The organism is Arthrobacter sp. NPDC080031 (genome assembly GCF_040702485.1).
In the GTDB taxonomy this organism is placed as follows: domain Bacteria; phylum Actinomycetota; class Actinomycetes; order Actinomycetales; family Micrococcaceae; genus Arthrobacter.
The window spans coordinates 1-57,444 of the sequence record NZ_JBFBLA010000005.1 but is presented as its reverse complement, the minus strand read 5'-3'; the positions used below and the strand labels follow the sequence as shown (position 1 = coordinate 57,444).

At 65.2% G+C, this 57,444-nt stretch carries 52 protein-coding genes (1 of these 52 only partly in view); 39 read left to right on the top strand and 13 right to left on the bottom strand.

Annotated elements, in window-relative coordinates; all coding sequences use genetic code 11:
* The 7 genes from AB0323_RS05595 to dapF all read left to right on the top strand — a co-directional run.
* A protein-coding gene (locus AB0323_RS05595; protein WP_306863265.1) for a DUF3046 domain-containing protein crosses the window boundary here: on the top strand, positions 1-150 show its 3' portion. The gene continues 90 nt to the left of window position 1, outside the view; the window shows 150 of its 240 coding nt (coding positions 91-240); its start codon lies off the left edge, out of view; its stop codon occupies positions 148-150.
* Positions 151-389: 239 nt separating this feature from the next.
* Positions 390-1,439 (top strand): recombinase RecA, encoded by a 1,050-nt coding sequence (gene recA, locus AB0323_RS05590; RefSeq protein WP_364531684.1) that lies wholly within the window; start codon positions 390-392, stop codon positions 1,437-1,439.
* 46 nt (positions 1,440-1,485) lie between these two features.
* Complete coding sequence (locus tag AB0323_RS05585; RefSeq protein ID WP_366176448.1) at positions 1,486-2,046, top strand: regulatory protein RecX; 561 nt, start codon at positions 1,486-1,488, stop codon at positions 2,044-2,046.
* A gap of 128 nt (positions 2,047-2,174) precedes the next feature.
* Positions 2,175-3,425 (top strand): lytic transglycosylase domain-containing protein, encoded by a 1,251-nt coding sequence (locus AB0323_RS05580; RefSeq protein WP_366176447.1) that lies wholly within the window; start codon positions 2,175-2,177, stop codon positions 3,423-3,425.
* Positions 3,400-5,022 carry a tRNA (N6-isopentenyl adenosine(37)-C2)-methylthiotransferase MiaB gene (gene miaB, locus AB0323_RS05575; RefSeq protein ID WP_366176446.1) on the top strand — a complete coding sequence of 541 codons (1,623 nt, stop codon included), beginning with the start codon at positions 3,400-3,402 and terminating at the stop codon, positions 5,020-5,022. The genes AB0323_RS05580 and miaB overlap by 26 nt, the downstream gene beginning before the upstream one ends.
* A gap of 6 nt (positions 5,023-5,028) precedes the next feature.
* The gene (gene miaA / locus AB0323_RS05570; RefSeq protein ID WP_366176445.1) at positions 5,029-5,970 is read left to right on the top strand and encodes a tRNA (adenosine(37)-N6)-dimethylallyltransferase MiaA; all 942 of its coding nucleotides are present in this window, start codon (positions 5,029-5,031) and stop codon (positions 5,968-5,970) included.
* A 31-nt stretch (positions 5,971-6,001) separates the two neighbouring features.
* The gene (gene dapF, locus AB0323_RS05565; RefSeq protein WP_366176444.1) at positions 6,002-6,970 is read left to right on the top strand and encodes a diaminopimelate epimerase; all 969 of its coding nucleotides are present in this window, start codon (positions 6,002-6,004) and stop codon (positions 6,968-6,970) included.
* Here the strand turns inward: dapF and AB0323_RS05560 are convergent.
* Positions 6,951-7,565 carry a methyltransferase gene (locus tag AB0323_RS05560; RefSeq protein WP_364531666.1) on the bottom strand — a complete coding sequence of 205 codons (615 nt, stop codon included), beginning with the start codon at positions 7,563-7,565 and terminating at the stop codon, positions 6,951-6,953. The genes dapF and AB0323_RS05560 overlap by 20 nt on opposite strands.
* Before the next feature lie 405 nt (positions 7,566-7,970).
* Here AB0323_RS05560 and hflX point away from each other — a divergent pair, with 405 nt between their 5' ends.
* Both hflX and AB0323_RS05550 read left to right on the top strand, forming a co-directional pair.
* Positions 7,971-9,533, top strand: a complete 1,563-nt coding sequence (hflX, locus tag AB0323_RS05555) for a GTPase HflX (RefSeq protein WP_366176443.1) — start codon at positions 7,971-7,973, stop codon at positions 9,531-9,533.
* The gene (locus tag AB0323_RS05550) at positions 9,526-11,583 is read left to right on the top strand and encodes an ATP-dependent DNA helicase (protein WP_366176442.1); all 2,058 of its coding nucleotides are present in this window, start codon (positions 9,526-9,528) and stop codon (positions 11,581-11,583) included. Before hflX ends, AB0323_RS05550 begins: the two co-directional genes overlap by 8 nt.
* A gap of 51 nt (positions 11,584-11,634) precedes the next feature.
* On the opposite strand, the gene lexA is transcribed toward AB0323_RS05550, so the two are convergent.
* Positions 11,635-12,384: a transcriptional repressor LexA gene (gene lexA / locus AB0323_RS05545; protein WP_284983916.1), complete on the bottom strand. Its 750-nt coding sequence runs from the start codon at positions 12,382-12,384 to the stop codon at positions 11,635-11,637.
* Between the two features lie 367 nt (positions 12,385-12,751).
* Between lexA and AB0323_RS05540 the strand changes: the two genes are divergently transcribed.
* The 8 genes from AB0323_RS05540 (at position 12,752) to AB0323_RS05505 (ending at position 18,987) form a co-directional block, all read left to right on the top strand.
* A complete protein-coding gene (locus tag AB0323_RS05540; RefSeq protein ID WP_366176441.1) occupies positions 12,752-13,111 on the top strand; it encodes a LysM peptidoglycan-binding domain-containing protein in 360 nt (119 codons plus the stop codon).
* A gap of 91 nt (positions 13,112-13,202) precedes the next feature.
* The gene (locus tag AB0323_RS05535) at positions 13,203-14,321 is read left to right on the top strand and encodes a histidinol-phosphate transaminase (RefSeq protein ID WP_284983914.1); all 1,119 of its coding nucleotides are present in this window, start codon (positions 13,203-13,205) and stop codon (positions 14,319-14,321) included.
* A gap of 42 nt (positions 14,322-14,363) precedes the next feature.
* Positions 14,364-14,990, top strand: coding sequence for an imidazoleglycerol-phosphate dehydratase HisB (gene hisB, locus AB0323_RS05530; RefSeq protein WP_364531648.1), 627 nt, complete (start codon positions 14,364-14,366; stop codon positions 14,988-14,990).
* Positions 14,987-15,742: an imidazole glycerol phosphate synthase subunit HisH gene (gene hisH, locus AB0323_RS05525; RefSeq protein ID WP_366176440.1), complete on the top strand. Its 756-nt coding sequence runs from the start codon at positions 14,987-14,989 to the stop codon at positions 15,740-15,742. Before hisB ends, hisH begins: the two co-directional genes overlap by 4 nt.
* A 1-nt stretch (position 15,743) precedes the next feature.
* Positions 15,744-15,902 (top strand): hypothetical protein, encoded by a 159-nt coding sequence (locus AB0323_RS05520; RefSeq protein ID WP_197023217.1) that lies wholly within the window; start codon positions 15,744-15,746, stop codon positions 15,900-15,902.
* Between the two features lie 46 nt (positions 15,903-15,948).
* Entirely contained in the window at positions 15,949-16,695 is a 747-nt protein-coding gene (priA, locus tag AB0323_RS05515; protein ID WP_059387797.1) for a bifunctional 1-(5-phosphoribosyl)-5-((5-phosphoribosylamino)methylideneamino)imidazole-4-carboxamide isomerase/phosphoribosylanthranilate isomerase PriA, read from the top strand.
* Positions 16,695-17,594 carry an SseB family protein gene (locus AB0323_RS05510; protein WP_366176439.1) on the top strand — a complete coding sequence of 300 codons (900 nt, stop codon included), beginning with the start codon at positions 16,695-16,697 and terminating at the stop codon, positions 17,592-17,594. Before priA ends, AB0323_RS05510 begins: the two co-directional genes overlap by 1 nt.
* 58 nt (positions 17,595-17,652) lie before the next feature.
* Entirely contained in the window at positions 17,653-18,987 is a 1,335-nt protein-coding gene (locus AB0323_RS05505; RefSeq protein ID WP_366176438.1) for an MFS transporter, read from the top strand.
* A gap of 85 nt (positions 18,988-19,072) precedes the next feature.
* On the opposite strand, the gene AB0323_RS05500 is transcribed toward AB0323_RS05505, so the two are convergent.
* On the bottom strand, positions 19,073-19,459 hold the full coding sequence (locus AB0323_RS05500; RefSeq protein WP_364531631.1) for a DUF1844 domain-containing protein: 387 nt from the start codon (positions 19,457-19,459) through the stop codon (positions 19,073-19,075).
* Positions 19,460-19,724: 265 nt separating this feature from the next.
* Here AB0323_RS05500 and infC point away from each other — a divergent pair, with 265 nt between their 5' ends.
* The 5 genes from infC (at position 19,725) to AB0323_RS05475 (ending at position 23,789) form a co-directional block, all read left to right on the top strand.
* Positions 19,725-20,843, top strand: coding sequence for a translation initiation factor IF-3 (gene infC, locus AB0323_RS05495; RefSeq protein WP_366176572.1), 1,119 nt, complete (start codon positions 19,725-19,727; stop codon positions 20,841-20,843).
* Between the two features lie 117 nt (positions 20,844-20,960).
* On the top strand, positions 20,961-21,155 hold the full coding sequence (gene rpmI / locus AB0323_RS05490) for a 50S ribosomal protein L35 (RefSeq protein ID WP_028266640.1): 195 nt from the start codon (positions 20,961-20,963) through the stop codon (positions 21,153-21,155).
* 117 nt (positions 21,156-21,272) lie between these two features.
* Positions 21,273-21,803, top strand: a complete 531-nt coding sequence (gene rplT, locus AB0323_RS05485; protein ID WP_366176437.1) for a 50S ribosomal protein L20 — start codon at positions 21,273-21,275, stop codon at positions 21,801-21,803.
* Between the two features lie 53 nt (positions 21,804-21,856).
* A complete protein-coding gene (locus AB0323_RS05480; RefSeq protein WP_366176436.1) occupies positions 21,857-22,753 on the top strand; it encodes an RNA methyltransferase in 897 nt (298 codons plus the stop codon).
* A 118-nt stretch (positions 22,754-22,871) separates the two neighbouring features.
* Entirely contained in the window at positions 22,872-23,789 is a 918-nt protein-coding gene (locus AB0323_RS05475; protein WP_366176435.1) for a cation diffusion facilitator family transporter, read from the top strand.
* Between the two features lie 122 nt (positions 23,790-23,911).
* On the opposite strand, the gene AB0323_RS05470 is transcribed toward AB0323_RS05475, so the two are convergent.
* Entirely contained in the window at positions 23,912-25,120 is a 1,209-nt protein-coding gene (locus tag AB0323_RS05470; RefSeq protein WP_366176434.1) for an MFS transporter, read from the bottom strand.
* 146 nt (positions 25,121-25,266) lie between these two features.
* Between AB0323_RS05470 and AB0323_RS05465 the strand changes: the two genes are divergently transcribed.
* Complete coding sequence (locus AB0323_RS05465; RefSeq protein ID WP_366176433.1) at positions 25,267-25,707, top strand: (deoxy)nucleoside triphosphate pyrophosphohydrolase; 441 nt, start codon at positions 25,267-25,269, stop codon at positions 25,705-25,707.
* Positions 25,708-25,731: 24 nt separating this feature from the next.
* Here AB0323_RS05465 and AB0323_RS05460 read toward each other — a convergent pair whose 3' ends face one another.
* Positions 25,732-26,826: an Rv2578c family radical SAM protein gene (locus AB0323_RS05460; RefSeq protein ID WP_366176432.1), complete on the bottom strand. Its 1,095-nt coding sequence runs from the start codon at positions 26,824-26,826 to the stop codon at positions 25,732-25,734.
* A 112-nt stretch (positions 26,827-26,938) separates the two neighbouring features.
* Here AB0323_RS05460 and pcp point away from each other — a divergent pair, with 112 nt between their 5' ends.
* Positions 26,939-27,586 (top strand): pyroglutamyl-peptidase I, encoded by a 648-nt coding sequence (pcp, locus tag AB0323_RS05455; RefSeq protein WP_366176431.1) that lies wholly within the window; start codon positions 26,939-26,941, stop codon positions 27,584-27,586.
* Here pcp and AB0323_RS05450 read toward each other — a convergent pair.
* Positions 27,583-28,239, bottom strand: coding sequence for an SIMPL domain-containing protein (locus AB0323_RS05450; protein WP_366176430.1), 657 nt, complete (start codon positions 28,237-28,239; stop codon positions 27,583-27,585). The two genes, pcp and AB0323_RS05450, sit on opposite strands and share 4 nt — an antisense overlap.
* A 186-nt stretch (positions 28,240-28,425) precedes the next feature.
* Here AB0323_RS05450 and pheS point away from each other — a divergent pair, with 186 nt between their 5' ends.
* The 3 genes from pheS (at position 28,426) to AB0323_RS05435 (ending at position 32,731) form a co-directional block, all read left to right on the top strand.
* Positions 28,426-29,487, top strand: coding sequence for a phenylalanine--tRNA ligase subunit alpha (pheS, locus tag AB0323_RS05445; RefSeq protein ID WP_078105647.1), 1,062 nt, complete (start codon positions 28,426-28,428; stop codon positions 29,485-29,487).
* A gap of 2 nt (positions 29,488-29,489) precedes the next feature.
* Positions 29,490-32,039, top strand: a complete 2,550-nt coding sequence (gene pheT, locus AB0323_RS05440; RefSeq protein ID WP_366176429.1) for a phenylalanine--tRNA ligase subunit beta — start codon at positions 29,490-29,492, stop codon at positions 32,037-32,039.
* Positions 32,040-32,167: 128 nt separating this feature from the next.
* Entirely contained in the window at positions 32,168-32,731 is a 564-nt protein-coding gene (locus AB0323_RS05435; RefSeq protein ID WP_366176428.1) for a 4'-phosphopantetheinyl transferase superfamily protein, read from the top strand.
* 20 nt (positions 32,732-32,751) lie between these two features.
* Here the strand turns inward: AB0323_RS05435 and AB0323_RS05430 are convergent, their stop codons facing one another.
* The 4 genes from AB0323_RS05430 to AB0323_RS05415 all read right to left on the bottom strand — a co-directional run bounded on the left by AB0323_RS05430 (position 32,752) and on the right by AB0323_RS05415 (position 40,405).
* The gene (locus tag AB0323_RS05430) at positions 32,752-34,137 is read right to left on the bottom strand and encodes a M1 family metallopeptidase (protein WP_366176427.1); all 1,386 of its coding nucleotides are present in this window, start codon (positions 34,135-34,137) and stop codon (positions 32,752-32,754) included.
* A gap of 81 nt (positions 34,138-34,218) precedes the next feature.
* Positions 34,219-38,049 (bottom strand): Pls/PosA family non-ribosomal peptide synthetase, encoded by a 3,831-nt coding sequence (locus AB0323_RS05425; protein WP_366176571.1) that lies wholly within the window; start codon positions 38,047-38,049, stop codon positions 34,219-34,221.
* A gap of 166 nt (positions 38,050-38,215) precedes the next feature.
* The gene (locus AB0323_RS05420) at positions 38,216-39,181 is read right to left on the bottom strand and encodes a quinone oxidoreductase (RefSeq protein WP_366176426.1); all 966 of its coding nucleotides are present in this window, start codon (positions 39,179-39,181) and stop codon (positions 38,216-38,218) included.
* 135 nt (positions 39,182-39,316) lie between these two features.
* Positions 39,317-40,405, bottom strand: a complete 1,089-nt coding sequence (locus tag AB0323_RS05415; RefSeq protein WP_366176425.1) for an acyl-CoA desaturase — start codon at positions 40,403-40,405, stop codon at positions 39,317-39,319.
* Positions 40,406-40,594: 189 nt separating this feature from the next.
* On the opposite strand from AB0323_RS05415, the gene argC reads away from it, so the two are divergent.
* The 9 genes from argC to AB0323_RS05370 all read left to right on the top strand — a co-directional run bounded on the left by argC (position 40,595) and on the right by AB0323_RS05370 (position 50,283).
* Positions 40,595-41,626 carry an N-acetyl-gamma-glutamyl-phosphate reductase gene (gene argC, locus AB0323_RS05410; protein ID WP_366176424.1) on the top strand — a complete coding sequence of 344 codons (1,032 nt, stop codon included), beginning with the start codon at positions 40,595-40,597 and terminating at the stop codon, positions 41,624-41,626.
* Positions 41,623-42,789, top strand: coding sequence for a bifunctional glutamate N-acetyltransferase/amino-acid acetyltransferase ArgJ (argJ, locus tag AB0323_RS05405; protein ID WP_366176423.1), 1,167 nt, complete (start codon positions 41,623-41,625; stop codon positions 42,787-42,789). The genes argC and argJ overlap by 4 nt, the downstream gene beginning before the upstream one ends.
* 12 nt (positions 42,790-42,801) lie before the next feature.
* Positions 42,802-43,746 (top strand): acetylglutamate kinase, encoded by a 945-nt coding sequence (gene argB / locus AB0323_RS05400; protein ID WP_364531585.1) that lies wholly within the window; start codon positions 42,802-42,804, stop codon positions 43,744-43,746.
* A gap of 107 nt (positions 43,747-43,853) precedes the next feature.
* The gene (locus tag AB0323_RS05395) at positions 43,854-45,125 is read left to right on the top strand and encodes an acetylornithine transaminase (protein WP_366176570.1); all 1,272 of its coding nucleotides are present in this window, start codon (positions 43,854-43,856) and stop codon (positions 45,123-45,125) included.
* Positions 45,122-46,123, top strand: coding sequence for an ornithine carbamoyltransferase (gene argF / locus AB0323_RS05390; RefSeq protein ID WP_366176422.1), 1,002 nt, complete (start codon positions 45,122-45,124; stop codon positions 46,121-46,123). Before AB0323_RS05395 ends, argF begins: the two co-directional genes overlap by 4 nt.
* A complete protein-coding gene (locus AB0323_RS05385) occupies positions 46,123-46,659 on the top strand; it encodes an arginine repressor (RefSeq protein ID WP_078105637.1) in 537 nt (178 codons plus the stop codon). The genes argF and AB0323_RS05385 overlap by 1 nt, the downstream gene beginning before the upstream one ends.
* Before the next feature lie 76 nt (positions 46,660-46,735).
* Complete coding sequence (locus AB0323_RS05380) at positions 46,736-47,941, top strand: argininosuccinate synthase (protein WP_364531576.1); 1,206 nt, start codon at positions 46,736-46,738, stop codon at positions 47,939-47,941.
* 5 nt (positions 47,942-47,946) lie between these two features.
* The gene (gene argH / locus AB0323_RS05375) at positions 47,947-49,374 is read left to right on the top strand and encodes an argininosuccinate lyase (RefSeq protein WP_366176421.1); all 1,428 of its coding nucleotides are present in this window, start codon (positions 47,947-47,949) and stop codon (positions 49,372-49,374) included.
* Between the two features lie 171 nt (positions 49,375-49,545).
* On the top strand, positions 49,546-50,283 hold the full coding sequence (locus AB0323_RS05370; protein ID WP_366176420.1) for a maleylpyruvate isomerase family mycothiol-dependent enzyme: 738 nt from the start codon (positions 49,546-49,548) through the stop codon (positions 50,281-50,283).
* Here the strand turns inward: AB0323_RS05370 and AB0323_RS05365 are convergent.
* Entirely contained in the window at positions 50,189-51,754 is a 1,566-nt protein-coding gene (locus AB0323_RS05365) for an AlkA N-terminal domain-containing protein (RefSeq protein ID WP_366176419.1), read from the bottom strand. The two genes, AB0323_RS05370 and AB0323_RS05365, sit on opposite strands and share 95 nt — an antisense overlap.
* Before the next feature lie 93 nt (positions 51,755-51,847).
* Here AB0323_RS05365 and AB0323_RS05360 point away from each other — a divergent pair, with 93 nt between their 5' ends.
* Positions 51,848-52,510: a DNA-3-methyladenine glycosylase gene (locus tag AB0323_RS05360; RefSeq protein ID WP_366176418.1), complete on the top strand. Its 663-nt coding sequence runs from the start codon at positions 51,848-51,850 to the stop codon at positions 52,508-52,510.
* Between the two features lie 30 nt (positions 52,511-52,540).
* Here AB0323_RS05360 and AB0323_RS05355 read toward each other — a convergent pair whose 3' ends face one another.
* Positions 52,541-53,176 carry a GNAT family protein gene (locus AB0323_RS05355; RefSeq protein ID WP_366176417.1) on the bottom strand — a complete coding sequence of 212 codons (636 nt, stop codon included), beginning with the start codon at positions 53,174-53,176 and terminating at the stop codon, positions 52,541-52,543.
* 158 nt (positions 53,177-53,334) lie between these two features.
* Between AB0323_RS05355 and AB0323_RS05350 the strand changes: the two genes are divergently transcribed.
* Together AB0323_RS05350 and tyrS are read left to right on the top strand one after the other, a co-directional pair.
* Positions 53,335-55,563 carry an AAA family ATPase gene (locus AB0323_RS05350; RefSeq protein ID WP_366176416.1) on the top strand — a complete coding sequence of 743 codons (2,229 nt, stop codon included), beginning with the start codon at positions 53,335-53,337 and terminating at the stop codon, positions 55,561-55,563.
* 44 nt (positions 55,564-55,607) lie between these two features.
* Positions 55,608-56,918 (top strand): tyrosine--tRNA ligase, encoded by a 1,311-nt coding sequence (gene tyrS, locus AB0323_RS05345; protein ID WP_366176415.1) that lies wholly within the window; start codon positions 55,608-55,610, stop codon positions 56,916-56,918.
* A gap of 333 nt (positions 56,919-57,251) precedes the next feature.
* Here the strand turns inward: tyrS and AB0323_RS05340 are convergent.
* Positions 57,252-57,444 (bottom strand): hypothetical protein (locus AB0323_RS05340; protein WP_366176414.1); only part of this gene is annotated, 193 nt, incomplete at its 5' end.

Sequence of the window (57,444 nt, the reverse complement as noted above, 5' to 3'; positions counted from 1 at the left end):
GTCGGTGGCCGCACGGCAGACGACGCCTTGGCAGCGGGCTACAACCCCCGCGACGTCTGGCTTGCCCTGTGCGACGTCCAGGATGTTCCTCCGGAGCGACGGCTCGGCAGGGACATCAAGCCCTCGGACAAAGGTTCCGGAACGTTCTGACTTCCGGTTTCCGGTGACACGCCCGCAGATTTGTTCGAATATCTGTTCGGATGAGGCTATGCTCCTTTCAGAGGAAAATTGACCCTAGCGGACCATTTTTCGCATCATTCGGATCCTGTGGTTTTCCACATAGACGAAGTCGCACACAAAATTGTCAGCGGCTCGTACTAGCGTCGGGTGAGATAGGAAAGCGGCCGTTCAGGCCAGTCCACAGCGAGAAAGCATCAGAGGTGTGAACCATGGCGGCAAACCAGGATCGTGAGAAGGCGCTCGAGGCAGCGCTTGCCCAGATCGACAAGCAATTCGGTAAGGGCTCCATCATGCGCTTGGGTGACGACATCCGTGCGCCGATCGAAGTCATTCCCACCGGTTCCATCGCGCTGGACGTCGCTCTTGGGATCGGCGGCCTGCCGCGCGGCCGTATCGTCGAGATCTACGGTCCGGAATCCTCCGGTAAGACCACCGTCGCGCTTCACGCCGTAGCCAACGCCCAGCGCCAGGGCGGCATCGCTGCCTTCATCGACGCCGAGCACGCCCTCGACCCCGAGTACGCGGCGAAACTGGGCGTCGACACCGACGCGCTGCTGGTTTCGCAGCCTGATACCGGCGAGCAGGCATTGGAAATCATGGATATGCTGATCGGCTCCGGCTCCTTGGATATCGTCGTGATTGACTCCGTCGCCGCCTTGGTTCCGCGCGCTGAAATCGAAGGCGAAATGGGCGACTCCCACGTCGGCCTCCAGGCCCGTCTCATGAGCCAGGCCCTCCGTAAGATCACGGGCCGGTTGAGCCAGACCAAGACGACCGCTATCTTCATCAACCAGCTCCGTGAGAAGATCGGCGTCTTCTTCGGTTCCCCGGAGACCACAACCGGTGGCAAGGCCCTGAAGTTCTATGCCTCCATCCGCATCGACGTCCGCCGCATCCAGACGCTGAAGGAAGGCGCGGATTCGGTAGGTAACCGCACCAAGGCCAAGATCGTCAAGAACAAGATGGCTCCGCCCTTCAAGATCGCGGAGTTCGACATCATTTACGGCCAGGGCATTTCCCGTGAGGGCGGCATCATCGACATGGGCGTCGAACACGGCATCATCAAGAAGTCCGGTTCATGGTTCACCTACGACGGTGACCAGCTGGGACAGGGCATGGAGAACTCCCGCCGCTTCCTGCGGGATAACCCGGAGCTGGCCGCGGAACTGGAGCGGCTCATCAAGGAAAAGCTTGGTGTCGGAGTAGTCAAGCCTGCCGAAGCCGAGAAATCTCCGAAGCTGAAGGCCGTTGACGGCTAAGCGCGAGGGCCGCTCCCGGTCCTGGGGTCCGTCTGCGGATTCGTCCGTGGCAGCGGATCCTGAAGCCAATCCGGAGGCGGTTGCCCGGGCCATTGTGCTCCGTCAGCTGACCAATTCCCCTAAGAGCAGGCTTCAGCTCGCGCGCAAGCTGGCTGAGCGGAGCGTCCCGGAGGACGTGGCCGAAGCCGTGTTGGACCGCTTCGAGGAAGTCCGGCTCATCGATGACGCCGATTTCGCCGAGATGTGGGTCCGCAGCCGCGCGCAGTCGAGGAAACTCGCCCGGGGTGCCTTGAGGCGCGAACTGACCGACAAAGGCATCGACGCTGAAACGGCCGAGAAGGCCCTCGCCCAGGTGAGCGATGACGACGAGCGGACCGCGGCCAGGGATCTGGTTGCGCGCCGCCTGAGGGCCGGAACGGACCTTTCGGACAGGACCGAGCGAGACAAGCAAACGCGGCGGCTCGCGTCGATGCTTGCCCGCAAGGGCTATCAACCGTCGGCGGCGTTCCGGATTGTCGGGGAGGTCCTGGACGAAGCCTTGGCCGGGGAGCCGGAGTCGCACGGTGCCGTGGCGCACGATGGTCCTGACCTGGACGAGATCGGCTAGTCGGCATCCCCGGGAAACTGAGAGCTGCCTGTGAGTATTGTCCCGGGCGGCGGGGTTGGGTGGCTTCTTGGCGGCCGTCGACTAAGGTTCTGGACTAGTGTTCCGAGTCGGGAGGCAGGTCAGATCCAATGAACGCGTTGTCCCTGCGGCTTTCGGCAATCATTGTGCCCTTGCTTGTCGCGTCGCTTCTCCAGGCAGGCCCGGCTTCCGCGGACGACGATGCCCCGCCGTCGGGCTATCCGAGCTGGGCGGAGGTACAGCAGGCCCAGGGGAACGAAGCTGCCGCTAGTGCCGAAGTGGATCGCATCAACCAGTTATTGGCCGGCCTTCAACAGAAGTCAGGCGAGCTAGGCGCGGCAGCCATCAAGGCGGGAACTGGGTACGCGAAGGCCCATGACGCGCTGCAGCATCAGCAGGCAGTCACCCAGAAACTGGCTGAAGCGTCCCAACAGGCCAAGTCAAAAGCGGATTCATTGAAGAAGGCCACCTCGTCCCTGGTTGTCAAGGCATACGAGTCAGGCGGTTTCGATCCCGGACCCTGGTCCCTCGCGAATGCCGCCATCGCACCGGACAACATTCAAAATTTCGCTTTGCTGAACAGGGTCCTCGATCGTACGGCGAAGCTGCACGATGATGCCCTGAGCGCTTCCCAGGCATCCGCCGCCGCAACCGCGCAGGAACAAGCTGCCCGCGATGTCCTGGCGCAATTGGACAGTGACGCCGCGGCAAAGGCCCAGGCCGCAGAGTCTGCCAGGCGCTCCGCCGAAGACAGCGTTGCCGCCACGGACGGCCAGCGAAAGACCATGGTCGCTCAGCTCGCGTCCTTGACCTCCACTTCTGCTGCGGTTGCGCAGAAGTACCAGGAAGGCCAGGTGGCGCTTGCCGCCTATCAGGCTGCCCAGGAAGCCAAGAGGGAGGCAGCGCAACGCCAAGCGGAAGCCGACGCCGCGGCGGCAGCCAATAGAGCCCAGCAAGCCCAACAGGCCCAGCAACCCGTCCAGCCGCCCATCAGCAGCGGCGGAGGCGGGGGCTTCGGAGGCGGGGGAGGCGGTGGCGGAGGAAACGTCGTCAACGACCCCGCAGGTGCACGGCAATACGCGTCCTCCCGGCTTGGCGCCTACGGCTGGGGCGGGGACCAAATGCAGTGTCTGTCCCTGCTATGGACCCAGGAATCAAGCTGGATGACGGATGCCACCAATCCCAGTAGCGGCGCCTACGGTGTTGCGCAGGCGTTGCCGCCGGACAAGTACTATTCGGCGGGCAGCGACTGGCTCAGCAACTACCGGACCCAGATCGATTGGGGCCTGGGGTATATCCGCGACCGTTACCGTTCCCCCTGCAACGCCTGGCAGCATGAGATGGGCTTCAACTGGTACTAGTCCGAGGGGCTACCCTAGATTGGTGAGTTCCCCTTCCGCAGCACCAGCACCAGCCCCCGTTCAGCAGCCTGTTCCGGCCCCTGTCAGCGAGCCCGCACCCGAGCACGGGGAGAAGCGCACCTACCAGGTGCGCACCTTCGGTTGCCAAATGAATGTCCACGACTCCGAGCGCATGGCAGGACTCCTGGAGGATGCAGGCTACGTGCCCTTCGACGGCGGGGTCGCCGACGTCGTGGTCTTCAACACCTGTGCTGTCCGGGAGAACGCCGACAACAAGCTTTACGGCAACCTCGGCGAGCTCAAGCAGGTCAAGGCCGCCCATCCGGGCATGCAGATCGCGGTGGGCGGATGCCTGGCCCAGAAGGACCGCGAAACCATCGTGCGCAAGGCGCCCTGGGTGGACGCCGTGTTCGGTACCCACAATGTGGGCGCGCTCCCGGCTTTACTGGACAGGGCCCGCCACAACAACGAGGCCCAGTTGGAGATCCTCGAGTCGTTGGACGTCTTCCCATCCACCCTGCCCACCAAACGCGACTCCGTGTACTCGGGCTGGGTTTCCATCTCCGTCGGTTGCAACAACACCTGCACCTTCTGCATCGTGCCGTCCCTTCGTGGGAAGGAGAAGGACCGCCGTCCGGGCGAGATCCTGGCCGAAATCCAGGCGTTGGTGGACGACGGCGCCGTCGAGGTCACCCTGCTCGGCCAGAACGTGAACTCCTACGGCGTGGAATTCGGGGACCGCCTGGCTTTCTCCAAACTTCTCCGCGCCTGCGGTGACATCGAGGGCCTCGAGCGCGTCCGCTTCACGAGCCCGCACCCGGCCGCCTTCACCGACGACGTCATCGACGCGATGGCCGAGACCCCCAACGTCATGCCGCAGTTGCACATGCCCCTCCAGTCCGGCTCGGACAAGGTGCTCAAGGACATGCGCCGCTCTTACCGCTCTGCGAAGTTCCTGGGCATCCTGGACAAGGTCCGTGACAAGATTCCGCACGCCGCGATCACCACCGACATCATCGTGGGCTTCCCCGGCGAGACGGAAGAGGACTTCCAAGCAACGCTCGACGTCGTCGAGAAGTCACGCTTCGCTTCCGCCTTCACCTTCCAGTACTCCAAGCGCCCAGGCACCCCCGCCGCGGACCTTCCGGAACAGCTCCCCAAGGCCGTTGTCCAGGAACGCTACGAACGGCTGACCGCCCTCCAGGACCGCATCGCAGCCGAGGAGAACGCGAAACAGCTCGGACGCCGGGTTGAACTCCTGGTCACGGCCCAGTCCGGACGCAAAGCCGAGGAAACGCATCGTTTGTCCGGCCGCTCCCAGGACCAGAGGCTGGTCCACTTCTCCGTGCCCGAAGGCGCAGAGACCCCACGGCCTGGCGACTTCGTCACCGTAACGATCACCGAGGCTGCTGCCTTCCACCTCGTCTCGGATCCGGCGACGACCGCGGACTACAGCCTGAGGCGCTCCCGTGCCGGCGACGCTTGGGACCGCTCGCAGGCCGACTCCTGTGGCGCTCCGGCACCGGGCGCCGGCGGGGCCACAGGTCAAAAGGGCGTCTCCCTCGGCATGCCGTCGCTGCCCGCCCGGCGCGGCTAGTCCGACATGACAGCAGTACCGGCCGCATCAGCGGATCCGAATCCGCCCGTGATCGCCGTCGTCGGGCCTACCGGATCCGGTAAGTCCGATCTCGCCGTCCATCTCGCCCTCGCGATCGACGGCGAGGTCATCAACGCCGATGCGATGCAGTTCTACCGCGGAATGGATATCGGCACGGCCAAGATCAGCCTCGCCGAACGGAGGGGAGTGCCCCACCACCTGCTGGACACGATGGATGTCACCGAGGAAGCCAGCGTCTCCGCATTCCAGGCCGACTGCCGCGCCGCCATCCGTGATATTCATGGTCGCGGCAGGCGTGCAATCCTGGTGGGCGGTTCCGGCCTTTACGTCCGGGCAGCGTTGGACGTCCTGGAATTTCCCGGCACGGACCCCGGCGTACGGAAGCGGCTGGAGCAGGAGCACGAAACAACCGGTCTTCGGAGCCTCCAGGAACGCCTGCAGCACGTCGACCCCGTTTCTGCCGGAAGGCTCGGTGACGCCCGCCGCGTGATCCGCGCGCTGGAAGTCTTCGAGCTCACGGGGCGTCCGTTCAGCTCCTTCATGCCGAAACGCGAGTACTTCCAGCCGGCCGTGCAGATCGGGCTCGACGTCGACCGCGGAGTACTGCGCGAGCGATTGGCCGAGCGCGTACTGGGGATGGTCGACGCGGGACTTCTGGAAGAGGTCGCGCGGCTCGACGCTGCCGGACTGCGACAAGGGAAGACCGCATCGCGGGCGCTGGGATATGCCCAATTCCTGCGGGTCCTCGACGGCGAGTCCGACACGGCTACCGCGGCCGAAGAAACCATCTTGGCCACCCGGCAATTCGCGCGCCGCCAGCTCACCTGGTTCCGCGCAGACCCCCGGATCCACTGGCTTGACTGGCAGGATCCGGATTTGGTGGCCAAAGCCGCAGAAATCTGTTCGAGCCCGGCGGCGGTGATTTAGGCGCGGCCCCTAGTGCAGGTAGCCTTGAGCCATGGATGAAACCCTTGCATTTTCCGCCCCGCAGCCTGCCGCTGCCGGCGGTGCCGTACCCGCCTCCGGTCTTCATGGACTGGCCTTCTCCAAGGGGCACGGCACGGGCAACGACTTCGTCCTCATCGCGGACCCCGAAGACGCGCACCAGATTTCTCCGGACCAGGTCGCAGCACTGTGCGACCGCCACTTGGGCATCGGCGGGGACGGTCTCATCCGGGCAGTCCCTTCGCGCTTCCTGCCCGAAGGCCTCCAGTTGCTCGAAGCGGACTCCGATGCCGAATGGTTCATGGATTACCGGAACGGCGACGGTTCGTTGTCCGAGATGTGTGGCAACGGCGTCCGGGTCTTCGTCCAATTCCTGATCGAGCAGGGTCTTGTCGCGCTCAGCACCGGTGAATCCCTGACCATCGGGACGCGCGGCGGCATCAAGAAGATCGTGCGGACTTCCGAGGGCTATGCAGTGGACATGGGACCGTGGGAGTTCATTTTCCCCAAGGATGCCACCAGCAAGGCCATGGACTCCCTCGTCAGCGCCGACGGACTGGAAGTCGCCCGGCCGGCCCTTTCCGTCAGCATGGGCAACCCGCACACCGTAGTGGCATTGGCTGAACTTTCAGAGCTCAAGTCCACGCAGCTCTTCAAGGCGCCCGTCGTCGATCCCAAGCCGGCCAACGGCACCAACGTCGAGTTCGTGGTTCCCGCGGAGCCCCTCGTTCACGACGGCGTAGGCAACATCACCATGCGGGTCCACGAACGCGGCGTCGGTGAGACCCAATCGTGCGGCACCGGTGCCTGCGCGGCCGCCGTTGCCATCCGCCACTGGGCCGGGGAAGGCGCTCCCGACACGTGGCGCGTCAAGGTGCCGGGCGGCGTCGTCGGCGTGCGCTTCTTCCCGGGAGAAAGCGGCCGTGAACATGTTGAACTCAGCGGCCCGGCAGTGATAGTCGCTAGCGGGACGCTTTCCTGATTCGCAGCACGCGGAAGGATTTCGACGTACTTTCCCTGGATACCGAGAACGAAGCGTCGAGGGTATCGGCCAGCCAACGCTGAAGCGAGTCCGCTCCAAGGTTTTTCTGCACCACAAGCCAGGCGTTTCCACCCGGAGCGAGTCGCGGCAGCCACCTGAGCAGCAGGTTGTGGAGTTCATCCTTGCCGATGCGGATGGGCGGATTTGACCAGATAGTGTCGAACGTCAAGTCGGGGTCGACGTCGTCGGGCAAGCTCGCTGTGACATTCCCGAGCTCCAGCAGGGCGGCATTCTCGTTCGTCAAGGTGACGCAGCGCTCGTTGACATCAACGGCGTGGACGCGGGCGTGCGGAGCCATGAGCCCCATCGTCAACGCGATGGGACCCCAGCCGCAGCCGATGTCCAGCAGGTTTCCCTGCGGGGCCGGCGGTGGAACTTCGGAGAGCAGGATCGCTGTTCCCTTGTCGATCCCGTCGGGGCTGAAGATACCGCCCGATGTCTGGAGCCGGCGGGTCGCGCCGGCCAGTTCCACCGTGAGGGACTTGCGGGTGAACGGCCCCGCGGGCTGTGCGCTGAAATAGTGAGCAGACTCCATAGCTTGCCAGATTAGTGGCCAGCAGCGGGCAAGGGAAACCGCGCACGGCTCCATGCCGGCTCAACACGGGCTTGACGGGGTCTGATAGTCTGATCGGCATGTTCTTGATCTTTGAGTAGCCGGCCATTTGTAAGTAGCCGGCAGTGCCCGCGACGCAGGCCTGCTTGATTTGCAGCGCCATTCCGCCTTGGCATGTCCGGTCCGGACGTTGCTTCTTGACGCCTGGACACTCAGCAGATCGTCCCCTCCCGCCCTTGGAACTGAGCAGGCAATCGCGCAGTCCGTTCCGGATGGAGGTCCCGGACCGTCGGCAGAGCCTTGCCAGGCATCAGCCCTGCGCGAATTCCGCGCCATAAGAGACGAATCGGCACTATTCTGGAAATGCCGAACCCCCTAAAGGAGACCATGACCACGCAGAAGAACACCGGACCCGATTCCGACGCCCAGGACCTGAGTCCTGAAGAAATCCAGGCTGTCATCGACCGGATTCTCTCCAAGGACGCACCTGCCGTAGTTCAGGACCGCGACGAACCCCGGGGCGTGTTTGGCAAGGCCCAGGCAATCTCCCGTCTGGACGAAGAGCACAGCATCTACGACGGCGATCAAGAGGATCTGGCCGAACGCCGGGCGCTGCGCCGCACCGCGGGCCTGTCCACGGAACTTGAAGATGTCACCGAGGTTGAATACCGGCAGCTGCGCCTTGAGCGCGTCGTGCTGGCCGGCCTCTGGACCGAAGGCACCCTCGCCGACGCCGAGAATTCCCTGCGGGAACTTGCCGCCCTGGCCGAAACGGCCGGCTCGGAAGTCCTGGACGGGATCGTCCAGCGCCGCATGAAGCCGGACCCCGGCACGTTCCTTGGCTCGGGCAAAGCCCTCGAGCTCAAGGACATTGTGATGGCCACCGGCGCGGACACCGTGGTGGTCGACGCCGAATTGGCACCGTCCCAGCGGCGCGGCCTTGAGGATATCGTCAAGGTCAAGGTGGTGGACCGCACCACGTTGATCCTGGACATCTTTGCGCAGCATGCCAAGAGCCGCGAAGGCAAGGCCCAGGTTGAGCTGGCGCAGCTGGAATACCTGTTGCCGCGCCTGCGTGGCTGGGGCGATTCCATGTCCCGCCAGGCCGGTGGCCAGGTGGGTGGTGCCGGCGCCGGCATGGGTTCGCGTGGTCCTGGTGAAACCAAGATCGAACTTGACCGCCGTCGGATCCGCACACGCATGGCCAAGCTGCGGCGTGAAATCGCCGCGATGAAGCCATCGCGCGAGACCAAGCGGGCCAACCGCCGTCGTAATGCCGTTCCTTCGGTCGCCATCGCCGGTTACACGAACGCCGGAAAGTCGTCACTGCTCAACCGCCTGACGGATGCCGGCGTCCTCGTCGAGAACGCGCTGTTCGCCACCCTGGATCCCACGGTCCGGAAGGCCCAGACCCCTGACGGGATCGGCTACACGCTCTCGGACACCGTCGGCTTCGTGCGTTCGCTGCCCACCCAGCTCGTGGAGGCTTTCCGATCCACGCTGGAAGAGGTGGCCGACGCCGATCTGATCCTCCACGTGGTGGACGTTTCGCATCCCGATCCGGAAGGCCAGATCGCGGCTGTCCGCACGGTGTTCAGCGAGGTGGATGCCCGGAAGATCCCGGAAATCATTGTCCTGAACAAGGCAGACGCCGCGGATCCGTTTGTCGTGGAACGGCTCAAGCAGAAAGAGCCACGCAACGTCGTCGTGTCCACCCGCACCGGACAGGGCATTGCCGAGCTCCTTGGAGCCATCAGCGAGGCCATACCGCGTCCTGGTGTGCGCCTTGAGGTTCTGATTCCGTACAACCGGGGCGAGCTCATCAACAAGCTGCACAACACCGACGCCGAAATCCTCAGCCTTGAACATGAGGAGGAAGGTACCCGCGTGGTGGCCATGGTCCATGAAAACCTGGCAGCCGAGTTGGAGTCGTTCGTCAGCAATGGTTGATCCGGAGGCGGGGGAGCGCGGCGGGACCGCGGGGGAACGGACCGCCCTCGAACTCCTGGACAAAGCCGTCGCGGGCATGGGCGGCCAGAACCGCACGGGCCAACACGAGATGGCCAGGCAGGTGGCGCGGGCGATCGAGACCGGGGAACACCTCCTGGTCCAGGCGGGCACGGGCACGGGCAAGTCCCTTGCGTACTTGATTCCGCTGATTGCGCACGCGATGGAGAGCAACAAACCTGCGCTCGTGTCCACGGCCACGCTCGCCCTGCAGACGCAGATCGTAGGCCGGGATTTGCCCCGTCTCCTGGAGACGATCAATCCGGAGCTGGAGCGCCCGGTCAGCATCGCGCTGGTCAAGGGCCGGGCCAACTATGTCTGCCGGCACAAGCTGGAGGGCGGTTTCCCCAGCGAGGAACCCGCTGAGGGGCAGTTGTTCTCCCTCGGCGAGGACACGAGCGTTCCGCATCTCGCAGCGGTCATCGGCGGGCCTGCCTCGCAGCTTGGCAAGGAGGTCCTGCGGCTGCGTGAGTGGGCCGCGAAGACCGCCACGGGGGACCGGGACGAACTCATGCCGGGCGTGACGGACCGGGCGTGGCGCCAGGTATCAGTCACGTCGATGGAATGCCTCGGGGCGCAGAAGTGTCCGATGGCGGAGGAATGCTTCAGCGAGCTGGCCCGCCACCGTGCCGCGGAGTCCGACGTCGTAGTCACCAATCACGCGATGCTCGCGGTCAGCGCCTTCGAAGGCCTGGCCGTGCTGCCCGAATACGACGTGGTCGTGGTGGACGAGGCCCACGAGCTCCAGGACCGCGTGACCGGTGCCGTGTCCGGGCAGCTGTCCGTGGCGATGATCCATGCCGCGGCCTCGAGCGCCCGCAAACACACTGCGATCACCGTGGACGCGCTGAACGCCGCTGCGGACCGCTTGGAACTCGCGATCATCGGAGCGCCCTCCGGACTGCTGCCCAACGGTCTCAATGACGAACAACTTGATTGCGTGGACCAGCTGCGGGAAGCCTGCCGTGCAGCGCTTTCCGATTCGAAGGCGGACTCGTCCAACGCGGTCGACGGCGGGCGCCAGCTCGCGCGCTCACGGCTGATGTTGATCCTCGAGCTGTGCGAGCGGTTGCTCTCGGCCCGGGACAACCGGGAAGTCGTGTGGCTCTCCCGGAACAGCACCTTTGATCCGCAGCAGGGCTATACGGCGCCCGACGAGGATGCGCCTGCGCTCATCAATATCGCGCCGCTCAGCGTTGCCGGACGCCTGCGGGAAGGGCTTTTCGCGGGCCATACTGTGGTGTTGACCTCTGCCACGTTGGCTATCGGCTCCGCGTTCGAGGCCACGGCCGGAGGGCTGGGCCTGACAGGACAAGGGGCCCCCAGCTGGACCGGCGTGGATGTAGGCTCGCCCTTCGATTATCCGAAGCAGGGCATGCTGTACGTCGCCAAGCACCTGCCCAAGCCGGGGCGCGGCACCTCGGCCGAAGCGCTGGACGAGCTTGAAGCGCTCATCAAGGCCTCCCATGGTGGAGCCTTGTGTCTGTTTTCTTCCCGACGTGCAGCGGAGGATGCGGCGGAAGCGATGCGCTCACGCCTGGACGTGGACATCTTGTGCCAGGGTGAATCGACCATGGCCGCCCTGGTCAGGCAGTTTGCCGAGGAACAGGACACGTGCCTGTTCGGGACCATGTCCCTTTGGCAGGGTGTTGACGTGCCAGGCGGTTCATGCCGGCTGGTAGTGATTGACCGGATCCCGTTCCCTCGTCCGGACGATCCCCTGATGACGGCACGGTCCCGCGCGGTGGCCCAGGCCGGCGGCAACGGATTCATGGCAGTTTCGGCGACGCACGCCGCCATCCGGCTAGCCCAAGGGGCCGGCCGTCTCATCCGCTCAACGGGTGACAAGGGCGTCGTGGCAGTGCTGGATTCACGGCTTTCGACGGAGCGCTACGGCAATTTCCTCCGGGCAGCGTTGCCGCCCTTCTGGCCCACCACAGACCGTTCAGTAGTGCGCGGTGCGCTCGAACGGCTCTACGCCGAGTCGGCTTAACGGGAAAACCGGCGGTCCTGGTGCCGTCACAGCTTCCGCGGACCAAGCGGACTACAGTGAGCGCAGGACCGAGACGACCTTGCCCATGATCGTGGCATGGTCTCCCAGGATGGGCTCGTATTGCGTGTTCTGGGGGAGCAGCCACGTGTGGCCGTCGCGCTGCCGGAAGGTCTTGACGGTGGCTTCGTCGTCCAGGAGTGCGGCCACGATGTCGCCGTTGAGCGCGTCGTTTTGACGCCGTACCACCACCCAGTCCCCATCGCAGATAGCCGCGTCGATCATGGAATCGCCGGCGACCTTCAGCATGAAGAGTTCGCCATGGCCGACCAGCTGGCGGGGCAGCGGCAGGACGTCTTCAACCGTCTGGTCCGCCAGGATGGGTCCGCCGGCAGCAATGCGCCCGACGAGGGGAACCATGGCCGTGTCACTGGCACTCGCAAGTTCCGTGACAGCCAGGCCGCCGGCGCTGCGGAGTTTCGCCGGCGCTTCAACGCCGGGTATGACGGAGCCGCCGTCCAGGGTCAACGGCATGAGGACTTCCATTGCACGCGGGCGCTTGGGATCGCGCCGAAGATAGCCAAGCTTCTCAAGCTGTGACAACTGGTGCGTGACGCTGGACAAGCTGGCCAAGCCAACAGTGTCCCCGATTTCTCGCATCGACGGCGGATAGCCATGATCGTTCACCGAACGTTGGATGGTCTCCAGGATTTTCTTCTGGCGGACGGTCAGGCTCTTGGGTGTCTTCTGCGGCTGCTGGCTCCGCGCTGAAGCCGACCCGCTGCCAGTGGCTTTCGCTGCCATGTTCGCCAACGCCCTTCCGTTCCGCCCGTGCGGCGCTGAGGCCTTGCCGGGACTGTCGGCCTGAAATGTCAGACCCTCCTGTTGCACTGATTCAGTGCTCGTTCCTTCACTCAAACGTAGGGCAGGCACAGGCGTTTATCAAACATTTGTTCTAGCGAGTCTCGACATCATTCGTTGATAAGTGCTAAAAATGTCCTAGCAAGATTCGAATATGTGTTCTATAAAAGTGGTGCAGGATCCGGGTGTTCGTTCGAATCGTTCGAACAGATCGACGAACAGTCGTCCTGCAAGCACTGACTGAAGGCAAGAATTGGCAGCCGCAACCAGGAGATTCCGGATCGCGGCATTGTTCAGAAGGGCTCAGCTCATGTCCGCAATCACCATCACCCACAGGTCCGGCCGCAGCACGGCACCGGGCCGGCTTCGCCTGACCCGCCGGGGACGCATGGTCTTCTTCGGTGTCCCGGCAATGCTCTTAGTCGCAGCGCTCCTCAGCCTGGCGGGATTCCTGAATTCGCCGGCCAAGGCTGCTGATTCCACCTCCGAGCTGCAGCCCACCTCCAGTACGAGCGTCACGGTGCAAGTGGGCCAGTCCTTATGGGGAATTGCGGGAACTGCCGCGCCTTCCCGGGATCCACGGGACGTCGTTGCCGAGATCATCCAGCTGAACAACCTTCAGGACGGCCGCATCGTGCCGGGCCAGCAGCTGTTCATTCCTTCCACCTAAGGGCAATCCTGAGCGGGCCGACAGCTCGCGTGGAGGGGCGCCGGGCCGTCACAGTTTCAGTGCATCCACCGCGGCGCCTTAAACTGTCATGGTGAGTGACCAGCTTGAGCGACTTGACCGACTTCCCCTCCGGACCAACCTCCGCGGCCTGAGCCCGTATGGCGCGCCGCAGCTTGATGTTCCGATTTTGCTCAACGTCAACGAAAACACGCATGGCGTGCCGGCCGATGTCCAGGCGGCCATCACCGAAGCGGTAGCGGAAGCCGCCGTCGGGCTGAACCGCTACCCGGACCGCGAGTTCACCGAACTACGCGAGGCCCTTGCGGAATACCTCGGCCACGACCTTGCGGCCGAAAACATCTGGGCGGCCAACGGCTCCAATGAAGTGCTGCAGCAGATCCTCCAGGTTTTCGGTGGGCCCGGCCGGTCCGCGCTCGGTTTCCCGCCCACGTACTCGATGTACCCCCTGCTGGCCAGCGGAACCGACACGGCATACATCGCGGGTGTTCGCGCTGAAGACTATGGACTCGATGCAGCCTCGGCCGCCGCGCAGGTCCGCGAACTCAAGCCGAATGTCGTGTTCCTTTGCTCCCCGAACAACCCCACGGGCACGGGACTTGGCCTGGACGTCGTCGAAGCCGTTTACGAAGCCGGCGAGGCGAGCCAGACGGTGGTGATCGTCGACGAGGCCTACCACGAGTTCGCCCACGACAACACGCCGAGTGCGTTGACGCTCCTCCCCGGCCGGGAGCGCCTCATTGTCTCCCGGACCATGAGCAAGGCTTTCGCCCTCGCCGGTGCGCGCATCGGCTACATGGCAGCTGCCCCCGAGGTCGCCGATGCGATCCGATTGGTCCGCCTTCCGTATCACCTCTCCGCGATCACCCAGGCAACCGCGCTGGCGGCCCTCCGGCACCGCGAAGCCCTCATGGCCGACGTCGAGGACATCAAGGTCCAACGCGACCGCATTGTCAGCGAGCTGACCCGCATGGGCTTCAAGCCGGCCGCTTCGGATTCGAACTATGTGTTCTTCGGCGGAATCGAAAACCCCCATGCCCTGTGGCAAGGCCTCCTGGAGCGCGGAGTCCTGATCCGCGACGTCGGCATACCGGGCCACCTCCGCGTCACCGCCGGTACGGAGCCTGAGACCACGGCCTTCCTTGAGGCGCTCGAAGCCTTGCTGGACGGCCAGGTCTCCGCACCGGCCTAGACTTGAACAAGTCCCACCACTCCTTCCTCCTAAGGACCATCAATGAGCGAAAACGGCGCCAGCACGGCGGCCGCCCGGACAGCACGCATGGAACGCACCACCAGCGAGTCCTCCGTCCTGGTTGAAATCAACCTCGACGGCACGGGAGTCTCGGATATCAGTACGTCGGTGCCGTTCTATGACCACATGCTGACGGCGCTCTGCAAGCATTCACTCATCGACATGACCGTCAAGGCGACCGGAGACACCCACATCGACGCCCACCACACCGTGGAGGATGTTGCGATCACCTTCGGTGAGGTCCTCCGCAGCGCCTTGGGCAACAAGGCGGGCATCCGTCGCTTCGGCGAGGCCACGGTCCCGTTGGATGAAGCGCTGGCCCACGCCGTCGTCGACGTCTCCGGACGCCCGTACCTCGTCCACGGCGGGGAGCCGGCCGGCCAGGAATACCACCTGATCGGTGGGCACTTCACCGGTTCGCTGACCCGCCACGTCTTTGAGGCCATCACCCTGCACGCCGGCATCTGCCTTCACATGAATGTCCTGGCCGGCCGCGATCCGCACCACATCGTCGAGGCCCAGTTCAAGGCGTTCGCCCGTGCGCTCCGTTCCGCCGTTGAGTCCGACCCCCGAGTCGAGGGCATTCCGTCCACGAAGGGTGCCTTGTGAGTACGCACATCCTCAAGGATGGCGCCGTCGTGGATCCGAAGGCTGCCAGCCGCATTGTCTCGCCTGAAGGAAAACCGACCGTAACGGTTCTTGACTACGGCTCGGGCAATGTCCGCTCGGCAGTCCGGGCGCTCGAGCGTGCCGGAGCAGCAGTCACGTTGAGCGCCAAGCCCGAAGACGTCCTGAACGCCGATGGGCTCGTGGTCCCCGGCGTCGGCGCCTTCGAAACAGTGATGCGCGAACTCAAGGCAGTCGACGCCATCCGGATGATCGGCCGCCGTGTGGCCGGGGGCCGGCCCGTCCTGGGTATCTGCGTCGGTCTCCAGGTGTTGTTCGAGGCCGGAGTGGAGCACGGTACCGAGGCAGAAGGCATGGGCGAGTGGCCAGGCAAGGTGGAACTCCTCCCAGCGCCCGTTGTCCCGCACATGGGCTGGAACACCGTGGACGTGCCGGAAGGCTCAAAGCTGTTCGCCGGTGTCGAGCACGAACGTTTCTATTTCGTACACTCGTACGGCGTGCAGAAGTGGGAATTCGACGTCGTCCAGCCCCGCATGGCCCCGCCGAAGGTGACCTGGTCCGAGCACGGCGCCCCCTTCATCGCCGCCGTGGAGAACGGTCCGTTGTGCGCCACGCAATTCCACCCCGAGAAGTCTGGCGACGCCGGAGCCCGGCTCCTGCGGAACTGGGTTGAGGGCTTGCGCCCGCAAGCAAAAGTCCAGCCGCAGGCGACCGAGGCCGGAGGCACTGCCTAGTATGTGGTCCGTCATCTTCATGGGCGCGGCCGGGCTGCTGGTTGGCGGCGGAATATCCTTCCACCAGCAGAAACGTCCCGCCTGGGTCTCGATTTCGTTCTACGTCCTGGCCGGCCTGGCACTGCTCGCGGCCTACCTCTTCACCCTGCCTGGAAAATGATCCTGCCGGGCAACCGACGCCCGTCTCCACAACACCGAGGACTTCAATGACCACCGCCTCCGAACTGCCTGTTCTGGAACTCCTGCCCGCCGTCGACATCGTGGACGGCCAGGCTGTCCGTCTCCTTCAGGGAGAAGCCGGCTCCGAGACCAGCTACGGCACCCCGCTGGAAGCTGCACTGAACTGGCAGAACGCCGGAGCCGAATGGGTACACATGGTGGACCTTGATGCCGCCTTCGGCCGCGGCAACAATGCCGGCCTCATCAGCGAGGTTGTCTCGCAGCTGAACGTCAAGGTGGAGCTTTCCGGCGGGCTGCGCGACGACGAATCCCTCGAGCGCGCACTTGAGCTCGGCGTCGCCCGCGTGAACCTCGGAACCGCAGCGTTGGAGAACCCGGAGTGGACGCGCCGGGCCATCGACCGCTTCGGTGACAAGATCGCCGTCGGGCTCGACGTCCGCGGCACAACGCTCGCGGGCCGTGGCTGGACCAAGGAGGGCGGGGATCTCTGGGAGGTTTTGGCCCGCCTTGAGGACGCCGGTTGTGCCCGCTACGTGGTCACCGACGTCACGAAGGACGGAACGTTGCAGGGTCCCAACGTGGAGCTGTTGCGCCAGATGGTCGAAAAGACCGGCAAACCCGTCGTTGCGTCGGGCGGCATCTCAAGCCTGGAGGACCTGCGCGTCCTGCGCGAACTCGTACCGCTCGGGGTCGAAGGAGCGATCGTCGGCAAGGCGCTGTACGCCGGTGCCTTCACGCTTCCGGAAGCCCTGGACGTCGCCGGCCGCCGCTGATGTCGCAGGATCCACAGCCCACTGCTGACAAGGCTTCAGCTCTGGCACCCCGGCAGTTGCCCGGGCACATCGCCGCGGCCCTGGCCGGTGCCGGGGGAGCCGGCGATTCCGCCGGCCAGCCCTGGGCTGGCCGGAACCTGGCCGGGGACGCCGCCAAGATCCATAATTTCGAAGACGACGACGGAACGGCCGACGCCGGCTACCACGCCGCCGTCGCGGCCTTGCTCGCGGGTACCGGAAGCGAAGCTGCGGTGGTGGCTTCGTTGGCAACCGCCAGGGTCTTTGTCCCGGTGGTGGCCCAGCTCGCTGAGGAAGCCGAAGGCGTGAACGGCCTCCATGCCGACAAGCAGGCCGACATGGCGCTCGTGACACTGAAAGCGCCGGATGGGCGCACCGCCATGCCCGTGTTCACCTCGGCTGCCGCCCTTGAAGCATGGCACCCGCAGGCCCGGCCCGTCGCCGTTTATGCAGCCCGGGCGGCGTTGTCCGCCGTGTCCGAGGGAGCCCAGCTGCTCGTCCTGGATCCGGGTTCCGATGTCACCTTCGTGGTGCGCCGGCCGGCCATGTGGTCATTGGCGCAGCAGCGCGACTGGACGCCGTCGTACCTTGATGATGAACTGGAGGCTGCTCTCAATTCCTTGGCAGGGACGTATCCGGCCGTGCGGCGCCTGGAGATGCGGCCAGGATCGGGGATGGCATCGCGCACGGCTGATGGATCGGCCATGGCCGGCGGGGGACCCGGGCCTGAATTGCGCGTGGTGCTGTACCTCGAGGACGGCCTGGACGCCGCCGCGGTGCAGGATCTCGTCTCCGGGCTGAACGGACGTTGGGTGCAGAACGAATTGTTCGCCGAGCGGGTTGACTCTATCGAAGTCAGCTTGCAGCGGGCGGCACAGTAGCCGAAGGCACAGGGGGAACGTCCTTGTCCTGCCCTCGGCAGAACAGAGGATGTATCTCGTGAATTTCTCTCTCTACCGGGAGATGCTTTCCATCACGTCCGTGCGGCGTCTCCTGCTGGTAGGCATGGTCGCCCGCATACCGCACTCGGCGGCGGGAGTTCTGCTCACCCTGCACATCGTGCTGACCCTGGGCAAGGGATACGCCGCCGCCGGTGCTGCCGCCGCGGTATTCACCATCGGCATCGCGATTGGCGCTCCCTGGCGAGGTCGGCGCGTGGACACTGTCGGCCTGCGCAAGGCGCTTGTTCCCTCGGTGGTGTCTGAGCTGGTGATTTGGTCCGTCGTTCCGCACGTCAGCTACGAATGGATCCTTCCCCTCGTCTTCGTCGGAGGCCTGTTGACGCTGCCGATCTTCAGCGTCATCCGGCAGTCCCTCGGTGTGCTGGTTGATGGCGAGCAACGGCGTTCGGCCTACGCCCTGGATTCGATCGGCACCGAAGTGGTCTTCATGATCGGCCCCGCAGTGGGCGCAGTTGTGGCTACCAGCGGCTTCACGGTCCTCGGCCTGACCATCGTGGGCGTGTGCACCTCGGGGGCCGGTCTCTTCCTGCTGTGGTTCAACCCGCCCACCCGCACCGAGGGCGTCCTGGATGCAGGCCAGACGGCCGACCGGGATGCCGATGAGCTCCATGCGGCCGAAGCCGCGGTGGTGGCTTCGGCGCCGGCCCATCTCCAGGAAGCCGCATCGGAGATGGCTCCGACGGTCCCGCAACCTTCCGGACTGCGGGGAAAGATGGCCCGGAACTTCACATGGTTCACCGCCGCGGTGGCCGCCGTGTTCGCCGTCGCCGCAGGATCCGGCATGGTACTAAGCGGCACCGACGTCGGAATTGTCGCAGTGTTGCAGCGCGGCGGGCACGAGAGCGAGATCGGAATTGTCTTCTTCTTCTGGTGTGCCTCTTCGGTAGTCGGCGGGCTCATCTACGGCGCCATGCACCGGCCCGTCTCACCGATCCTGCTCCTGCTGGGCATGGCGGCCCTGACCATTCCGATGGGCTTCGCCGGGGACACCTGGACCCTTGCTTTGTTGTCCCTGCTCCCCGGCCTGCTCTGCGCGCCGGTGTTGTCCGCGGCTTCGGAAAAGGTCGCCGAGATCGTGGATGAGGACCGGCGCGGCGAGGCAATGGGCTGGTATGGCTCGGCTCTTACAGCAGGCGTGGCTTTCGGTTCGCCGGTCGCAGGGCTCTTTATTGACGGCGTCGGGCCGTGGGCCGGCTTCGTCGCCGTCGGGACGGCGGGAGTGGTGCTGTGCCTTGCCGGACTGTTCCTCCAGCTGCGTCGGCGCCGGATCATGACCACCACCCAGGCCGGCGCGGGGGATCCGGCCACCTGAGTTGCGCCTAAACCGCCAGGATACGACGACGGCGGGCCGGCCAAAGGGGGCCAGCCCGCCGTCGCGGTGGTACGGGTAGTCCGGGTCAGTTGACCGGGCCGGTGAATTTTTCGCCCGGGCCCTTGCCCGGCTCATCCGGGATGAGGGAAGCTTCGCGGAACGCAAGCTGCAGGGAACGGAGGCCATCGCGCAAGGGGCCGGCATGCTGCGAGCCGATTTCCGGTGCTGCCGCGGTGACCAGGCCGGCCAAAGCGGTGATCAATTTGCGGGCTTCGTCCAGGTCCTTGAGCTCCCCGGCCTCGGGGTCGTCGGCCAAACCGACCTTGACGGCCGCAGCGCTCATGAGGTGAACGGCGCCGGTGGTGATGACCTCAACAGCCGGAACTTCCGAAATGTCGCGGATCTGCTGGCCTACTCCGGCGTCGGTGCCGGCGGGCTCGTGGTCGAGGGAATTGCTGTCTGAAGTGCTCATGCTGGTAAGCTTGTCACAGACCGACTGGAAGTTGCCATTTTCCATGGCATACGCAGCGCTCGGCCCCCATCGTTAATGTGCGGTTGGTTGCCGATTTCTGTAGAATTGATTTTCAGTTTGCAAGCGGAGTTCTCTCCCACCCGCGTCAGCCGTTTCCCTCCGGGGATGTAAGTTGCCGGGTACCTGGTCGGACGCCGTTCAAGGTCACCCTTGGATGGTGCGAACGCCCCTCCAAGGGGCCGTTTCCGATCTTCGAGGCCTTCGATTGCGCCAGCAATTGGGGGCCTTCTCTATTTGCCGGTGGAATACTCATCACAACAACAGGAGCTTTGACATTAGCGAGCCAAGAATCAATGAGCGTATCCGCGTCCCCGAGGTGCGTTTGGTCGGCCCTGCCGGCGAACAGGTTGGAATCGTCCGTATTGAGGACGCCCTGCGTCTGGCTGCCGAGGCTGACCTGGATCTCGTTGAAGTTGCACCGCAGGCGAAGCCTCCGGTGTGCAAGCTGATGGACTTCGGCAAGTACAAGTACGAAGCCGCTGTTAAAGCCCGTGAGGCCCGCAAGAACCAGACCAACACGGTTCTTAAGGAAATCCGCTTCCGCCTGAAGATCGACACCCACGACTACGAGACCAAGCGCGGCCACGCGCTTCGCTTCCTTGGTGCCGGTGACAAGGTGAAGGCCATGATCCAGTTCCGCGGACGTGAGCAGCAGCGCCCCGAAATGGGCATCCGCCTGTTGCAGCGCTTCGCTGAGGACGTTGCCGAAGTTGGCGTGATTGAGTCCAGCCCGCGCATCGATGGCCGCAACATGGTCATGGTGATCGGTCCGTTGAAGAACAAGGCCGAGGCCAAGGCCGAGGCCCGCCGCGCGGCGCAGCGTGCAGAAGCCAAAGCCCAGAATGAAGCCAAGGCCGCAGGCCGGATTGACGTTTCAGGCGAGGATGCTCCCTTGACCCAGTCACTCGCGGACTTGCTCCCGGCGGAACTCTTGACCCAGACCGGGGAAACCCAGGCCGAGGAAACCGTTCCCGACGTCGTTGAGGCGGAGGCTGCCGAAGTCGAGGAGACTCCGGTCGCTGAGGAATCGGTTGTCGAAGAGGCCCCTGTGGTTGAAGCGGCTCCGGTTGTCGAAAAGGCTCCCGTGGCTGAAGCAGCACCGGCGCCCGCACCGGCACCGGCGCCAGCAGCAGCACCGGCACCGGCACCGGCGCCCGCAAAGGCTCCTGAGCAGGCAGCTTCCAAGCCTGTTGTTCCGGCCGCCCCCAAGCCTGCCGCTACACCAGTACCGAAACCGATGGCGAAGCCCGCGGTTCCGAAGCCTGCAGCTCGACCGGCAGCCCCCAAGGCCGCTCCGAAGCCCGCGGCACGCAAGACCAACTAGTCACGCCGCAGGAGGCATCCCCTCCGCCCGGCACGAAAGCAGCAGCCGCCCCGCATGGGGAGGCTGCACGAAAGAACTGCAGACCCAGTCTGCGGACACGTAAGGAGATCGGTTCCCATGCCGAAGATGAAGACCCACAGTGGTGCTAAGAAGCGCTTCAAGCTGACCGGTACCGGCAAGCTGAAGCGCCAGCAGGCCAACCGCCGCCACTACCTGGAGCACAAGTCCTCCACGCTGACCCGTCGCCTTGCCGGCGACAGGATCGTCTTCAAGGGCGATGCCAAGGTCATCAAGAAGATGCTCGGCGTCTAAGTTCCAAGTTTTCTGGTTGCTGCCATCCGGTAGCTGCCGACTACACCAAAGCCTTCTCAGGCCGGCCGGGTTTCCGGCAGTAGCAGCTTGGGATAAGAATTTTGAAGGAGTACGCACGTGGCACGTGTGAAGCGGGCGGTAAACGCCCACAAGAAGCGTCGGGTTGTCCTTGAACGGGCCAAGGGTTACCGCGGTCAGCGGTCTCGCCTGTACCGCAAGGCAAAAGAGCAGCTGCTGCACTCGTTTGTGTACAGCTACGGCGACCGCCGCAAGAAGAAGGGTGACTTCCGTCGCCTCTGGATCCAGCGCATCAACGCTGCGTCCCGCGCCAACGGCCTGACCTACAACCGTCTGATCCAGGGCCTGAAGGCCGCTGAGGTCGAGGTTGACCGCCGCATGCTGGCAGAGCTGGCCGTTTCCGACGCCAACGCTTTCGCCGCGCTGGTCAAGGTTGCCAAGGACTCCTTGCCTGCCGACACTTCCGCTCCGGCTGCCAAGGCCGAGGCCGCTCCGAAGGCCGCCGCCAAGACCGCCCCGGCTGCTAAGTCTGCTTCCGGCGTGAAGGCCTCCGTTTCCGAGGAAGAGCCCGCTGCCAAGGCACCCAAGGCCAAGGCTGCGAAGAAGCCTGCCGCTGAAGCTGCTGAGTAGCACGCGTAGCCTCAGTTCATGGGACAGTGGCAACTGCCACTAAAGTTCTATATATGAACGAAACCGGGCGCCCGCAAGAACTTCCGATGTCCAACCCCCGAGCCGATCGGGTCAGGGATGTCGCGAAGCTTGCAGGGCGCCCGGCCCGTTTAAAGCGCGGCCGGTTCCTCGCGGAAGGCCCCCAGGCCGTTCGCGAAGCGCTGGTCCTGCACCGGGAGCGGACCGCGGCGGGGGAGCCCGGCGTCGTATACGAAGTCTTCGCGAGCGAAAGCTGCCTGGAGCGGCTCCCTGAACTGGCCGAGCTCGCCGACGGCGTTGCCTTGCGGCTCGCGAGCGACGATGTCCTGGCCGCCATGGCGGACACCGTCAATCCCCAGGGGATCGTGGCCGTCTGCGGTTTTGTGGACGTCAGCCTTGAATCAGTGCTCGACGCCGGGGCGCGGCTGATCGCCGTCATGTGCCAAGTGCGGGATCCCGGCAACGCCGGAACGGTGCTTCGGGCCGCTGATGCGGCCGGGGCGGATGCAGTGGTCTTGACGGCCTCCAGCGTTGACATCTACAACCCGAAAGCTGTGCGGTCCACGGCAGGTTCGCTCTTCCACCTGCCGGTTGTCCTCGGTGCGGACGTCGAGGAGCTCGTGGCCCTCTGCAAGGAGCGCGGCATCGGAATTCTCGCAGCCGACGGCTACGGCACCCTCAATCTGGACAAACTCCAGGACGAGAACGCGGCACGCCGCCTGGGTGCGTCGGCGGCACCTTCGGCCTACGCACTCGAGGCCCCGACGGCCTGGCTGTTCGGCAACGAGGCGCAAGGACTTTCAGACTTCGAGCTGGCCCTTGCGGACCATCGTGTCGCAGTGCCCGTCTACGGTTCGGCGGAAAGCCTGAACCTCGGCACGGCCGCCACTGTCTGTCTGTACGCAAGCGCACGCTCCCAGCACGCCGCCTGAGAATTTCCCAACAGGTACGGTATTCCTTGCAGGGACGCAGCCCCGCGGTCCGTTCCTGCCGATTCACTCACATCCCCTGAACTCACATCCCCTGAACCGAAGAAGAGGTGGAGCCTTCGTGGCTGCAAATGGCGGTACCAAGGCAATCGTGGCGGCATTGAGTGCCAACCTGGCGATCGCTGTGCTCAAATTCGTCGCATTCGTCCTGACGATGTCGTCGTCCATGTTGGCCGAGGCGATCCACTCCGTAGCCGACTCCGGCAACCAATTGCTCCTGCTGCTCGGCGGGAAGCGGGCGCAACGGGCCGCAAGTCCCGAACACCCGTTCGGCTATGGCCGGGAGCGCTACATCTATGCCTTTATCGTCTCGATCGTGCTGTTCAGCGTGGGCGGCCTCTTCGCGCTCTACGAAGCCTGGGAGAAATTCCAGCACCCCCATGGCATTGAAGGCGGTTTCTGGTGGGTGCCGCTCGCCGTGCTGTTCGGAGCCATTGTGGCGGAGTCCTTCTCGTTCCGCACCGCAATCCACGAATCCAACCCCTTGCGTGGCAAACAGAGCTGGATCAAGTTCATCCGCAACGCCAAGCAACCGGAACTGCCCGTGATCCTCCTGGAGGATTTCGGAGCCCTCCTGGGCCTCGTTTTCGCGCTGTTCGGCGTGAGCCTGACACTGATCACGGGCGATGGCTTGTGGGACGCCGCGGGCACAGGAATGATCGGCCTGCTTCTTGTGGGCATCGCCGTCGTGCTCGCGGTGGAAACCAAGTCGTTGCTGCTTGGCGAATCAGCCACCAAAGAGGACAACGCGCGGATCACGGAAGCGATTGAGTCCGATGGCACGCGCATCATCCACCTCAAGACCATGCACCTGGGCCCGGAGGAGTTGCTTGTCGCTGCGAAGATCAGCGTGGGCGCGGCAGATACGGGACAGTTGATCGCCAAAGCGATCGACGCCGCCGAACTCAGGATCCGCACTGCAGTACCGATCGCCCGGGTTATCTACCTGGAGCCCGACGTCGAGCGGGTCCAGGTCTAAGCAGCCCCGAGGCAGCGTAGCGGCGGGGGCGCGTTATCCGGCAGCATGCGTCTAAGCGACGAAGGAGCGAGCATGCAGAGGATGATGTGCTTTCGTCGCGTAGCCAAGCATGCTGGGCAACACTAAGCCGCCAGCGGCCGCTTGCGCTCCAACCAGCCGCTGATGCCCGCGACGCCGAGGCCCAGGACTGCCAGGACAGCTCCAACGAGGGCAGGGGCGACGTATCCCCAGCCCCAGGCGATGACCACGCCGCCGAGGAACGCGCCAAGGGCGTTGGCGATGTTCAGGGCGGAGTGGTTGAGCGAAGAGGCCAAGGACGGGGCGTCCGGCGAAGCGTCGAGGAGGCGCGTCTGCAGGGGCGGAATAAGCATAGAGCCGATACCGCCCACGATGAAGACCATGATGAAGGCCGACCACGCCCAGTGGGCTGCGACGGCGTAGGCCACCAGCGCCAAGGCGATGAGGGGAAGGACCCGGTAGATGGTTCCCATGACCGACTTGTCGGCGATGCGGCCGCCCACGATGTTGCCTGCCACCATGCCGAGTCCGTAGAGGGCGACTACGAGGGGGATCAGCGCCTCCGGGATCCCGGCCACGGACGTCATGGTGTGGGAGATGTACGTGTAGGTGGCAAAGAAGCCGCCGAAACCGATGATTCCGATCAGCAGTGCCAGCCACACCTGGATGCGTTTGAGGGCACCAAGTTCCCGGCGGATGCTTGCCTCGGGGTGGGCAGGCTCAAAGGGGACAAACTTCCATAGCAACACACTGGTGGCCAGGCCGATGATGCCCACCACGACGAAGAGCAGGCGCCACCCGAATGTCTGGCCGAGCCATGTAGCCGCAGGAACGCCGATTACGTTGGCGACAGTAAGTCCGCCCATGACCATCGAAATCGCCCAACCGCGCTTGGTGGGAGCAACCAGGCTCGCTGCGATGACCGCGGCGATCCCGAAGAAGGCGCCATGGGGCAGCCCCGAGGCAAACCTCGTGATCACCATGGTTCCGTAGTCCGGCGCAACGAAGGACGTCAGGTTCGCTATGGAAAGGAACAGCATGAGTCCCAAGGCGAGTTGCTTGCGGGGGAGCCGGGCGCCCAGCGCAGCGAAGACCGGCGCCCCCACCACGACCCCCAAAGCGTAGGCGGAAATCAGGTTCCCGGCCTCGGGAGTGCTGATATTGAGTCCCTGCTCGATCTCCTTGAGCAAGCCCATCATGGTGAACTCCGTGGTTCCGATGGCGAATCCGCCCATGGCAAGGGCGAAGATCGCCAGCGACACGTGACGGCTTCCGGTCTTTTGGGAGGTCTTGGTGACAGCGGTAGTGGTCATCGTCCTGTTTCTTGGGGGCGAGCGGGATGCCACTCGAAGGGAATAAAGCCGACTTTTAACCTTAGTGCGGGTCGAGGCCGAATGTCCCCGAATGTGACAACTTCCATAGGCAGGGCTGATGGGCTGACGGCCAATAGACTGTTGCGGTGACTGGACTGATAAGCGTGGCGGGCGCCGCCGTCGTCGATTCCCTTGAAAGCCCGAAGCGGCTGCTGGCCGCAAGACGCAGCGCCCCGCCGCAATTCGCGGGAATGTGGGAGTTCCCGGGCGGCAAGCTGGAGGCGGGGGAGTCCTTCGAAGACGCGCTGCACCGCGAGCTGCTCGAGGAACTCGGGATCACTGTCCGGCTCGGGGCCGAGGTGGAACCGGACGCAGGCGCCGGTTGGCCCCTGAACGAGCGGGCCGTCATGAGGGTATGGTTCGCCGAACTGCTTGACGGCGAACCGCGTCCGCTCCAAGACCACGATGAACTCCGGTGGGTTCCCCTTGGCAATGGAGACGAAGCGTTCACGTTGCCGTGGATTCCTGCTGACCTGCCTATTGTCCGTGCACTGCTGGAACGGGTGGCCTCGGGCCTGCCCGGCTAGAAGACCTGGCTAGAAAGGACCCGGCTAGAAGAGAGTCGACTGGCCGGTTGCTGGAAAGGAAGCCGGTGGAAGGGAAACCGGCGTCTCCTTGCCCGTTGTCGCGTTCCTGTGGCTGAAACCGCTGCTCCCGGAAAAGCCGTGACGGGCCTTGAAGTAGTTGATGCGGCCACTCAGCCAGGTCCTGTATTCCTTCGAAGCATACGAGCCTTGGCCGTAAAGGCGCCGGTACTTGCCGACGAGGCCGGGGTGATGCGCCGCCAGCCATTGCATGAACCATTCCCGCGTGCCCGGCTTCAGGTACAACGCCCCGGCCGTCACGCCAGTGGCACCGGCCTCGGACAGGGCGGTAAAGAGCGACTCCAGGGCGTCATCGCTGTCCGTCAGCCACGGCAGGATGGGCATGGCCATGACACCGCAAGGCAGCCCGGCCTCGCGCAGCCGGCGGATGAGCTTGAGCCTGGCTCGCGGCGCGGGCGTGCCCGGTTCCACTGCCGAGGCCAGGGTTTCGTCAGTCATGGCCAGCGAGATACCCAGATCCACGGACACTTGGCTGGAGGCGTGCTTGAGGAGGGGGATGTCGCGGCCCAGGAGGGTTCCCTTGGTGAGGATGGAAAACGGAGTACCGGAATCGGCGAGGGCCCGGATGATCCCCGGCATCAACTGGTAGCGGCCCTCTGCCCGCTGGTACGGATCCGTGTTGGTGCCAAGGGCCACATGATGGTGGCCCCACGAGGGTTTGGACAGTTCCTTGCGCAGGACTTCCGCCGCGTTGATTTTCACTATGACTTGGGAATCGAAATCGTGTCCGGCGTCGAACTCCAGGTAGGTGTGGCTCTTGCGTGCAAAGCAATAGACGCAGGCGTGGCTGCACCCGCGGTAGGGGTTGACCGTCCATTCGAAAGGCATCTGGGAACCGGACGCCACCTTGTTGAGCACCGATTTGGCGGTGACCTCATGGAAGGTGACTCCGGAGAATTCGGGGGTTGAGACGGAACGCACAAGCCCGGCCAGCGGCAGCAGTGCGTCCGTTGCTGGGGCGGCTCCGGACAGAATGCTGTTGCTGTTGTCTCCGGGTGCCGGACCACGTTGTGGTGAAAGTGCTTGTGCGTCCCATCTCATGGCCTCCATTCGAATATATGTTCGAACGCTTGTCAAGGCCCGATGAAAGAACGCCCGTGGAAGATCGAACGATGACCCTCGAAGCCGGGCCAGCTCTTGCTAGGGTGGGTTCATGATTCTGCTGACGGGTTTCGAGCCGTTTGGCGGCGATTCCCACAACCCCTCGTGGGCTGCCGTCCTCGAAGCGCAGGAAGTTTTGCGCGCCGAAGGGCATGAGGTGGAAGCGCTCGAGCTACCGTGCGTTTTCGGTGAATCCGCTGCCGTCCTGCGCGAGGCCATGGGGAGGCTGCGCCCGGAGCTGGTCGTGTGCGCCGGGCTCGCCGGCGGCCGGGACCGGCTCTCCTTGGAGCGCGTGGCTATTAACTGCGATGACGCCAGAATCCCGGACAACGCTGGAAACAGGCCCATCGACGAGCCTGTGGTCCCGGAAGGGCCCGCGGCGTACTTCAGCACACTGCCGGTGAAGTCCGCGCTCAGAGCCTTGCAGATCGCCGGAATCCGCGCCGAAGTCTCGCAGACTGCCGGGACCTACGTCTGCAACCACGTGTTCTACGCCCTGATGCACGAGCTCGCCGGGGGTGTTGCGCCCCGCGCGCGGGGCGGCTTCGTCCACGTTCCCTATGACGAGGCCCAACTGCCGCAGGGTAGTGCCGCGCCTGGGATGGCGACGCGCGACATGGGACGGGGGATCGCCGTCGTCGTGCGCACTGCGCTTGAGACTCCGGTGGACGTGAAGCTATCCGCGGGCGCTGTCCACTAGCCGCCGCTACTCCCCGGTGAGTCGAGCTCCCACTGCACCACAACGCTCGCAGTAACCGCCACCGATCCCGCTTCGATGGGCACGCTTTGGCTCGCTGCGGCGCGCTTCATGCCGCCCATCATCGGCACCGGCGATCCATGCTCCAGGCGCTGGTCTATGGATAGCACTTGCCCCAGCCTGCCGCCGGCAAGTGCGGCAAACCGGGCCGCGTTTGCTTCGGCCTCCCGCCATGCCGCCTCTTGCGCCCGCGCGGCAACGGCGGAGGAATCCGTGAATCCTTGTTCGATCCCGTTGATGCGAAGGCTGTCACCGCCTGCAGCCACCGCGGCGGATATGGCCGCCGGAGCCGCTGATGGCGGGCTGACCCGGGCAACCAAGGTGGTGGATGCAACATAACCAGTGACTTTTTGCCCTTGGTTTTCGGCCCAGACGAGTTCGGCACGGAGATTGAGGCCACTGGTGCGCAGGTCAAGACCGGCCACACCGCGCCCGCGCAACGCCTCCCTCACGGCCGAGGCGATCGCGCCGGCGTCGCCATAGGCAGCTTCGGCCGCGTCGCGCCTGACCTCGACGGCGAGCGTGAACGTGAGCAGGTCGGGAACGGCTTCGGCGGTTCCTTCTCCGGTGACAGTGATGGTGCGGGCCGGTGTCATGAGGCCATGCTAGCCCCGGGCGCTCGCGGACGCCGTCCGGAGGGTGTCACGGGTTAAAGCCCCACCGAACCCTTCTACTAGACTGGGTGTTAGTGCCCGCCGGACGTGTCCAGCGAGCATCGCTCCTGCTTTTGCCATGGCCTCGCCTGGTGAAGACCATTTCCGACTCGTAGCTAAGAACAGTAGATGACTGACACTTTGCCGGGCGCTGCCATCCCGAACCCTCTGGATGAAGCCGCCATCACCGCTGCCGTTGAGGAAGCCGTCGCCGCGATTGCCGCTGCATCCTCCCTCGAAGAACTCAAAGCCGTCCGCTTGGCGCACACGGGCGAGAAGTCGCCCTTGAGCCTTGCCAACCGTGAGATCGGTGGCCTGCCCAAGGAGCAGAAGGCCGCCGCAGGCAAGCTCATGGGTTCCTCCCGTGGGCGGGTCAACCAGGCGCTCGCAGCTCGGACCGCCGTGCTCGAAGCCGAAAACGACGCCCGCATCCTTGTCGAGGAAACCGTCGACGTCACGGCAGCGCCGCGGCGGCGCCGTGCCGGCGCCCGCCACCCGCTGTCCACGCTGCAGGACCGCGTGGCTGACATCTTCGTCGGCATGGGTTGGGAAATCGCCGAAGGACCCGAGGTCGAGTCCGAGTGGTTCAACTTCGACGCCCTCAACTTCAAGCCCGACCACCCCGCCCGCGAAATGCAGGACACCTTCTTCGTGGAGCCTCCCGAGGCGCACCTGCTCATGCGCACGCACACTTCCCCCGTGCAGGTCCGTTCCATGCTGGAGCGCGAAGTGCCCATCTATGTACTATGCCCGGGCAAGGTATTCCGCACCGATGAACTCGATGCCACCCACACGCCCGTGTTCCACCAGTTCGAGGGCCTTGCCATCGACAAGAAGCTGAGCATGGCCGACCTGCGCGGCACCTTGGAGCACTTCGCCCGGCAGATGTTCGGTGACGAGGCACAGATCCGGCTGCGTCCCAACTACTTCCCGTTCACCGAACCCTCCGCGGAGCTGGACATCTGGCACCCGGGCGCCAAGGGCGGCCCCCGCTGGATCGAATGGGGCGGCTGCGGCATGGTCAACCCCAACGTCCTGCGCGCTGCCGGCATCGACCCGGACGAGTATTCAGGGTTTGCCTTCGGCATGGGCATTGAGCGCACGCTCATGTTCCGCAACGAGGTCGGCGACATGCGCGACATGATCGAAGGCGATGTACGTTTCAGCGAGCACTTCGGGATGGAGATCTAACAGTGCGTATCCCACTTTCATGGCTGCGTGAATTCGCGCAGGTTCCGGCCGACGCAACGGCCGAAGACGTCATGGCGGAACTCGTCAAGGTCGGTTTTGAAGAGGAAGCCGTCCACCGCCCCACGGACGAACTCAAGGGCCCCATCGTGGTGGGCCAGGTCCTGAGCCTCGTCAAGGAACCGCAGAGCAACGGCAAGACCGTCAACTGGTGCCAGGTCCGCGTGGTTCCCGAAGGCCAGGAGCAGACCCTGACCGGCAAGGGCATCGACCCCTCCGGTGTGCAGGGCATCATTTGCGGTGCCCACAACTTCGTCGAGGGAGACAAGGTTGTGGTGACCCTCCCGGGCGCCGTGCTCCCGGGTGATTTCCACATTTCCGCGCGCAAGACGTACGGGCACCTGTCAGCAGGCATGATCGCCTCGGTCCGTGAACTCGGCATCGGCGAGGACCACGACGGCATCCTGGTGCTTTCCCGCATCGGCCTGGATCCCGAAATCGGAACCGACGCCATGTCCCTCCTCGGCCTCTACGACGAAGCCGCCGAAATCAACGTCACTCCGGACCGCGGCTACGCGTTCTCGATCCGTGGTGTCGCCCGCGAATACGCCCACGCCACCGGAACCGTCTTCACGGACCCTGCCGCCAAGGTCAATGCCCCTGCGGCACTCTCCGGAGGCTACGGCGTCAAGCTCAACGACGACGCTCCGATCTACGGCAAGCCCGGTTGCGACCGCTTCGTGGCCCGCACGGTCCGCGGCGTGGACGCCAGCCGACCCACCCCGCCATGGATGGTCTCCCGGCTGCGCCTGGCCGGAATCCGCTCCATTTCGCTGCCTGTCGACATTTCCAACTACGTGATGCTCGAACTCGGCCAGCCGAACCACTGCTACGACCTCGACAAGCTTTCGGGCGATATCGTGGTCCGCCGCGCCGTGGCGGGGGAGAAGATCACCACCCTCGACAACAAAGTGCGTGCGCTCGACGTCGAAGACCTCCTCATCACCGACGACTCCGGCGCCATCGGCATCGCCGGCGTCATGGGCGGAGCCAACACCGAGGTTTCCGATTCGACCACCAACATCCTCGTCGAGGCAGCGCACTTCGACGAGGTCTCGATCGGGCGGTCCCGCCGCAGGCACAAGCTGCCGTCGGAGGCGTCCAAGCGCTTCGAACGCGGAGTGGATTGGCAGGTTGCCAACGTTGCTGCCCAACGCGTCGTCGACCTCCTGGTTGAACTGGCAGGGGGGACGGCAGACGAAGCCGGTACCGACGTCGGGACGGCGCCCGATGCCGTGACCATCGAGCTGCCGGCCAACTACGCGGCCTCCCGGATCGGCATCGACTTCACGGAAGAACAGATCACCGGTTCCCTGAGGGACCTGGGCGCCATTGTCCTCATGGGCGAAGAGAGCGGCTCTTATCTGGTCACGGCCCCGAGCTGGCGCAATGACCTGGAAACCAAGGAAGACCTCTCCGAGGAAATCGCAAGGCTGGTGGGCTACGACAACATCCCGGCCACCCTGCCCGTGGCCCCTCCAGGCCGCGGCTTGACCCGGACCCAGCAGCAAAAGCGCCGCGTGGTCCAGGCCCTTGCCGACGCGGGGCTCACCGAGGTCCTCTCGTACCCCTTTGTCTCCAAGTCATCGAATGACACCTTCGGCGTGGCAGAGGAAGGCGCGGCACGCACCGCCCTCAAACTGGCCAACCCGATCAGCGAAGAACACGGTTACCTGCGTACCTCCGTACTTCCCGGCCTGATCGAGGTTGCCCGGCGCAACCACTCCCGCGGGTTCCGCGACCTCGCCCTCTTCGAGGCAGGCTCGGTGTTCCTTCCCGACGGGCAGTTGGGCACGGCATCGATCCCTCCGCTGGGCGTCAAGCCTTCCGACGAGGTCCTTGACGGGCTGTACGACGGCGTCCCGGACCAGCCGCTGCACATCGCCGCTGTTTTGACCGGCCATGATTCCCCGGCCGCCGCGGCCCACACTCCGCGTGCCTGGGACTGGGCCGACGCCCTGGATGTTGCCCGGCTCGTGGGCGACGTCCTCGGCGTGGAACTCGTGGTCAGCCAAGGCAGCCACCAGGCGTTCCACCCGGGCCGTGCCGCGAAGTTGGCGCTCCGCTCCGGCGACATCGTGGGCTACGCCGGCGAATTGCACCCCAAGCTGCTCGCAGCCCATGACATGCCGGCGCGCTCCGTTGCCCTCGAGCTCAACGCGGACGCACTTTTCGACGCCGCTCCGGACGTCATTGTTGCCAAGCACATCTCCGGTTTCCCGGTGGCAACCCAGGACGTTGCCCTCGTGGTGCCGCAGGACATTCCGGCGGACGCCGTACTGGCCGCACTCCGGGAAGGCGCCGGCGAACTCCTCGAGGACGTCGCCCTGTTCGATGTCTACGCGGGCCACGGCATCGAAGACGGCAAGAAGTCGCTCGCCTTCGCGCTGCGATTCCGTGCCGCGGACCGCACCTTGACCGCCGACGAGGCATCGGAGGCACGCGAGGCCGCCGTCGCAGTCGCCGCAGAGCGATTCGGAGCAGTCCAGCGCTGACGAGAATCAACCCGGGGATCCAGGGGCTGGCTGTTCACATCCAGTCCCTGGATCCTGCCGATTCCGCCGACATCGAGAAGATGGCGGCGGAATTGCTGTCTCCGGCCGAGACCCTACGGGGAGACGCCATGGCCCCGGTCCTCCGGCTGGAGTTCCTGGCATCCCGGCTGGCGCAGCAGAACTTCGCCGCAACCCTCCTGGGTGTTCGCGCTTCGAAGCTCCAGGCGGCCTATGAGTGCCCGGAATGCGGTGCCGGGCCGGACATCGCACACGGCCGGCCCGGTTACCTGCTCGACGGCGGCCCAGCCCCCCTGGTGCTCAGCGCCTCACGGGCGTCGGGCTGGGTGCTGTTTGCCGGCGTCGTGCATCCGGAACCGGGGCTCCGGGTGGGCGTGGATCTGGAAAATGCGGCGGGCACGGAGTTCGCCGGCTTCGACGACGTTGCCCTGACCGCACGCGAGCAACTCCATCTCAACGCGCTGGAACCCGGGCACCGGGCCCAGGAGCGCGCCCGGTTGTGGGCGCGCAAGGAAGCCTGGTTGAAGATGACAGGCGAAGGGCTCAGGGTGGCCCCTGATACCCTCGATGTGCTCGAACGGCCGGGACTGTGGGACCTGGAACTCCCGGCCAGCGCCGACGGTCGGGATCTTCCGGCCGGACTGCTAGCGGCCCTCGCGGCAACGTCCCGTTGAATCCTTGGATTTGCTGAATTTCAGGATCGACCGAAGGCGGGCAGCCGTGCTTGGTACAGCCATGGTTCCAGGACGCTGGCCGCGTCGAGCCCCGGGACGTAGGCGTTGGCCACGGAGATGAATTCCGCCGTGGACACTGAGCTGTGGCGTTTGGCTTCGGTCCAATGCCGCAACAATCCGAAGAACATTGCGTCCCCGCATGCACGACGGACGGCATGGAGGGCAAGGGCGCCACGCTTGTAGACACGGTCGTCGAACATGTGCTCGGGCCCGGGGTCGCCGATCACCAGGTCCTGGGCGCCCACGTCGAGCTTGCGCCATGCGGCCCTTGCACGGTTGGCGAGGGACATGACGCCGGCTTCCTCGGACCAGATCCACTCGGCGTAGCAGGCGAAGCCCTCATGCAACCAGATGTCCCGCCAACTGCTCACAGTGAGCGAGTTGCCGAACCACTGGTGGGACAGCTCGTGGGCGATAAGGCGCTGCGCCTCCCATGATTGCTCCATGTGGTTCCGGCCGAAGATCGAGAGGGTCTGGGCTTCGAGGGGAATTTCCAGTTCGTCCTCAGTCACGACGGCCGTGTATTCCGCAAAGGGATATGGACCGAAACAGTCCACGAAGGTGCGCATCATGTCGGCCTGCCGCGCCAGGCCTTCGCGGGCTTCGGTCAACAAACCGGGGGAGACGGCAACGAACTGGGGCACCGGGGTCTGGCGCAGGGCTTCGGCATGATGGGCCGTCCCTGTGCGGGTTCCCGCGAGGGCGGGGCTGAGCTGGTGAAGCCGGTAGCGCCCGATCTGCACGGTGGCGAGATAGCTTGCCATCGGCTCGCCCTGTTCGTAGACCCAGGTTTCGCGGCTTGATTTCCTGCTGTGGGAGACGAGGCGGCCGTTGCAGATCGCGCGGTAGTTGTCGTCGGTGGTGATACTGATCAAGTAGCTGGACTTGTGCCGCGGATGGTCGTTGCACGGGAACCAGGACGCGGCGCCATTCGGCTGCCCGGCCACCAGGACGCCGTCGTCGAGCTCTTCCCAACCGACTTCGCCCCACAGGCCCCGGCGCGGCTGAGGATTGCCGTCGTAGCGGAGCTCAATGGTGAAATGCTGGCCTGTCCGCAACCGGTCCTTGGCCGTGATCACGAGGTGCTCGCCGCGGATACTGAACTTCGGCACTTTCTTGCCGTCCATCAGGATTTTGGAAGCCTTCAGGCCCACCAGATCCAGGATCACCGAGTCCGTGTCTTCGAGGGCTATGCAGCGAAGCATTGCACGGCCGTTGAGCCGGTTGCTGCCCAGGCTGTAGTCCAGGTCCAGCTCATACCTCAGCACTTGGAATGCCAGGCTCCCGTGATGCAGCGTGTAGGGATCGGCGGCAGTTGTGGTGATTCCTGGTTCGCTAGGGCTCATGTGCGCTGGCTGCCTCCGTGTAGCTTGTTGTGTTGCTGTTATCCTGGGCTCGTATTTCATAGGCCCTCTTGCCAATCTACGCTACGGTCCGGACCACGGGCTGACCGGGTTGCCCATCCAGTACGTGCCAGCGGGGACAGTCTCACCGCGCATGACCAGCGACGCCGGTCCCACCGTTCCGCCCGCTCCGATGCTCGCGCGCGGCAGGATGACCCCGTGCGGGCCCATCGTGGCGCCGTCCCCAAGGACCACGGTGTCTATGCTCATGATGCGGTCATGGAAGAGGTGTGTCTGGACCACGCAGCCGCGGTTGACGGTGGAGCTTTCGCCGAGCGTGACGAGGTCGGCTTCGGGCAGCCAGTAGCTCTCGCACCAGGTACCCCGGCCGATTTTCGCGCCGAGCGCCCGGAGCCACCACACCAACGCCGGCGTGCCGGACGCCGAACGCGCGAACCAGGGAGCGCTGACCATTTCGATGAAAGTGTCCACCACTTCGTTGCGCCAGATGAACGAGCTCCATAGGGGATGCTCGCCCTCTTTGATGCGCCCCACCAGTATCCACTTGGCCGCGACCGAACTCGCCGCGGCCACGGCACCTGCTGCGAGGACCACGATTCCCCCAAGGACGGCCGCGAGCCAGTAAGAGGATTCGGTGGCGATCCAGTCGAGTACCAACATGATGCCGACGGCGATCCCCACCGTCAGGATGACCGGCACCAGCCGGCACAGTTCCCACAGGGCCCGTTTGGTCTTGAGGGCCAGCGGCGGGTTGAAGGTGAGGCTCTGGTCCGCATTGACTGCGGTGCGGCGCAGCCTGACAGGTGGACTGCCCAGCCAGGACGTGCCCGATTTGGCCTTTGCCGGCGTGGCCGATAGCACCGCGACGAGTGAGTTCTTGGGTACGCTTCGGCCTGCGGCGGTCATTCCGGAATTGCCGAGGAACGAGCGTCTACCGATCTTGGCCGGCGCGATCTTCATCCAGCCGCCGCCCAGCTCGTACGAGGCCACCATGGTGTCGTCGGCGAGGAACGCGCCTTCGCCGATGGTGGTCATGCGGGGCAGGAGCAGCACCGTGGAAGCCTCCACGTTACGGCCTACTTTGGCACCCAGCAGGCGCAGCCACACGGGGGTGAAGAGGCTCGCGTAGATGGGGAAGAGCAGGTCCCGCGCCATGTCGAGCACGCGTTCAGTGGCCCAGACCTGCCAGCCGACGCGGCTGCGGACCCGGTAGTACCCTTCCTTGAGACCAACGCCGAGCATCCGGGTGGTCCCCAGGATCAGCAGGAGATTGCACAGGAACCAGGCCAATGCCGCCAAGGGAATGGCAAGGAGGAGTTCCGGGAAGGCATCCTGCAGGGAACTCCGGCCTTGGATGAAGGCCAGAATGACGATCGCGCCGACGAATGCCGAGATGTAGGGGATCAAGGCCAGTAGCGCCGAGGCAGCAGCGAACGCCGCGAACCAGAGCCGGCCGATCAGATGGTGTGACGACGGGGTCTCCGGCCAGCCATGCTTGGCTTTGCCACGGCGTTCGGCGGGGGAGCCGGCAACAAGGTGCCCGGCCTTGACCTTGCCCAACACCGCGGAACCGGGCTCCACGCGCGCACCTGCGCCGATGCTGGCTCCCGGCATGAGCGTGCTGCGGGAGCCCACTGTGGCGCCGGCACCTACGTGGACGGCGCCGATGTGGACGTAGTCACCGTCGATCCACCATGCGGAGAGATCCACTTCGGGTTCGATGTTGCAGCCGCTGCCCAGTGACAGCAGTCCTGTGACGGGCGGCAGGGAGTGCAAATGGACGTTGTTCCCGATCTTCGCACCCAGTGCCCTGGCGTAGTAGGGAACCCAGGGTGCGGTGGCGAGGCTGATGGCGCCCGAAAGATCCTGGATCTGTTCGGCCAGCCACAGCTTCAAATGGACTTTGCCTGAGCGCGGGTAGGTTCCGGGCCGGACACCCCGCAAGAGTATTCGCGCGGCCAGGATCGAAACGGCCATGCGTCCCGGCGGGCTGACGAACACCAGCCAAGACGCCAGGATCCACCACCATGACACCACGGGAGCGGCTGTGAAACCGGCGAAGTCGGCCAGCAAATGGTTCGCGGCCATGAGGTAGGTGAGCCAACGCATGCCCACCAGGATGTTGAGGGGAATGCCCATCAGGGTCTGGAAGATCTGTGATTTCCGGGAGGTGGGCCGAACCGTGCGTTCGGCCGCCGGCCCTTGGATGCCGCCTTCAGGCAGTGACTGCCGCGCGGCGTCGATCAAGGCGCCGACGCGGGGTGTTGCGTAGATTTCGGCCACCGTGATGACGGGGTAGCGCACGCGCAGCGCCGAGACGAGCTGGGCCGCAGCGAGGGAGCCCCCGCCATAGGCGAAGAAGTCGGCGTCGAGCGAGGTGACGGCTGAGCCGAGAACGCTTTCCCACTGCTCAACCACCCATTGGGCGTCCTCTGGCAGGTTGAGTGGTGCCTTGTCTGCATCCGCGGCGCCCGCCCCCGCCAACGGCCACGGAAGGGAATGCCGGTCCACTTTGCCGCTGGTCTTCGTCGGAAGCGAATCCACCACCGTCAGCAGGGGGATCAGCGCGGCGGGAAGGCTCTCCGTGAGCAGCTCGCGGGAAGCTGCGAGGTCGATGTCCTGCGGTCCGGCCGGAGCCAGGTAACCGACCAGTATCTGGTTCCCTGCCGCCGTCGTGCGGACTGCAGCGGCGGCACCTGCGACTCCTGGAAGGGCCTGCAGGGCGGCGTCGATTTCACCGAGTTCGATGCGCCGGCCACCAAGTTTGACCTGCTCATCCGCGCGGCCTTGGAAGATGAGGCCGGCTTCCTCATAGCGGACGAGGTCGCCGGAGCGGTACGCGCGATCCCACCCGAGGGACGGCATCGGGGCGTACTTTTCGGCGTCTTTGGCCGGATCGAGGTAGCGGGCAAGTCCGACGCCGCCGATGATGAGTTCGCCCGTCCCGCCTTCCGCGACCGGGACACCGGAGGCATCGACGACTGCGAGGTCCCAGCCGTCCAGCGGCAATCCGATCCGGACGGGGCCTTCTGCGCCCAGGGGAGCCGCGCAGGCCACGACGGTTGCTTCGGTGGGGCCATACGTGTTCCACACTTCGCGGCCGTCCACTGCGAGGCGCTCGGCGAGCTCGGGAGGGCAGGCTTCGCCGCCGAAGATGAGCAGGCGCACGTTCTCGAGGGCTTCTGCCGGCCAGAGGGCCGCGAGCGTGGGAACTGTGGACACCACTGTGATGCCGTGGTTGATGAGCCATGGGCCAAGGTCCATGCCGGAACGTACGAGGGCGCGCGGGGCCGGGACCAGGCAGGCACCGTGCCGCCACGCGAGCCACATCTCCTCGCAGGAAGCGTCGAAGGCGACTGAAAGGCCGGCGAGGACCCGGTCCTGCGGACCTATGGGATCCTGCCGGAGGAAGAGCCGGGCTTCGGCGTCAACAAAGGCGGCGGACGAACGGTGCTGCACCGCCACACCCTTGGGCGTGCCGGTGGAGCCCGAGGTGAAGATGACCCAGGAGTCGTCGTCCAGTTTGGGTGCACGCGGAGCGGGATGAGGTGTTGGGCGCTCCCCGGACACTTCGATCCTGCGGCCCTTTGTGACGACGGCAGACACTTTGGCTTCGCCGAAAACCAGCCGTGCCCGTTCCTCGGGATCGTCCGCGTCCACGGGTACATAGGCGGCCGCAATCGAGATGATCGCCAGAATGGCGATGTACAGATCGTTGGAGCCGGAGGGGACCCGCACTCCGATCTTGTCTCCGGGGCCCAGTCCGGCCGCGTTGAGCGTGGCGGCAAAGCCTCGCACCTGCGCCATGAGCTCGGAGTAACTCAGCGACTTTTGCCCGTCATCGAGGGCAGAGGCCTCCGGAAATGCCAGGGCAGTGTCTTCGAGAATCTCCATGAGCGTGCGCGCCGGGGGCGCTGCTGCTGAGCCTTGCAGCTGGGGCAGATGCACCCTGTGGAGTTCCAGGCTGTCCGCCGGGATTTCATGTTCCTGGGTCACGTTCGAAGCTTCTCGCATAGAGGTGAACAAAAAGTGTCAGCGGTCGCGTGGCCGTTGCTTGCGTTTATGGGACCAACAGTAGCTTGCCCGTCGTCTTGCGGGCTTCCAGGTCGCGATGGGACTGGGCGGCTTCGGCGAGCGGGTACGCTGCGCCAATCCGGACTTTGAGCGCGCCGCTCGCGGCAGCACCGAAGACTTCGGCCGATCGCCAGCGCCGCTCTTGCGGGTTCTGCAGGAAGTGGCCAAGCGTCGGGCGTGTCAGGGACAACGATCCGCCCGCGTTCAGGCGCTGGGGGTCAAACGGAGGCACCGGTCCGGATGCTGCCCCGAAAAGGACGAGCGAGCCGCGGATGCGCAGGCTCGCAAGGGAACCGTCGAAGGTGTCCTTGCCGACGCCGTCGTACACCACGTTGACGCCTGCGCCGTCGGTGAGCTCGCGGACCTTGTCCGCAAATCCGGTGTAGCGCAGGACCTCGTCCGCCCCGGCTTCCCGTGCAAGGGCTTCCTTCTCGTCCGAGGAGACTGTGGTGATGACCCGGGCGCCCCGGGCCTTGAGCAGCTGCGTCAGGATGAGACCCACGCCGCCGGCGCCGGCATGGGTCAGGACGGTGTGGCCCGGTTCCACGCGAAAGGAAGAGTTGATCAGGTAGTGCGCAGTCATTCCCTGCAACGGGAGGGCTGCTGCCGTGTGGTCGTCGACGCCGTCCGGCACCGGAAGCGCTTTGTCGGCGTCGACGAGGGTGTAGCCGGCGTAGCTGCGGGATCCTTCAGCGGTGGCGACCCTGTCCCCGACGGCGAAGTCCTCGACGCCTGCGCCAATGGCCTCCACGGTGCCTGCCGACTCGGAGCCGGGGGTGAACGGATACTCGACCTTGTAGAGGCCGCTGCGCTGGTAAGTGTCAATGAAATTCACCCCGGCGGCTGCGACTTTGACGAGGAGCTGGCGCGGGCCCGGGGCCGGAACTTCGGCCTCGGAGAGTTCGAGGACTTCGGGTCCTCCGGCTTGCCGGGCAATGATCGCTTGCGTCATGGGTCTCCTTCTCCGTCGAGGCACTTTCGTGCCCGCATTCACACACCCATCCTAGGGAGCGGAGTCCGTCGAGTGTCCAGTCAGCGGCTTGGGGCCGTGGTTCGCCGTAATGTGTCCCGGTGGTCTTCGGGCGTGTCAGCCCCTGCCGTGCGCGGAAGCAACAGGGCAGTCAAAGCCGCGGCCGGCGGCGAGCCCTACCTCATTGAGGTAGCGTACGACGATGGCGTACGACTGCATCAACGTGGTTTCGGTGTAGGCAATGGAGTGCTTTTCGCAGTAGCTTCGAACGATCTCAGAGGCGCGGCGCAAGTGGGGACGGGCCATGTCGGGGAAGAGGTGGTGTTCCGCCTGGTGGTTGAGGCCGCCCAGGAGGATGTTCATGAAGGGTCCGCCGGAGATGTTCCTGGCAGTCAGAATCTGGCGACGCAGGAAATCGACGCGCGCGTCGGTGGGCAGAACCGGCATGCCCTTGTGGTTCGGGGCGAAGGAAGCGCCCATGTAGAAGCCGAACACCATGATCTGGACGCCGAGGAAGGCAAATGCCATGCCAAGCGGCAGGAAGGTGAAGGCAAGGACCGGAAGCGCGAGAAGCCGTGCCAGAAGGATGGGAGTCTCCACCCAGCGGTGCTTGATGGCTCCGGGCCGCAGGATGTACATCAAGGACTCCCACTGCAGGCTGATGCCCAGCAGCATGAGGAGCGGGAAGAAGAACCAGCCTTGCCTGCGCGTGAGGAACGCGAAGCGTCCCTGCCTGCCCGCGGCGGCTTCAACGTGGAAGGCCAGGGCTCCGGTCTTGATGTCCGGGTCCTTGGAAATGACGTTCGGGTTGTTGTGGTGCGCGCCGTGCTTCTGTTCCCACCAGGAGTAGCTGATACCGGCAACCGAAGTGGCCAGGAGGCGCGCGGACCAGTCATTGGCCCTGCGGGAGGCAAAAATCTGGCGGTGGCCGGCCTCATGGGCCAGGAAGCTCAACTGGGTACAAAGGATGCCCAGGGCAGCGGCGATGAGAAGCTGGTACCAGCTGGGGCCGATCAGCGCGAAGCCGAACCAGGTTCCGGTCAGCAAGAGGACCAAGGACGCAAAAACGCTGATGTAGAAGCCGACGCGGCGCTTCAAAAGCCCTTCCGCCCGGACAGTCTTGAGGAGTTCGGAATAGCTGAGCACGACGGCGTTCGGTTGCCGGACGCCCTTATGAGGACGTTCCGTGGTGGAGGTCAGTGACATATGCAGTTGCCCCGTAATAAATAACGGGCAACGCTGCAGCCGACGATCGGCTGCACGGTCTAGATCACCCTCTATTTAGCATACGCCCTCTGGTCGGCTGTGCCGGGACGATGGGGGCATCGGCCGGGCATCGAAACTGGCATGCATAAATATCGGCAACCATGAATAGTTTTGCTGTATAGTCTTGCCATGACTATTTCTGTTGCCGTCTCCGGTGCCAGCGGCTACGCCGGGGGAGAGGTGCTGCGCCTTCTGGCAGGGCATCCGGACGTCACCATCGGTGCCATCACAGCGCACAGCAACGCCGGTTCCAGACTAGGGGAGTTGCAGCCGCATCTCCATGGTTTGGCCGGCCGGATTCTCGAGGACACCAGCGTGGAAAACCTCGCCGGCCATGACGTGGTGTTCCTGGCGCTTCCGCACGGAGCCTCAGCTGGGATCGCAGCACAGTTGCCGGAAGGCACGCTGGTGATCGACGCCGGCGCGGACCACCGCCTCGAAGACCCCGCTGCGTGGGAAAAGTTCTACGGCTCCGCCCATGCCGGGACCTGGCCTTACGGGCTGCCGGAACTCCCCGGCCAGCGCGACGCGCTCAAGGGTGCGAAGCGGATTGCCGTGCCCGGCTGCTACCCGACGTCGGCCCTCCTCGCCCTCACGCCCGGCTTCGCCCGCAAGCTCCTCCAGCCGGACGACGTCGTGATTGTTTCAGCCTCCGGTACCTCGGGCGCCGGCAAGGCGGCCAAGGTGAACCTCATCGGTTCCGAGGTCATGGGCTCCATGAGTCCTTACGGCGTGGGCGGCGGACACCGCCACACCCCCGAGATAGAACAAGGACTTTCCAACGCCGCCGGTGAACCGGTCACCGTGTCTTTCACTCCCACCCTCGCGCCCATGAGCCGCGGCATCCTGAGCACGGCGACAGCCAAGGTCAAAGCCGGCGTCACCGCTGCCGAACTCCGCAATGCCTGGGCTGAAGCGTACGACGACGAACCGTTCGTCCACTTGTTGCCCGAAGGCCAGTGGCCCGCCACCAAATCGGTGCAGGGTTCCAACCACGCCGTCATGCAGTTGGCCTTCGACGAGCATTCCGGCCGCGTGGTTGTCACGTGCGCCATCGACAACCTGACCAAAGGGACCGCCGGCGGCGCCGTGCAGTCCATGAATATTGCCCTCGGCCTGGACGAATCCGCCGGCCTCAACGTCCAAGGAGTCGCCCCGTGACCATCACCGCCCCCCAGGGATTCCGGGCCGTCGGCGTCAAAGCCGGCATCAAGGCATCGGGCAATCCCGATCTCGCCCTGGTTGTCAACGACGGCCCCCTGAAAGCCGCAGCAGCCGTTTTCACCTCCAACCGCGTCGCCGCGGCTCCCGTGCACTGGTCCCGCCAGGTTCTCTCGGACGGGCGCGTCGACGCAGTGGTGCTCAATTCCGGCGGGGCCAACGCCTGCACCGGTCCGCAGGGCTTCCAGAATACGCACGCGACCGCCGAGAAAGTGGCGGCCGTCCTCGGGATCTCTGCGTCCGACGTCGTGGTCTGCTCCACCGGACTCATCGGCGAGCAACTGCCCATGGACAAAATCATCCCAGGCATCGATACAGCGTTCGCGGAGCTCTCCGAGAACGGCGGTCCCGCCGCAGCCACGGCGATCATGACCACGGACAGCGTGGCGAAAGAAGCAGTCTTCACCGGTACCGATGCCACAGGCAACACGTTCACGGTCGGGGGCATCGCGAAGGGCGCCGGCATGCTGGCGCCGGGGCTGGCAACCATGCTGGTGGTGCTCACCACTGATGCCCAGGTCCCCGCGGAAGAGCTCGACGTCGTGCTCCGCGACGCCGCGCGCGTCACCTTCGACCGCACGGACTCGGACGGTTGCATGTCCACCAACGACACGGTTGTCCTGCTGGCCTCCGGGGCCTCCGATGCCATCCCGTCCGCCGAACAGCTTGGCGCCGGAATCACCCAGGTGTGTGCCGAGCTTGCCCGCAAGCTGATCGGCGACGCCGAAGGCGCAAGCCACGACATCGCCATCCGTACGTTCAACGCGGCGAGCGAACGCGACGCCGAAATCGTCAGCCGCGCCGTGGCCCGCTCCAACCTCTTCAAGACCGCCATCTTCGGCAAGGACCCGAACTGGGGCCGGGTCCTGTCCGCGGTGGGCACCACGGACGCCGTCTTCGAACCGGACCAGCTCAACGTCTCGATGAACGGCATCCAGATCTGCCGCAACGGCAGCATCGGCGAGGACCGAAGCCTGGTTGATCTCGAGCCCCGCGAGGTTCTCGTGGAAATCGACCTGCAGGCCGGCGACGCCGAGGCCACCATCTGGACCAACGACCTCACGCACGAGTACGTGCATGAGAACAGCGCCTACTCGAGCTAGGCGGGGATGAGCATGACTGCGCACACCCGCGAAAATACGTCGATGAGCGATGCCCAGGACAAGGCCGCAACCCTGATCGAGGCGCTGCCGTGGATCCAGCGCTTCGCGGGCACCACCATGGTGATCAAGTACGGCGGCAACGCCATGGTCAACGAGGAACTCCGACGCGCCTTCGCCGAGGACATCGTCTTCCTGCACCACGTGGGTATCCACCCTGTCGTAGTGCATGGGGGTGGACCGCAGATCAATTCGATGCTCGGCCGGCTGGGCATCGAATCCGAATTCAAGGGCGGCCTGCGCGTCACCACCCCCGAAGCCATGGACGTGGTCCGCATGGTGCTCACCGGACAAGTGGGCCGCGAACTCGTGGGCCTCATCAACTCCCACGGCCCCTATGCCGTGGGCATGTCCGGTGAGGACGGCGGACTCCTGCGTGCCGTGCGCACCGGCACCGTGGTGGACGGGGAAGAAGTGGACCTCGGCCTGGTTGGCGAAGTGGTGGGTGTTGATCCCACGGGTATCGAGGACATCCTCGACGCCGGCCGCATCCCTGTGATTTCCACGGTCGCCCCCGAGATCATTGACGAAGGGGACGGCACGGGCTCCACCACGGGGCAGGTCCTCAACGTCAACGCGGACACCGCTGCAGCGGCGGTCGCCTCGGCGCTGGGCGCATCCAAGCTCGTCATCCTCACCGACGTCGAGGGCCTCTACGCCAACTGGCCGGACAAGTCCTCGCTCATCTCCTCGCTGACGGCCACGGAGTTGCGGGAGATGTTGCCGCGCCTCGAGTCCGGCATGATCCCGAAAATGGCCGCCTGTTTGAAGGCCATCGACGAAGGAGTGGAGCGGGCCCACATTGTGGACGGCCGCCTGCCGCACTCCATGCTCCTGGAAACCTTTACGACCGCGGGCATCGGAACCCAGGTTGTCCCCGACGAGGAAGTGAACTCATGAACGAAACCGTTGGCCTGAGCCCGACCGGCGATAGGAGCCCCGCCCGCTCCGCGGTGCCCGACCACACCCGGGCCCCCATCGCCGGATCGGCCACCAAAGCTTCCGCCATGACAGGGGTGAGTAGCGGAGCCGACTGGCTGGCCCGCTACTCTTCTTCGCTCATGGGGGTCTTCGGCACCCCGCAGCGGGTCCTGGTCCGTGGGGCAGGGGCCCTGGTGTGGGACGCCGACGGCAAGGAATACCTGGACCTCCTGGGCGGCATTGCCGTGAACGCCCTGGGCCATGCCCACCCGTTCGTCACCTCGGTGATCGCAAGCCAGCTGGCCACCCTGGGCCACGTCTCCAATTTCTTCACGAGCCCCACGCAGATCGCGCTCGCCGAGAAACTGCTGGCCATCACCAAGGCTCCTGCCGGATCCAAGGTGTTCTTCGCCAACTCCGGCACGGAAGCCAACGAGGCCGCGTTCAAACTGGCGCGGCGCAACAGCGAAGCCCCCGCCGGTGCCAAGTCAGCCAAGCGCACGAAGATCATCGCCCTTGAAGGTGCCTTCCACGGCCGCACGATGGGTGCGCTCGCCTTGACCGCCAAGGAAGCGTACCGGGCGCCGTTCGAGCCATTGCCCGGCGGTGTAGTCCACATCCCGTTCGGCGACATCGAGGCCCTCCGTGCCGCCGTCGACGAAACCACGGCCGCAGTGTTCCTCGAGCCCATCCAGGGCGAAGCCGGCGTCCGCCCGCTCAGTGTCGAGTACTTGCGGGCGGCCCGCGAAGCCACCACCGCGGCCGGGGCGCTGCTGATCCTGGACGAGGTCCAGACCGGCATCGGCCGGACCGGCAAATGGTTGGCCAGCGAAGACGCCGGAATCGTCCCCGACGCCGTGACCCTCGCGAAGGGCCTGGGCGGCGGCTTCCCGGTCGGCGCGCTCATCACCTTCGGCGAGCCGACGTCGTCGCTCCTGACCGCGGGCCAGCACGGCACCACGTTCGGCGGGAACCCGGTGGCAACGGCCGCCGCCCTCGCCACCTTGCATGCCATCGAAAACCAGGGCGTGCTCGCGAATGTGCTCGCCGTCGGCGCCCGGCTGCGGGCCGGCCTGTCCGACGTCGACGCCGTCACCGAAGTGCGGGGCGAAGGCCTCCTGATCGGTTTCGACGTTGACGCCGACATCGCGCCCGCCATGGTGACCGCCGCGCTCGACGCAGGCTTCATCATCAACAGCCCCGGCCCGCGCACCATCCGGCTGGCTCCGCCGCTCATCCTCACCACTGAGCAGGCCGACAGTTTCCTCGACGCGCTGCCGGGCATCATCAAGGCGGCTGCACCCCTGGCCGCTGCATCCCCGACCGCTGCATCCCCGACCGCTAAGGACGCACAGTGAACACCACCACACGTCACTTCCTCAAGGACACGGATCTCACCCCGGCCGAGCAAGCCGAAGTGCTTGACCTCGCCGTCCGGATGAAGGCCGCCCCGTACAGCGTCCAACCATTCGCAGCGGACGGCAACGGGCGCAAGACCGTCGCGGTCATCTTCGACAAGACGTCCACCCGTACCCGCGTTTCCTTCGCAACCGGCATTGCCGACATGGGCGGCAACGCGCTCATCATCAATCCCGGCGAGGCGCAGATCGGGCACAAGGAATCCGTGGAAGACACGGCCAAGGTCCTCGAACGCATGGTCTCCACTATCGTGTGGCGCACCTCGGCGCACTCCGGCCTCGTAGCCATGGCCGAAAACTCCAGGGTTCCCGTCATCAACGCCCTGTGCGATGACTACCACCCCTGCCAGCTTCTGGCAGACCTCCTGGCGGTCAAAGAGCACAAAGGCGAACTCAAGGGCCTGACGATGGCTTACCTGGGCGACGCCGCGAACAACATGGCCAACTCCTACCTGCTGGCAGGCGTCACGGCGGGCATGCACGTCAGGATCTCGGGCCCGGAAGGCTACCTGCCGGCCGCCGGGATCGTTGCAGCTGCGGAGGAGCGCGCCGCCGAGACCGGCGGTTCCGTGCTGATCACCACCGACGCCACGGAAGCCCTCGACGGTGCCGACGTCGTCGCGACCGATACCTGGGTGTCCATGGGCCAGGAAGCCGAAAAAGACGCGCGCATGCAGCTCTTCCGCGAGTACTCCGTGGACGAGGCGGCCATGGCGCACGCCGCGCCGGACGCCGTCGTGCTCCACTGCCTGCCCGCCTACCGCGGCTACGAAATCTCCGCCGGCGTGATCGACGGGCCGCAGTCCATTGTCTGGGACGAGGCCGAGAACCGCTTGCACGCGCAGAAGGCGCTCATGGCGTGGCTGATGCACAAGTCGGGACTCGCCTTCGTCGACGGCCTTTCCCCCGTTGAAGGCACTGGCGAGAGCACGTTCTAGTGTCCACCCATCCTGCGTCACAAGGCGCCAGCCCCGCCACGAAGACCGCCCGGCAGGCACGGATCACCGCGATCCTGACCGGCCAATCGGTGCGCTCGCAGGCTGAGCTCGCAGCCTTGTTGGCGGACGACGGCGTGCAGGTCACCCAGGCGACCCTGTCCAGGGACCTGGTGGAACTCGGGGCCGTCCGGGTGCGCGGCAAGGACGGTGCCCTGGTGTACGCGGTGCCCGGCGAGGGTGGTGACCGCAATGCAAAGAGCGGTGTCACCCAGGAAATCCTGGACGCGCGCTTGTCGCGCCTCTGCGGCGAGCTGCTGGTCACCGCGGAGGCTTCGGGCAACATCGTGGTGCTGCGGACACCGCCAGGTGCCGCCAACTTCCTCGCCCTGGCAATCGACCACTCGGTGATGCCGTCTGTATTGGGTACGATCGCAGGCGACGACACCTTGCTTTTGGTTGCCAGGGATCCGGACGGCGGCGCCGAACTGGCAGCCAGATTCCTTCAGCTGGCCCAGGAAGCCGGACCGGGGAACTGATCTGTTCCACCCGGGCCTTCGGCCCGACCCAAGCATTCGACTCAAAAGAACCAAGCAACAACAAAGGAGCACTCTCGTGACTGAGCGCATTGTTCTGGCCTACTCCGGTGGCCTTGATACTTCCGTAGCCATCGGCTGGATCGGTGAAGCCACCGGTGCCGAGGTCATCGCCGTGGCCGTCGACGTCGGACAGGGCGGCGAGTCGCTGGAGACCATCCGCCAGCGTGCCCTCGGCTGCGGCGCCGTCGAGGCCTACGTGGCCGACGCCCGCGACGAATTCGCCAACGAATACGCCATGCCCACGCTGAAGGCCAACGCCCTCTACCAGGGCCACTACCCGCTGGTTTCGGCGATCTCACGCCCCGTGATCGTCAAGCACCTCGTCAAGGCCGCCCGCGAATTCGGTGCCACCACCGTTGCGCACGGTTGCACGGGCAAGGGCAACGACCAGGTCCGCTTCGAGGTCGGCATCCAGACGCTTGGCCCTGACTTGAAGTGCATCGCACCCGTCCGCGACCTCGCCCTGACCCGCGACAAGGCCATTGCCTTCGCCGAGGAAAAGGGACTGCCGATCGAGACCACCAAGAAGAACCCGTACTCGATCGACCAGAACGTCTGGGGACGCGCCGTCGAAACCGGCTACCTCGAGGACATCTGGAACGCTCCCACCAAGGACATCTACGACTACACGGCCACTCCGGAATTCCCGCCGGCACCGGACGAAGTCACCATTACCTTCGAAGCCGGCATCCCGGTGGCCGTCGACGGTGTCAAGCGCACTCCGCTGCAGGTCATCCAGGAACTGAACCGCCGCGCCGGCGCCCAGGGCGTTGGCCGCATCGACGTCGTCGAGGACCGCCTGGTCGGCATCAAGTCCCGCGAGATCTACGAAGCTCCCGGCGCCATGGCCCTCATCACCGCCCACAAGCACCTCGAGGATGTCACCATCGAGCGCGAGCAGGCGCGCTTCAAGGCCACCGTCGGCCAGCGGTGGTCCGAGCTGGTCTACGACGGCCAGTGGTTCTCCCCGCTCAAGCGCTCCCTGGACGCTTTCATCGAGGACACCCAGAAGTACGTGTCCGGCGACATCCGCATGGTCCTTCATGGCGGCCAGGCCATCGTCAACGGCCGCCGCTCCGACACCTCGCTCTACGACTTCGACCTCGCCACCTACGACACCGGCGACACCTTCGACCAGTCGCAGGCCAAGGGCTTCATTGAGCTGTGGGGAATGTCCTCCAAGGTCGCCGCAGGCCGCGACCTGCGGGTTGCAGGAAAGTAGCCCCTATGGCTGAGCCAAAATCGGAAGCAACGAATACCGGCGCGCTGTGGGGCGGCCGGTTCGCCGGCGGCCCCGCGGACGCGCTTGCCGCGCTGAGCAAGTCCACGCACTTCGACTGGCGGCTGGCCCGCTACGACATCGCCGGCTCCAAGGCGCACGCGCGCGTGCTGCACAAGGCCGGTCTGCTCGACGACGGCGAACTCGAAGGCATGCTCGCGGCGCTCACCCTGCTGGATGACGACGTCGCGAGCGGCGCCTACCAGCCTGCCGAGAGCGATGAGGACGTGCACGGTTCCCTCGAACGAGGGCTCATTGAGCGCGCGGGAACCCAGTTGGGCGGCAAGCTCCGGGCCGGGCGTTCGCGCAACGACCAGGTGGCCACGCTGGGCCGGATGTTCCTGCGCGACCACGCCCGCATCATCGCCCGCGGTGTGCTTGCCACGATCGACGCCCTCGTTGATCAGGCCAAGGCCCACCAGGGCGTTGCCATGCCTGGACGGACGCACCTGCAGCATGCCCAGCCTGTCCTGTTGAGCCACCACCTGCTGGCCCACGCCTGGGCACTGTTGCGCGACGTGCAGCGGTTCCAGGACTGGGACAAGCGCGCCGGTGTCTCGCCGTACGGTTCCGGTGCTTTGGCCGGTTCCTCGCTCGGCCTGGACCCTGAGGCAGTCGCCGCCGATCTCGGGTTCTTCTCGGCGGTCCACAACTCGATCGACGGCACCGCCTCGCGGGATGTCTTCGCCGAGTTCGCATGGATCTGCTCGATGATCGGCATCGACCTGTCGCGGGTCTCCGAGGAAATCATCCTGTGGGCCACCAAGGAGTTCTCCTTCGTGACGCTCCATGATTCGTACTCCACGGGGTCTTCGATCATGCCGCAGAAGAAGAACCCGGATGTCGCCGAACTCGCCCGCGGCAAGGCAGGGCGCCTCATTGGCAACCTGGCCGGGCTGTTGGCAACGCTCAAGGGCCTGCCGCTCGCTTACAACCGCGATCTGCAGGAAGACAAGGAACCGGTTTTCGACGCCGCGGACACCTTGGAAGTGCTGCTCCCGGCCGTGTCCGGCATGATTGCCACGCTCACCTTCAACACCGGGCGCATGGCATCCCTGGCGCCGCAGGGCTTCGCGCTTGCCACGGACATCGCCGAGTGGCTGGTCCGCCAGGGTGTGCCGTTCCGGGAGGCACACGAGCTCTCCGGTGCCGCGGTGAAACTGGCCGAAGGACGCAGCGTTGAACTCTGGGACCTCACGGACGAAGAGTACGCGGGCATTTCGGCGCACCTGACCCCCGAGGTCCGCAGCGTCCTCAGCACCGAAGGTTCGCTCAACAGCCGCAACTCCCAGGGCGGAACGGCCCCGGCCGCCGTCGAGCGCCAACTGCTTGCCCTCGAAGCAGAACTCGCAGCGGTACGGAAGTACGCGGCCTAGACACCAACGCTCGCTCACCTTTGGGCCGTTTCCGGCCAACGCTTGCTCACCTTTGGGCCGTTTTCCGACAACGCTCCTGCAGTAGCTGCAGGAGCGTTGGAGGTTTTCCAGCCATAGCTGAGCGAGCGTTGTCCGTTAACGGTCGTTAACCCTGTCGGATACTATGGCGCTATGACCGAGATCACTACCTCAGCGCTTCTTGCCGAGCTCCACAAAGCCGCCGGAACTGTCACCGACGTTGTCGCCAAGCTCGACGAGGCCGATGTCGCAGCTCCCTCCGAGCTGCCCGGGTGGACCCGCGGCCACGTGCTGGCCCACATTGCCGGCATCTCCAACGCCATGGCCCGCCAGCTGGAATACGCAGCCCGCGGCGAGACCATCGACCTCTACGACGGCGGCTACGAGGGCCGTACGAAGGCCATCGAGCTGGCGGCGAGCCACAGCCTCGCTGAACACCGTGCCGCTACGGAAGCTGCCCTCTCGCGGGCACTGAGGGCCTTCGACGGACTCGTGGAGTCCGGCTGGAACACCCGGATCAGCTTCCGGAATGGAACAGTGCTCGACGGCGGCCTGGCGCTCTGGCGCGAACTGGTCATCCATGTCTCGGATCTGGGAGTCGGCCGCGGCCCGGAGACATGGAGCCGGCAATTCTGCGAGCATCTCTTCGATTTCCTCTCGGCCCGTGTCCCGGCCGACCAGAAGCTCGTGCTTCAGCCACTGGGTCTCCCGCAGCTGGTCATCGGCTCGGGACGGCAGTCTGTCGCCATCAACGGAATGATCACGGATATCGCAGCCTGGCTCGCTGGCCGGACGCCTAACCTGGGGAGCCTGCGGGCCTCTGCCGACGCGGACGGCGTTGACCTGCCGGAACTTCTCCCGTGGCCATCGAGCGTTCCCGCGGCGCACTAACGCTTGCGCGTTTGTTTGCCGCTGCCCGCCACAAGTGCATCGTGGCGTAGGAACGCCACGGGCTCACGTTGCGGAAGTCGGCAGGCAGGCCTTCCGCGGCCGCCAGATTCTTGAGACCGTTCCGGGCCGCCGCATCGTTGGCGAGGAAGACGTCCGGGTCGCCGATCACCCTCATCGCCACATAGCCCACGGTCCAGGGTCCGACGCCGGGCAGCGGCAACAGTTTGTCAGCCAGAGTATGGGGGTCGTCGCCATAGTCGAAGTCGAGCTCCCCGCCGGCCATGGCTGCCGCCGCGGCCAGCACGGAATCTATGCGGCGCTGCGGACCCTTCAGCAGTTCCCGGCCCGAGCGGGCGATCTCCTCTGCCGTGGGAAAGAGGCGATCCAGGCCCGGTGCGCGTCCACTGGGCCCTTCCGGCAGGCGGGTTCCTGCGTCGGAAAGCTGGGTCAACGCCGTGCGGGCTGCGGCTACCGTGATTTGCTGGCCGATCATTGCGCGGACGAGGAGTTCCTGGGGATCCACTGCGCCCGGGACCCTGATCCCGGGCGTATCGCGGACTGGCGGACCGAGCCTGGCATCGGCGGCCAACGCCTCGTCGATTGCGACGGGATCGGCGTCGAGATCGAACAATCGCCGCACCCGGCTGACGAGCACGGGAAGATCGTGAAGATCCAGGGTACTGACGGCGAGGGTCAGCGCGCCGCCGCGCGCCCCGGCGTCGTAATCCACCGTGAACACCGCATTGCCACGGGGCAAGCGGAGGGTTCGCGTATAACTGCTTGCGCTCGCCAGCTCGACGCCGGGAACCGCGCGGGCCGCGAGGAAATCGAAAATCCCCGTATCGAAAGGCTCCCGGTATGGCAGGTTGAGGGTCAGGGAGGTGGCCTCGCTTTGCCTGCCTTGATGGCTAGGAGGCTTCGCGGTGGCCCGGAGCGCTGTGGGAGTCAGGGCGAAGACCTCATTGATGGTGTCGTTGAACTGCCGGACACTGTTGAACCCGGCCGCGAACGCAACGTCCGAGAGTTTCATCGAGGTGGAGACCAAGAGCGTCCTGGCGGTCTGCGCACGGCTGGCCCGCGCCAAGGACAGCGGACCGGCGCCGAGTTCATGGCTGAGGATCCTGTTGAGCTGGCGGGAAGAGTAGCCCAGCCTGGAGGCGAGTCCTTCGACGCCGACCCGGGAGAGCGCGCCGTCGTTGATGAGCCGCATCGCCCTCCCGGCGACGTCCGAGCGCAGGTTCCACGCCGGCGTGCCCGGAACCGCCTCCGGAAGACAGCGTTTGCACGCCCTGTACCCGGCCTCGTGCGCGGCGGCCGAGGTTTCGTAGAAAGTCACGTTTTCGGCCTTGGGTGTCCGGGCCGGGCACGACGGCCGGCAGTAGATGCCCGTCGAGCGGACGGCGGTGAAGAACTGGCCGTCGAACCGGGGATCCCGCGCATCGATGGCACGGTAGCGTTGCCAAAAGTCCATGGCTTCATCCTTTCAGCATCGGCAGGCTCCTCCTAGCGGAAATCGGACATTGCCGGCGGCGGATCCGGGCCGCGGATTTGCTAGGGTCTGGGCATGACAACGCAAGGCGCATCCCCGGAGGCCATCCGGGCCATTCTTTCCGGAGATCCGCGCGACGTTGCCCTTTTGCTCCTTGGCGCCGTGCTGAGCCACCGGACTCCTGAGGGCACGGTATCCGTCCGGCTCAGTGAGGTGGAAGCGTATCTGGGTCCGCGGGGCTCGGCCCAACCCGATCCTGGATCCCATACCTTCGGCGGCCCCACGCCCCGGAACGCACCCATGTTCGGCCCGGCAGGGCACCTGTACGTCTACTTCACGTATGGCATGCACTATTGCGCCAACATTGTCTGCGGTCCCGACGGCGTTGCGTCCGCGCTGCTGTTGCGTGCAGGGGAGGTCGTGGCCGGGCAGGCCCTGGCACAGTCCCGCCGTCCGGCGTCGAAGTCGCTGACCGACCTCGCCAGCGGGCCCGCCCGGCTTGCCTCCGCAATGGGGCTGACCACGGCGGACAGCGGCCGCGATGCCCTGGCTGAACCGTTCGGCCTCGAACTTCCGGTCGCGCCGGCGGCGCCCTCGGCAGTCGCGAGCGGTCTCCGCGTCGGAGTATCCGGCGACGGCGGTTCCGCCGACTACCCGTGGCGGTTTTGGCTTTCCGGGGACCCCACGGTGTCCCGCTACAAGCCGGGCCGGAGCCGCGCCGTCGGGAAGCCTATGTAGGAGGCGGTGCAGAAGCCCCGGAGGAATCCCTCAAGCGGCGTGTTCGGTCCTGGCCGGTTCGGCGACATACGCACAGTGGTTGTCGGGCACTTCGAAGGGCGCCAGGCGGCCGAGCAGCGACTCACGTACCTGGGGCCATTCGTCGCGCAGGATCGAGAAAACGGCGGTGTCGCAACGGCCGCCGTCAGGAGCGAAGCGGTGCCCGCGCAGCGTGCCCTCGTAGCTGGCCCCGAGACGCTGAATTGCCGAGGCGCTGCGCGTATTGCGGGCATCGCAGCGGAAGGCAACCCGGTGGACGTCCAGGACATCGAAGGAGTAGGCCAGCAGCAGTTGCTTCGCGGCCGGATTGACGTGACTGCCCCAGAACGGCCGCCCGTAGAAAGTGCCGCCGATTTCCAGCCGCTGTTGGCGGGGACTGTACTCGCACAGGGAGGAGGTTCCAAGGAGGGCTCCCGTCCGTTGCTCGACGACGGCGAACGGTAAGGTTGCCGGATCTTCGAGGCGGGCCGCGAAAAGTCCGGCCAGTTCCGCGGCGCTCAAAGGCTGGTCGGCGGCCATGCCGGACCACATCCCGGAGTCCACGAAATCGAAGAGCGGACCGGCATGTGCGGGGGAGAGCGGGACAAGGCTGATGCCGTGTCGGGTCAGGGCAACGTCGTGCTGCATTGCAGCATTGAAGCACCACTGGGTACGGATGGAAAAGCTCACGAGGTTAGCGCCGGGTGAACATTGAGTGACGCACCGGCGTGCGGGCAGTTTCACGCACGTCAAGCAAAACCGCTGTAGAATGGACGGTCCGTCTTTTTCGATAGGGGAACGTTTCGATGCACGACGCTGATTTGATCCACGAGCGGGAGTACGTGGCCGGTCTCTACTCGCGCCTGGATGAGCTGCGGGAGGAAAAGCGCCAACAACTGGCGCAGGTCCGGCGCGCCGGAGCGGTCGGCACCATGCAGAACGTTTCGGAAAGGGACGCCTTCGCGGCACTGTACGAGGACCGCCTCGCCCAGCTCGACGCCGTCGACGACCGTCTCGTGTTCGGACGGCTCGACCTGGACTCCGGAGAGGCGCAATACATCGGCCGCATCGGACTGTCCACGGCGGATCTCCAGCGGCTGATGGTCGACTGGCGCGCCCCGGAAGCCGGCCACTTCTACCAGGCGACAGCGTTCGACCGGCAGGGCGTCCGCCGTCGTCGCCACCTGATCCTGCAAGGCCGCGAGGTCAAGGCGATCGAAGACGATGTCCTCGATGCCAGCATGCTGGCGGACAACGCCTCGCTCCAAGGTGAGGGCGCACTCCTCGCGGCCCTGAATTCCAAGCGCACCGGCCGCATGTCGGACATCGTCGGCACCATCCAGTCCGAGCAGGACCGGATCATCCGTTCGTCCATGTCGGGTGCCTTGGTTGTCCAGGGCGGTCCCGGTACCGGCAAGACGGCCGTCGCGCTCCACCGCGCCGCCTACCTGCTGTACACCCACCGTGACCGCCTGAAGTCAGCGGGCGTGCTGCTCGTTGGACCTTCGTCGTCGTTCATGCACTACATCGAGCGGGTCCTGCCTTCCCTCGGCGAGACCGGCGTCGTCATGGCGAGCCTGGGCCGCCTCATGCCCGGTATCCATGCCGTCCCGGAAGCGGATCCCGACGTCGCGGCGCTCAAGGGCAAGCTGAACATGGCGGAGGTCATTGCCAATGCCGTGGCCAACCGGCAGCGGACTCCCGCCGAGGACCGCATCCTCGAGGTCGATTCCCGCAAGCTCACGCTGTCCGTGCGGCAAGTCCGGCGCGCCCGGGACAGGGCGCGCGCCACCGGCAAGCCGCACAACGAAGCGCGGGTCACGTTCGTGAAGATCCTGCTCCGCGAGCTCACCGAGCAGCTGACGGAGATCGTCGAGGAATCGAACATCGGCAACAATGCCGACCGTTCCTACCTCGCCGAAGACGTCCGCTCGGCGCGCGATGTCAGGATCGTCCTGAACCTGTGCTGGATGCCTATGACGCCCGAGAAGCTCGTTTCCGAGCTCTTCAGCAAGCCCGCGATCCTGGAAGCCTGCACTCCGCACCTCACGCCGGCGCAGCGCGCCCTCCTGCTTCGTCCCGCGGATGCGCCGTGGACGGAAGCCGATGTTCCGCTGCTCGACGAGGCCGCTGAGCTCCTGGGCGAGCTGGATCCTGCCGCCGGCAGGGGACTGGCACAGCAAGAGCACGACCGTGCCCGCGACATCGCCAACGCCAAGCAGACCCTTGTCAACATGGAGGCGATGGGCGTCGACGTGTTGATGACGGCCGAGGAACTTGCGGACCAGAACCAGGAACGCGAAACGCGACTGACCGCGGCAGAGCGAGCTACGAGCGACCGTTCGTGGGCGTTCGGACACATCGTGGTGGACGAAGCCCAGGAACTCTCGCCCATGCAATGGCGGCTTTTGGTCCGCCGCTGCCCGTTGAAGTCCTTCACCATCGTCGGGGACATCGCCCAGACGAGTTCCTCTGCCGGTGCGAATTCGTGGCAAAGTGCCCTCGCGCCGTCGTTCGGGGACCGCTGGCAGCTCGAAGAACTCACCGTCAACTACCGCACCCCCTCGCAGATCGCCGAAGCGGCGGTCCGCATGGCGAACCGCGCGGGGCTGGTTGTTTCGGCTCCGAAGGCCGTCCGTGAGGGCAAATGGTCGCCCATCGTCGACCGCGTGGACAAAGCCGGGATAGTGGACAGGCTCGTCGAAATCCTTCCGGAAGAACTGGAAGCGATCGACGGCGGCCTCCTCGCCGTGATTGCCGACGGCGCCCTGTTGCCGCAAGCCGCAGCCGCCCTTCGTGGTGTCTATGGCCACCGTGTGGGCACCGGAGCGGGCAGCTACTCCCAGGACATCGTGGTCATCAGCCCCAAGGAAGCCAAGGGCTTGGAGTTCGATGGCGTCGTTGTTCTTGAGCCTGCTGCCATGCTGAACCACGAGCATGGGAAGGTGGGCGATCTCTACGTCGCGATGACCCGTCCGACGCAGCGGCTGCGCCTCATTACCGCCGCACCGTTGCCTGCGGGCATCGGGCGCTGAGGCACGCAAGCAAGCCCGACCGCAATCCTGCTAACTTAGAACTCGTGTCACACGTAAACAACCTCGAGTCCCAGCACAACGACCCGAGCTTTGCCAATATCTGGCAAGAGCTCAAATGGCGCGGCCTTATCCACGTTTCCACTGATGAAACGGAATTGGAAAAGCTGCTCGGCGGGGACCCGATCACGTATTACTGTGGCTTCGATCCCACGGCTCCGTCCCTGCACCTTGGCAACCTTGTCCAGCTCCTGCTCATGCGCCGCCTGCAGTTGGCCGGCCACAAGCCGCTCGGCCTGGTGGGCGGCTCCACCGGCCTGATCGGCGATCCGCGTCCGACGGCGGAACGCACCTTGAACACCAAGGACACCGTTTCGGAGTGGGTTGGCTACCTTCAGGCCCAGGTGCGCCGCTTCCTCAGCTTCGAGGGTGACAATGCGGCACGCATGGTGAACAACCTTGACTGGACCGCGCCCTTGAGTGCCATCGATTTCCTGCGCGAAATCGGCAAGCACTTCCGCGTGGGCACCATGCTCCGCAAGGATGCCGTTGCCTCCCGCCTCAGCTCCGATGAGGGCATCAGCTACACCGAGTTCAGCTACCAGATCCTGCAGGGCATGGATTACCTCCAGCTCAACCGCGACTACGATTGCGTGCTGCAGACCGGCGGTTCGGACCAGTGGGGCAACCTCACGAGCGGCACGGAGCTCATCCGCAAGGTCGATGGGAAGGTTGTCCATGCCTTGGGCACGCCGCTCATCACCAACTCGGACGGAACGAAGTTCGGTAAGAGCGAAGGCAACGCCATTTGGCTGGACGCCCACATGTGCAGCCCCTACGCCTTCTACCAGTTCTGGCTCAACACCGCGGATGCCGACGTCCTTGACCGCCTCAAGGTCTTCACTTTCCTGAGCCGCGCCGAGATCGAGGAACTCGGAACCGCTGTTGCCGAGCGCCCGTTCGCCCGCGAGGGCCAGCGCAGGCTCGCCTACGAAGTTACCTCGCTGGTGCACGGAGTCGATGCGACGGAGAAAGTGATCGCTGCTTCGGCTGCGCTGTTCGGCAACGGCGATCTCTCGGTTCTGGACGAAATGACCTTGGCGTCCGCAACGGCTGAGCTGCCGTCTGCCTCGATCGGCGCGGATGGCCTGGGCATCGTTGACCTCCTGGTTGCTTCCGGACTGTCCGAGAGCAAGTCTGCTGCCCGCCGCACGGTGGGGGAGGGCGGCGCCTACGTGAACAACAGCAAGGTGACCGATCCGGACGCCGTGATCGACCAGGCGGAACTGCTTCACGGCCGGTACCTGTTGTTGCGCCGCGGAAAGAAGAACCTGGCCACCGTCGAAGTGACCGTCTGACGCCTTCTATTGCACGCTCCTCCGGGCCGACTTGCGCGGCTCCGGGGGAGCGTGTATCGTTTTCTGAGTCGCTGCCGCTGAAGCGGATAAATTGCGACAAAATCCCATGGAATGTGAATAAATCCGATTCGGACCAAAAGTCTGGGAATCGGATGATTTCTAGACTCTGCGGGGAAATTCGATTCACTTGGGTGAATTTCCGGAGAAATTCTGGATTTGCAAAGTGGAAATGAATGAAATAAAGTAGAAACATCGCAGCGAGGAAATGCGGAACATCGAATTCAATTGAATTTGTTCCGGGAAGTACTCGGATTGTGTCTGTTGTTTGAGAACTCAATAGTGTGCCAAGTTTGTTGATACCGATTTATTTATATGGATTGGTTGTTTTGGCTGGTCCTGTGTCACCTTCGTGGTGCGGGGCTGGTTTTTTACAGCTGGTTTCAAATTTTGTGCAGCCTGGCCGTCCGTTATTTCCGGTGGTTGTGGTTGTGTCTGTTTTTGTTTTACTTCAACGGAGAGTTTGATC

Coding starts and splice junctions, on each gene's coding strand:
- AB0323_RS05560 (WP_364531666.1), bottom strand. CDS start 7,565: ATGGAGTCTGCTCACTATTTCAGCGCACAGCCCGCGGGGCCGTTCACC.
- priA (WP_059387797.1), top strand. CDS start 15,949: ATGACCACCGCCTCCGAACTGCCTGTTCTGGAACTCCTGCCCGCCGTC.
- AB0323_RS05420 (WP_366176426.1), bottom strand. CDS start 39,181: ATGACGCAAGCGATCATTGCCCGGCAAGCCGGAGGACCCGAAGTCCTC.
- lexA (WP_284983916.1), bottom strand. CDS start 12,384: ATGGCAGCGAAAGCCACTGGCAGCGGGTCGGCTTCAGCGCGGAGCCAG.
- argH (WP_366176421.1), top strand. CDS start 47,947: ATGGCTGAGCCAAAATCGGAAGCAACGAATACCGGCGCGCTGTGGGGC.
- AB0323_RS05350 (WP_366176416.1), top strand. CDS start 53,335: ATGCACGACGCTGATTTGATCCACGAGCGGGAGTACGTGGCCGGTCTC.
- miaA (WP_366176445.1), top strand. CDS start 5,029: ATGACAGCAGTACCGGCCGCATCAGCGGATCCGAATCCGCCCGTGATC.
- pheS (WP_078105647.1), top strand. CDS start 28,426: ATGACTGACACTTTGCCGGGCGCTGCCATCCCGAACCCTCTGGATGAA.
- AB0323_RS05415 (WP_366176425.1), bottom strand. CDS start 40,405: ATGTCACTGACCTCCACCACGGAACGTCCTCATAAGGGCGTCCGGCAA.
- AB0323_RS05370 (WP_366176420.1), top strand. CDS start 49,546: ATGACCGAGATCACTACCTCAGCGCTTCTTGCCGAGCTCCACAAAGCC.
- AB0323_RS05540 (WP_366176441.1), top strand. CDS start 12,752: ATGTCCGCAATCACCATCACCCACAGGTCCGGCCGCAGCACGGCACCG.
- argB (WP_364531585.1), top strand. CDS start 42,802: ATGACTGCGCACACCCGCGAAAATACGTCGATGAGCGATGCCCAGGAC.
- AB0323_RS05395 (WP_366176570.1), top strand. CDS start 43,854: ATGACAGGGGTGAGTAGCGGAGCCGACTGGCTGGCCCGCTACTCTTCT.
- AB0323_RS05470 (WP_366176434.1), bottom strand. CDS start 25,120: ATGACCACTACCGCTGTCACCAAGACCTCCCAAAAGACCGGAAGCCGT.
- AB0323_RS05500 (WP_364531631.1), bottom strand. CDS start 19,459: ATGAGCACTTCAGACAGCAATTCCCTCGACCACGAGCCCGCCGGCACC.
- AB0323_RS05360 (WP_366176418.1), top strand. CDS start 51,848: ATGACAACGCAAGGCGCATCCCCGGAGGCCATCCGGGCCATTCTTTCC.
- AB0323_RS05425 (WP_366176571.1), bottom strand. CDS start 38,049: ATGGAGATTCTCGAAGACACTGCCCTGGCATTTCCGGAGGCCTCTGCC.
- AB0323_RS05480 (WP_366176436.1), top strand. CDS start 21,857: ATGAACGAAACCGGGCGCCCGCAAGAACTTCCGATGTCCAACCCCCGA.
- pcp (WP_366176431.1), top strand. CDS start 26,939: ATGATTCTGCTGACGGGTTTCGAGCCGTTTGGCGGCGATTCCCACAAC.
- miaB (WP_366176446.1), top strand. CDS start 3,400: ATGAGATGGGCTTCAACTGGTACTAGTCCGAGGGGCTACCCTAGATTG.
- dapF (WP_366176444.1), top strand. CDS start 6,002: ATGGATGAAACCCTTGCATTTTCCGCCCCGCAGCCTGCCGCTGCCGGC.
- AB0323_RS05460 (WP_366176432.1), bottom strand. CDS start 26,826: ATGAGATGGGACGCACAAGCACTTTCACCACAACGTGGTCCGGCACCC.
- hflX (WP_366176443.1), top strand. CDS start 7,971: ATGACCACGCAGAAGAACACCGGACCCGATTCCGACGCCCAGGACCTG.
- AB0323_RS05510 (WP_366176439.1), top strand. CDS start 16,695: ATGTCGCAGGATCCACAGCCCACTGCTGACAAGGCTTCAGCTCTGGCA.
- argC (WP_366176424.1), top strand. CDS start 40,595: ATGACTATTTCTGTTGCCGTCTCCGGTGCCAGCGGCTACGCCGGGGGA.
- recA (WP_364531684.1), top strand. CDS start 390: ATGGCGGCAAACCAGGATCGTGAGAAGGCGCTCGAGGCAGCGCTTGCC.
- AB0323_RS05365 (WP_366176419.1), bottom strand. CDS start 51,754: ATGGACTTTTGGCAACGCTACCGTGCCATCGATGCGCGGGATCCCCGG.
- AB0323_RS05355 (WP_366176417.1), bottom strand. CDS start 53,176: ATGCAGCACGACGTTGCCCTGACCCGACACGGCATCAGCCTTGTCCCG.
- AB0323_RS05520 (WP_197023217.1), top strand. CDS start 15,744: ATGTGGTCCGTCATCTTCATGGGCGCGGCCGGGCTGCTGGTTGGCGGC.
- AB0323_RS05435 (WP_366176428.1), top strand. CDS start 32,168: ATGGCCCCGGTCCTCCGGCTGGAGTTCCTGGCATCCCGGCTGGCGCAG.
- AB0323_RS05580 (WP_366176447.1), top strand. CDS start 2,175: ATGAACGCGTTGTCCCTGCGGCTTTCGGCAATCATTGTGCCCTTGCTT.
- AB0323_RS05430 (WP_366176427.1), bottom strand. CDS start 34,137: ATGAGCCCTAGCGAACCAGGAATCACCACAACTGCCGCCGATCCCTAC.
- AB0323_RS05550 (WP_366176442.1), top strand. CDS start 9,526: ATGGTTGATCCGGAGGCGGGGGAGCGCGGCGGGACCGCGGGGGAACGG.
- AB0323_RS05450 (WP_366176430.1), bottom strand. CDS start 28,239: ATGACACCGGCCCGCACCATCACTGTCACCGGAGAAGGAACCGCCGAA.
- rpmI (WP_028266640.1), top strand. CDS start 20,961: ATGCCGAAGATGAAGACCCACAGTGGTGCTAAGAAGCGCTTCAAGCTG.
- hisB (WP_364531648.1), top strand. CDS start 14,364: ATGAGCGAAAACGGCGCCAGCACGGCGGCCGCCCGGACAGCACGCATG.